The organism is Pseudomonas sp. PDM31 (genome assembly GCF_019218965.1).
GTDB lineage: Bacteria > Pseudomonadota > Gammaproteobacteria > Pseudomonadales > Pseudomonadaceae > Aquipseudomonas.
In genome coordinates this window covers 173,015-230,685 of record NZ_JAHUWS010000008.1, presented here as the reverse complement: position 1 = coordinate 230,685, position 57,671 = coordinate 173,015, and the positions used below count along the sequence as shown (strand labels likewise).

Annotated in this window: 46 protein-coding genes (2 of these 46 running past the window's edge); 26 read left to right on the top strand and 20 right to left on the bottom strand. The window is 60.6% G+C overall.

Translation table 11 applies throughout. The annotated features are described in order from the left end of the window. On the top strand, positions 1-705 hold the 3' portion of the coding sequence (locus KW839_RS17470) for an MFS transporter (protein WP_218425032.1). It extends 621 nt beyond the left edge of the window; the window shows 705 of its 1,326 coding nt (coding positions 622-1,326); its start codon lies off the left edge, out of view; its stop codon occupies positions 703-705. A 70-nt stretch (positions 706-775) separates the two neighbouring features. Further along, complete coding sequence (locus tag KW839_RS17465; protein ID WP_060543498.1) at positions 776-2,167, top strand: FAD-dependent oxidoreductase; 1,392 nt, start codon at positions 776-778, stop codon at positions 2,165-2,167. 3 nt (positions 2,168-2,170) lie between these two features. Here KW839_RS17465 and KW839_RS17460 read toward each other — a convergent pair whose 3' ends face one another. Then, complete coding sequence (locus KW839_RS17460) at positions 2,171-3,592, bottom strand: type VI secretion system Vgr family protein (protein ID WP_218425031.1); 1,422 nt, start codon at positions 3,590-3,592, stop codon at positions 2,171-2,173. Positions 3,593-3,807: 215 nt separating this feature from the next. Here KW839_RS17460 and KW839_RS17455 point away from each other — a divergent pair, with 215 nt between their 5' ends. Beyond that, a complete protein-coding gene (locus KW839_RS17455; protein WP_060543500.1) occupies positions 3,808-4,512 on the top strand; it encodes a YebC/PmpR family DNA-binding transcriptional regulator in 705 nt (234 codons plus the stop codon). A gap of 273 nt (positions 4,513-4,785) precedes the next feature. Here KW839_RS17455 and KW839_RS17450 read toward each other — a convergent pair whose 3' ends face one another. Further along, positions 4,786-6,120 carry a leucine-rich repeat-containing protein kinase family protein gene (locus KW839_RS17450; protein WP_218425030.1) on the bottom strand — a complete coding sequence of 445 codons (1,335 nt, stop codon included), beginning with the start codon at positions 6,118-6,120 and terminating at the stop codon, positions 4,786-4,788. A gap of 81 nt (positions 6,121-6,201) precedes the next feature. After that, positions 6,202-7,326, bottom strand: coding sequence for a cell division protein ZapE (gene zapE / locus KW839_RS17445; RefSeq protein WP_218425029.1), 1,125 nt, complete (start codon positions 7,324-7,326; stop codon positions 6,202-6,204). A 273-nt stretch (positions 7,327-7,599) separates the two neighbouring features. Between zapE and KW839_RS17440 the strand changes: the two genes are divergently transcribed. The 7 genes from KW839_RS17440 to KW839_RS17410 all read left to right on the top strand — a co-directional run bounded on the left by KW839_RS17440 (position 7,600) and on the right by KW839_RS17410 (position 14,057). Continuing rightward, on the top strand, positions 7,600-8,127 hold the full coding sequence (locus tag KW839_RS17440; RefSeq protein WP_218425028.1) for a spore coat U domain-containing protein: 528 nt from the start codon (positions 7,600-7,602) through the stop codon (positions 8,125-8,127). 103 nt (positions 8,128-8,230) lie between these two features. Next, complete coding sequence (locus KW839_RS17435) at positions 8,231-8,764, top strand: spore coat U domain-containing protein (protein ID WP_060543504.1); 534 nt, start codon at positions 8,231-8,233, stop codon at positions 8,762-8,764. Positions 8,765-8,784: 20 nt separating this feature from the next. After that, a complete protein-coding gene (locus tag KW839_RS17430; RefSeq protein WP_218425027.1) occupies positions 8,785-9,321 on the top strand; it encodes a spore coat U domain-containing protein in 537 nt (178 codons plus the stop codon). A gap of 4 nt (positions 9,322-9,325) precedes the next feature. Then, positions 9,326-9,826, top strand: coding sequence for a spore coat U domain-containing protein (locus KW839_RS17425; RefSeq protein WP_060543506.1), 501 nt, complete (start codon positions 9,326-9,328; stop codon positions 9,824-9,826). A gap of 30 nt (positions 9,827-9,856) precedes the next feature. After that, complete coding sequence (locus KW839_RS17420) at positions 9,857-10,645, top strand: molecular chaperone (protein WP_218425026.1); 789 nt, start codon at positions 9,857-9,859, stop codon at positions 10,643-10,645. A gap of 86 nt (positions 10,646-10,731) precedes the next feature. After that, entirely contained in the window at positions 10,732-13,089 is a 2,358-nt protein-coding gene (locus tag KW839_RS17415; RefSeq protein WP_218425025.1) for a fimbria/pilus outer membrane usher protein, read from the top strand. After that, positions 13,086-14,057, top strand: a complete 972-nt coding sequence (locus KW839_RS17410) for a spore coat U domain-containing protein (protein WP_060543509.1) — start codon at positions 13,086-13,088, stop codon at positions 14,055-14,057. Before KW839_RS17415 ends, KW839_RS17410 begins: the two co-directional genes overlap by 4 nt. 30 nt (positions 14,058-14,087) lie before the next feature. Here KW839_RS17410 and KW839_RS17405 read toward each other — a convergent pair whose 3' ends face one another. Together KW839_RS17405 and KW839_RS17400 are read right to left on the bottom strand one after the other, a co-directional pair. Continuing rightward, positions 14,088-14,840, bottom strand: coding sequence for an anti-sigma factor (locus tag KW839_RS17405; RefSeq protein WP_218425024.1), 753 nt, complete (start codon positions 14,838-14,840; stop codon positions 14,088-14,090). Further along, positions 14,837-15,343 carry a sigma-70 family RNA polymerase sigma factor gene (locus KW839_RS17400; protein ID WP_218425023.1) on the bottom strand — a complete coding sequence of 169 codons (507 nt, stop codon included), beginning with the start codon at positions 15,341-15,343 and terminating at the stop codon, positions 14,837-14,839. Before KW839_RS17400 ends, KW839_RS17405 begins: the two co-directional genes overlap by 4 nt. 164 nt (positions 15,344-15,507) lie before the next feature. On the opposite strand from KW839_RS17400, the gene KW839_RS17395 reads away from it, so the two are divergent. Both KW839_RS17395 and KW839_RS17390 read left to right on the top strand, forming a co-directional pair. Continuing rightward, positions 15,508-16,593 (top strand): catalase family peroxidase, encoded by a 1,086-nt coding sequence (locus tag KW839_RS17395; protein ID WP_218425022.1) that lies wholly within the window; start codon positions 15,508-15,510, stop codon positions 16,591-16,593. After that, positions 16,590-17,135, top strand: a complete 546-nt coding sequence (locus tag KW839_RS17390; RefSeq protein ID WP_218425021.1) for a cytochrome b — start codon at positions 16,590-16,592, stop codon at positions 17,133-17,135. Before KW839_RS17395 ends, KW839_RS17390 begins: the two co-directional genes overlap by 4 nt. A 172-nt stretch (positions 17,136-17,307) precedes the next feature. Here KW839_RS17390 and KW839_RS17385 read toward each other — a convergent pair whose 3' ends face one another. Further along, the gene (locus tag KW839_RS17385; protein WP_218425020.1) at positions 17,308-18,459 is read right to left on the bottom strand and encodes a M14-type cytosolic carboxypeptidase; all 1,152 of its coding nucleotides are present in this window, start codon (positions 18,457-18,459) and stop codon (positions 17,308-17,310) included. 482 nt (positions 18,460-18,941) lie between these two features. Then, on the bottom strand, positions 18,942-19,274 hold the full coding sequence (locus KW839_RS17380) for a DUF6124 family protein (protein WP_060543514.1): 333 nt from the start codon (positions 19,272-19,274) through the stop codon (positions 18,942-18,944). A 129-nt stretch (positions 19,275-19,403) separates the two neighbouring features. Here KW839_RS17380 and KW839_RS17375 point away from each other — a divergent pair, with 129 nt between their 5' ends. Then, positions 19,404-20,051 carry a LexA family transcriptional regulator gene (locus tag KW839_RS17375; protein WP_060543515.1) on the top strand — a complete coding sequence of 216 codons (648 nt, stop codon included), beginning with the start codon at positions 19,404-19,406 and terminating at the stop codon, positions 20,049-20,051. A gap of 39 nt (positions 20,052-20,090) precedes the next feature. Here the strand turns inward: KW839_RS17375 and KW839_RS17370 are convergent, their stop codons facing one another. The 4 genes from KW839_RS17370 to KW839_RS17355 form a co-directional block, all read right to left on the bottom strand. Further along, positions 20,091-22,046 (bottom strand): acetyl/propionyl/methylcrotonyl-CoA carboxylase subunit alpha, encoded by a 1,956-nt coding sequence (locus KW839_RS17370; RefSeq protein WP_218425019.1) that lies wholly within the window; start codon positions 22,044-22,046, stop codon positions 20,091-20,093. Further along, positions 22,046-22,861 (bottom strand): gamma-carboxygeranoyl-CoA hydratase, encoded by an 816-nt coding sequence (locus tag KW839_RS17365; protein WP_218425018.1) that lies wholly within the window; start codon positions 22,859-22,861, stop codon positions 22,046-22,048. Before KW839_RS17365 ends, KW839_RS17370 begins: the two co-directional genes overlap by 1 nt. Positions 22,862-22,972: 111 nt before the next feature. Then, positions 22,973-24,580 (bottom strand): carboxyl transferase domain-containing protein, encoded by a 1,608-nt coding sequence (locus KW839_RS17360; RefSeq protein ID WP_218425017.1) that lies wholly within the window; start codon positions 24,578-24,580, stop codon positions 22,973-22,975. A 12-nt stretch (positions 24,581-24,592) separates the two neighbouring features. Continuing rightward, entirely contained in the window at positions 24,593-25,756 is a 1,164-nt protein-coding gene (locus tag KW839_RS17355; protein WP_060543519.1) for an isovaleryl-CoA dehydrogenase, read from the bottom strand. Between the two features lie 294 nt (positions 25,757-26,050). Here KW839_RS17355 and KW839_RS17350 point away from each other — a divergent pair, with 294 nt between their 5' ends. Beyond that, positions 26,051-27,745, top strand: coding sequence for an AMP-binding protein (locus KW839_RS17350; RefSeq protein WP_218425016.1), 1,695 nt, complete (start codon positions 26,051-26,053; stop codon positions 27,743-27,745). 676 nt (positions 27,746-28,421) lie between these two features. Here KW839_RS17350 and KW839_RS17345 read toward each other — a convergent pair. From KW839_RS17345 to KW839_RS17335, 3 genes are all read right to left on the bottom strand, one after another. Further along, positions 28,422-29,321 (bottom strand): hydroxymethylglutaryl-CoA lyase, encoded by a 900-nt coding sequence (locus KW839_RS17345; RefSeq protein ID WP_218425015.1) that lies wholly within the window; start codon positions 29,319-29,321, stop codon positions 28,422-28,424. A gap of 181 nt (positions 29,322-29,502) precedes the next feature. Continuing rightward, the gene (locus tag KW839_RS17340) at positions 29,503-29,904 is read right to left on the bottom strand and encodes a MerR family DNA-binding transcriptional regulator (RefSeq protein ID WP_060543522.1); all 402 of its coding nucleotides are present in this window, start codon (positions 29,902-29,904) and stop codon (positions 29,503-29,505) included. Positions 29,905-30,109: 205 nt separating this feature from the next. After that, complete coding sequence (locus KW839_RS17335) at positions 30,110-31,039, bottom strand: LysR family transcriptional regulator (RefSeq protein ID WP_060543523.1); 930 nt, start codon at positions 31,037-31,039, stop codon at positions 30,110-30,112. A gap of 178 nt (positions 31,040-31,217) precedes the next feature. Here KW839_RS17335 and KW839_RS17330 point away from each other — a divergent pair, with 178 nt between their 5' ends. Next, positions 31,218-32,447: an acyl-CoA dehydrogenase gene (locus tag KW839_RS17330; RefSeq protein WP_060543524.1), complete on the top strand. Its 1,230-nt coding sequence runs from the start codon at positions 31,218-31,220 to the stop codon at positions 32,445-32,447. Positions 32,448-32,747: 300 nt separating this feature from the next. Here the strand turns inward: KW839_RS17330 and KW839_RS17325 are convergent, their stop codons facing one another. Continuing rightward, positions 32,748-34,088: a substrate-binding domain-containing protein gene (locus tag KW839_RS17325; RefSeq protein ID WP_060543525.1), complete on the bottom strand. Its 1,341-nt coding sequence runs from the start codon at positions 34,086-34,088 to the stop codon at positions 32,748-32,750. A 200-nt stretch (positions 34,089-34,288) separates the two neighbouring features. Next, positions 34,289-35,101: an exodeoxyribonuclease III gene (gene xthA / locus KW839_RS17320; RefSeq protein ID WP_060543526.1), complete on the bottom strand. Its 813-nt coding sequence runs from the start codon at positions 35,099-35,101 to the stop codon at positions 34,289-34,291. Between the two features lie 327 nt (positions 35,102-35,428). Here xthA and KW839_RS17315 point away from each other — a divergent pair, with 327 nt between their 5' ends. From KW839_RS17315 to KW839_RS17305, 3 genes are all read left to right on the top strand, one after another. Continuing rightward, positions 35,429-36,079 (top strand): N-acetyltransferase, encoded by a 651-nt coding sequence (locus KW839_RS17315; protein ID WP_060543527.1) that lies wholly within the window; start codon positions 35,429-35,431, stop codon positions 36,077-36,079. A gap of 65 nt (positions 36,080-36,144) precedes the next feature. Continuing rightward, positions 36,145-37,872, top strand: coding sequence for an autotransporter assembly complex family protein (locus KW839_RS17310; RefSeq protein WP_218425014.1), 1,728 nt, complete (start codon positions 36,145-36,147; stop codon positions 37,870-37,872). A gap of 11 nt (positions 37,873-37,883) precedes the next feature. Continuing rightward, positions 37,884-41,552 (top strand): translocation/assembly module TamB domain-containing protein, encoded by a 3,669-nt coding sequence (locus tag KW839_RS17305; RefSeq protein ID WP_218425013.1) that lies wholly within the window; start codon positions 37,884-37,886, stop codon positions 41,550-41,552. A 967-nt stretch (positions 41,553-42,519) separates the two neighbouring features. On the opposite strand, the gene lpxH is transcribed toward KW839_RS17305, so the two are convergent. After that, positions 42,520-43,266: a UDP-2,3-diacylglucosamine diphosphatase gene (lpxH, locus tag KW839_RS17300; RefSeq protein ID WP_060543530.1), complete on the bottom strand. Its 747-nt coding sequence runs from the start codon at positions 43,264-43,266 to the stop codon at positions 42,520-42,522. Next, positions 43,263-43,766 carry a peptidylprolyl isomerase gene (locus KW839_RS17295; RefSeq protein ID WP_034146890.1) on the bottom strand — a complete coding sequence of 168 codons (504 nt, stop codon included), beginning with the start codon at positions 43,764-43,766 and terminating at the stop codon, positions 43,263-43,265. The genes lpxH and KW839_RS17295 overlap by 4 nt, the downstream gene beginning before the upstream one ends. 266 nt (positions 43,767-44,032) lie before the next feature. Here KW839_RS17295 and KW839_RS17290 point away from each other — a divergent pair, with 266 nt between their 5' ends. Beyond that, positions 44,033-45,730: a glutamine--tRNA ligase/YqeY domain fusion protein gene (locus KW839_RS17290; protein ID WP_218425012.1), complete on the top strand. Its 1,698-nt coding sequence runs from the start codon at positions 44,033-44,035 to the stop codon at positions 45,728-45,730. 14 nt (positions 45,731-45,744) lie between these two features. Then, positions 45,745-47,127, top strand: a complete 1,383-nt coding sequence (gene cysS, locus KW839_RS17285) for a cysteine--tRNA ligase (protein WP_060543532.1) — start codon at positions 45,745-45,747, stop codon at positions 47,125-47,127. A gap of 1,120 nt (positions 47,128-48,247) precedes the next feature. Here cysS and KW839_RS17280 read toward each other — a convergent pair. Next, positions 48,248-50,083, bottom strand: a complete 1,836-nt coding sequence (locus KW839_RS17280; protein ID WP_060543533.1) for a sigma-54-dependent Fis family transcriptional regulator — start codon at positions 50,081-50,083, stop codon at positions 48,248-48,250. Positions 50,084-50,464: 381 nt separating this feature from the next. On the opposite strand from KW839_RS17280, the gene KW839_RS17275 reads away from it, so the two are divergent. Genes KW839_RS17275 through KW839_RS17250 form a run of 6 tightly spaced genes read left to right on the top strand, consistent with a single transcriptional unit; the run spans position 50,465 to position 56,437 of the window. Beyond that, positions 50,465-51,559 (top strand): ABC transporter ATP-binding protein, encoded by a 1,095-nt coding sequence (locus KW839_RS17275; protein WP_060543534.1) that lies wholly within the window; start codon positions 50,465-50,467, stop codon positions 51,557-51,559. Continuing rightward, positions 51,559-52,692: an ABC transporter ATP-binding protein gene (locus tag KW839_RS17270; protein WP_218425011.1), complete on the top strand. Its 1,134-nt coding sequence runs from the start codon at positions 51,559-51,561 to the stop codon at positions 52,690-52,692. The genes KW839_RS17275 and KW839_RS17270 overlap by 1 nt, the downstream gene beginning before the upstream one ends. Then, positions 52,689-53,555 (top strand): carbohydrate ABC transporter permease, encoded by an 867-nt coding sequence (locus tag KW839_RS17265; protein ID WP_218425010.1) that lies wholly within the window; start codon positions 52,689-52,691, stop codon positions 53,553-53,555. Before KW839_RS17270 ends, KW839_RS17265 begins: the two co-directional genes overlap by 4 nt. Positions 53,556-53,563: 8 nt before the next feature. Beyond that, positions 53,564-54,364, top strand: a complete 801-nt coding sequence (locus tag KW839_RS17260; protein WP_060543537.1) for a carbohydrate ABC transporter permease — start codon at positions 53,564-53,566, stop codon at positions 54,362-54,364. A 10-nt stretch (positions 54,365-54,374) separates the two neighbouring features. Continuing rightward, positions 54,375-54,647 (top strand): DUF2160 domain-containing protein, encoded by a 273-nt coding sequence (locus tag KW839_RS17255; protein ID WP_060543610.1) that lies wholly within the window; start codon positions 54,375-54,377, stop codon positions 54,645-54,647. 47 nt (positions 54,648-54,694) lie between these two features. After that, positions 54,695-56,437, top strand: coding sequence for an ABC transporter substrate-binding protein (locus KW839_RS17250; RefSeq protein ID WP_060543538.1), 1,743 nt, complete (start codon positions 54,695-54,697; stop codon positions 56,435-56,437). 199 nt (positions 56,438-56,636) lie between these two features. Here KW839_RS17250 and KW839_RS17245 read toward each other — a convergent pair whose 3' ends face one another. Further along, a protein-coding gene (locus KW839_RS17245; protein ID WP_060543539.1) for a heavy metal sensor histidine kinase crosses the window boundary here: on the bottom strand, positions 56,637-57,671 show its 3' portion. It continues 375 nt past the right edge of the window; the window shows 1,035 of its 1,410 coding nt (coding positions 376-1,410); its start codon lies beyond the right edge, outside the window; its stop codon occupies positions 56,637-56,639.

The window sequence follows — 57,671 nt, the reverse complement described above, 5'->3', positions numbered from 1 at the left end:
GAGTCTGAGCTGAGCGCCGAAGAGGCCTATGCCCAAAGCAGGATCAGCGTCCTGGAGCCCTTGAAGGAAATCCTGCGCAACCGCACAGTGCTGGTGCTGGGCCTGGCGTACTTCATGCTCAAGCCGGCGCGTTACGCGATTCTGCTGTGGGGCCCGGTGATCGTCTTCGAACAGATGCCCTCGGTCGGCAAGGTCGGTGCGGCGATCATTCCGACTTCGTTCGAACTGGCCGGACTGCTCGGGCCGATCCTGATCGGCCTGGCTTCGGACAAACTGTTCGGCGCCCGACGCATGCCGGCGTGCGTGATCAGCCTGTTGGCGCTGACCCTGACGCTGGCGCTGTTCATGGCCGCCCTGCATACCGGCAGCGTGCTGTTGGTGGTGGTGCTGCTGTTCGTCATGGGCCTGACTCTTTACGGCCCGGATTCGATGATCAGCGGCTCGGCCGCCATCGATTTCGGCAAGGCCAAGGCCGGTGCTACCGCAGCGGGATTCGTCAACGGCTGTGGCTCGGTCGGGGCGGTACTCGGTGGGTTGCTTCCGGGCTACTTCGACTCGGTCACGGTATTCATCGTCTTCGCCGGCTGCGCCATGTTCTCGGCGCTGGTGCTGATTCCGCACTGGAACAGCCGCCCGGGCGGCCTGCGGACCAACTATCCGTTCGTGCCCAACCGGGCAATGACGATCAAACCCCTGCGTACCTGAATCCTGCCTCCTCGCGGCCTGCTGCGCCTGCGGCGGGCTGGCGTGTGGGCCACTGACTGGAGATTGACCCATGAGACCCTTTTGGCTGGAGCAGGCCCTGAAGGCTGAATCAACCGAAACCTGCGCGCCACTGCAAGGCGACAGCCGCGCCGACGTGTGCATCGTCGGTGGCGGTTACACCGGGTTGTGGACCGCGATCATGCTCAAGCAACAGAACCCCGAACTGGACGTTTTGCTGATCGAAGCGGACATCTGCGGCTCCGGGGCCAGTGGCCGCAATGGCGGTTGTGCGCTGTCGTGGTCGGCCAAGTATTTCACCCTTGAGCGCTTGTTCGGCGTTGAGGAGGCAGTGCGCCTGGTCAAGGAGTCCGAACGCAGCATCCATGCCATCGGCGCCTTCTGCGAACAGTATCAAGTGGACGCCGACTACCGGCTCGACGGGACGCTCTACACCGCGACCAACCGCGCGCAATGCGGCTCGACCGATGCGGTGATCGCGGCCCTGGAACGCCATGGCATCAACTCGTTCACCCAGCGGCCGGTGGCCGATGTGCAGCGCATGGCCGGCTCCAGCAAACATCTTGAGGGCTGGTTTTCCCCGGCGGCCGCCAGTGTTCAGCCGGGCAAACTGGTGCGCGGGTTACGCCGGGTCGCCCTGCAACTGGGGGTGCGGATTCATGAAAATACAGCAATGACCGGGCTGGAAGAAGGCCGCCCGGCAGGGATACAAACTCCGCACGGCACTGTTCGCGCCGACCGGGTGGTGCTGGCGATGAACGCCTGGATGGCCCGGGCGTTCCCGCAGTTCGAGCGCAGCGTGGCGATCGTTTCCAGTGACATGCTGATCACCGAGCCACGGCCTGAGTTGCTCGACGAAATCGGCTTGACCAGCGGAGTCACGGTGCTCGATTCGCGAATTTTCGTGCACTACTACCACAACACTCCGGACGGCCGGATCATGCTCGGCAAGGGCGGCAATACCTTCGCCTACGGCGGGCGCATGCTGCCGGTGTTCGATCAGCCATCGCCCTACGCCGGCCTGTTGCAGCACAGCCTGGCGGATTTCTTCCCGGCCTTTGCCGAGGTCAAGGTCGAGTCGACCTGGAACGGCCCGTCGGATCGCTCGGTGACCGGGTTGCCGTTTTTCGGGCAGATGAGCGCCAGTGGCAACGTGTTCTATGGTTTCGGCTATTCCGGCAGCGGTGTCGGGCCGTGCCACATGGGCGGGCAGATTCTCGCGTCGATGGTCCAGGGGCTGGATAACCCCTGGACTCGCTCGCCATTGATCAACGGGCCGCTGGGCTTCTTTCCGCCGGAGCCGATTCGTTACCTCGGCTCGCTGATGGTGCGCAACGCCATCCGCCGCAAGGAGCGCGCCGAGGATCGCGGGCACCGGCCACGGCACCTTGATGTGCGTCTGGCGAAGTTCGCGGCGGCGGCGGGCAAGGCCGACAAAGGCTGAGGCTCAAGGCGTGAGATCCGAGCGATTGACCAGCCAGTCGAGCAGCAGGCCGGTATCGCCGGCTGGCTCCCGAGGGCGGGAGGGTCGAGGTTGCTCGGGGTGGCCCATGACTGCACAGAGCACCGGGCGATCCGGGTCGCAGTCGAGAAAACTGACCAGCACATCGCTGCCGGCCACAGGCAATCGGGCCGGATCGATCCGGGTGTCTGCGCAAGCCAGTGCGACCGGTAGCCACAGACCGCAAGGCTCGTCTGCCGCCGTTTGCGACGGCCATAGGTTCACCTCGATTCGGCCGCGATCATCCAGCACTGGGGGAAGCCCGGAAAGGCCGCATATCCGGGCGGGCTGAAAACCGGGAACGCTTGGGCGTCGCTGGTTGAGCGGTGGCCGGAAGGCGGTCGACCAGGGGATGGCGCTGAACTGGTTAAAGTATTGCGGGGTCATGCTCGCGCAGTCTTCGGCGAGTATCGATGGCTGCCTGCCCTCATGGCGGTTCTCGGTAATCAACCATTGGTCGTTGAAATGACCCAAGGGGTGTTCGCTGACCTGGATGATCCGGGCGCTGGTCAGGGCCGGGTGATTGCTGCGGCCGTTTAGCTGCTGCTGTCGGCAGCGCAGCCGCTCCAGTTTGCGCCGGCTGAGCTGCTCAGGATGCGGCTGTCGGGCAGGGCGATGCAGCGGCGCCGTCACGCCAATGGATTGATTGGCTGCGCCGTCACCGGGGATCGATGTACCACGGTTGCTGGCATCCGCACGAGCGGGGATCGGCGGTGAGTCATGGCGCTGGTACAACTCTGTGATGACCGGCCCGTCGACGTTATCCGCCAGTGCGTCGTGATAAGGCACTATCAAGGGTTCCTGGGGGAAGCTCAGGCTGTCATCGGCCAGGACCAGCACATGCCCATCACGCTGATGTTCGAAGTGATAGTGGATGCCTTCTTCTTCGCACAGCCGTTGCAGCAGAGCCAGATCGGTTTCGTCGTACTGGATGCAAAAAGGTCGGAAGGGGTAATGCCCGGTCGTCAATTCAAAGCGGTAACTGGTGACGGGCAAGCCGTTATCCTCCAATAGTTGACGCAGGATCATCGGCACATTCAGGTCGCGAAAGATGCGCCGGCGACACTGTTGTTCCAGTGCTTGCAGGCGCGGCACCAGAACCAGCTTGTAAGCCACCCGATGCGCGCCACGGTGCGCCTGACCAACACTGTGCAAAACGCCATGTATGCCCTGGCCCTGGCCAAAATCAAGATAGGCGGGTTGGTACAGCAATTGTTCGGGGGGGATTGCCGGTGTCAGGTCAATCGCGTCGATGTCGAATCGAAAAGGCTGGTTGAGGGCTTCGAGGCCACTGAACCGCACCACCTGCAAACTCAAGTCGACGTCGAGCAGCGTCAGGGTGAAAGGACTTTCCTTGTCATTTTGCATCGCGCAGGCCACTGCTATGGAATTGGACGCTGAGGGTACGAAACCACGGTTCGTCATAGTCACCGCAAAACGTCTTTTCAGAATCGTCCTACAACAGCTGGTGAAGATGTCGATGCAAGTCGGAATTTTTGGTCGATTGCCAACTTTAGGCCGTATAAACTTGCGCAAAGCGTCGGCCAATAGATGTTTCGGCGCCACAGATAAGAGAGTGAGTAATGGGCGCACAGTGGAAAGTTAAACACAAAGAAGCGGCAGCCAATGCCAAGGGCAAGATCTTCGGCAAACTGGTGAAGGAAATCACCATTGCTGCGCGCAACGGCGCTGATATCTCGACCAACGCGCATTTGCGCCTGGTGGTTGAACAGGCCAAGAAAGCTTCGATGCCCAAGGAAACACTGGACCGTGCCATCAAGAAGGGCGCGGGCCTGCTGGGCGAAACCGTGCAATACCATCGCGTGACCTATGAAGGGTTCGCCCCGCATCAGGTGCCATTGATCGTTGAGTGTGTAACCGACAACATCAACCGCACCGTTGCTGAAATCCGTGTCGCGTTCCGCAAGGGCCAGTTGGGGGCTTCCGGTTCGGTGGCCTGGGACTTCAACCATGTCGGCATGATCGAAGCCTCGCCTGACACGCCGGACGCCGATCCGGAAATGGCCGCCATCGAGGCCGGTGCCCAGGATTTCGAGCCGGGCGAAGACGGCGCCACCCTGTTCCTGACCGAGCCTACGGATCTGGACGCGGTACAGAAAGCCCTGCCGGAACAAGGCTTCACCGTGCTCTCGGCGAAACTGGGCTACCAGCCGAAAAACCCGGTCAGCGGCCTGAGCGATGAACAGATGGCTGAAGTCGAGGCGTTCCTTGAAGGTCTCGACAACCACGATGACGTGCAGGACATGTTTGTCGGGTTGGCGGGTTAAGCCCAAGTGCTTTTTTGATCTGGGCAGTGGTGAGGGGCTTCCTGTGGCATGGGGGCTTCTGTGGCATGAGGGCTTCTGTGGCATGGGGGCTTTTGTGGCGAGGGGGCTTGCCCCCGCTGGGTGGCGAAGCCACCCCCCATAACCACCACTGCGGTCGCTGCTTTGGGGGGCTGCTACGCAGCCCAACGGGGGCAAGCCCCCTCGCCACAGAAGCCCCCTCCCCAGAGCAAGCCCGTCTCAGTAGCGTGCCCCTCACTACAACAGGCCCCCTTGCTACAAGTTTGTGTTTAGCGTTTTGAACACAGCCAACGCCTGAACAACCTCGTCAAACCCCGGCCGCTCCAATACCAGCGGCTGACAGCAACGCCGTTGCAAGTCTTCTAAAACCGCGCGCTGCTCATCGTTCAACCCCGAATCAATCCGCTCCAGCAACTCCCCCAGCAATATCCCGAACGCCCGTACCTCGATGCGTTGCAGCGCGCGGCTTTCATGGCTGTCGTCGGTGGCATGAAACGACGCTGCGCCAAAATCTCCCAGCAAACATTCCCCTTGTTCATTCCACATGATGTTGTGGCCATAGAGATCGCCGTGGGTGATGCCGTGACGGTGCAAGTGTGCAGCCACCGAGGCGATGCCCGAGGCAATGCGCAGGGCCACGGTTGCGCTGAAACCCTGGTCGTCGGCATAGACATCGCGACTGCAGGACGCCAGGCTCGGCAGCCCGGCGAGGTTGCGATAAGTCGGGGCGATCAGGCGCATCACCAGCCCGGCCGTTTGCTGCGGGTGATCGACAATCCGCCCTTCGACGCGAATCAGATTCGGGTGCAAGCCTGCGCTAATGCAGGCGTTCATCTCGTGCAGCGGCGAGCCATCGCTGGTCATTTCACCTTTGTAGAGCTTCACCGCCACCGGCATGGCTGGCTGATCGGCCGATTGCCAGTTGGCCTGATGAATGACTCCGGACGCGCCTTCACCGAGTTTTTTCTCCAGATGCAGTGCCGACCAGTCAATGCGCGGCGTGGCGTCGAGGGCGGCGGCATCGGCTTCGGTTTCCAGCGGATTACCGGCATAGGCCAGCCAGCTCAGGCTCGGCAGGGCCAGCAGCCACTGCGGCAACCCGGTCAACTGGTTGGCGGCGATGCGGATCAGTTCCAGCCGATGGCAGTTGCCCAGGGACTCGGGCAATGCCTGCAAGCGATTACCGGCGAGCATGAGTTTTTGCAGCTGCGGGCGCTCTCCCAGTTCGCTGGGTAGCGACTCGATGCAATTGTCGGTGAGGATCAGCCAGCGCAGCAGCGGCGGCAACGCTGCGCCTGGCACGTGGGCGATGCGGTTGGCCTTGAAACCGACCATCGTCAGCGCGGCACATTGACCCAGGCACGCCGGCAACTCGGTGAAGCGGTTATCGGAACAGAACAGCACTCGCAAACGGGTCAGGCGGTGCAGATCCTCGGGCAGTGCGCTCAAGGCATTGCCGCTGAGGTTGAGTACTTCCAGGGAATCTGCCAGATCGAAAATTTCCCGCGGGAACTCGGTCAGGCCTTCGGCCAGATCCAGCCGTGTGACGCCCGATAACTCGCCGGCGCGCAATTGAGCAAGGGTGTGCATGAACAGATTCGCTGTTAACCAAGAGGAGGGCGCGGGGCCCCGGAAATGGGCGACATGATAGCGGCAAAGGTGTGGCGACTGTCAGGCCGGTTCGCTGACTTCGACCAGTTGCCCCAATCGGCTGCGGGTGCGCGCAAGATCGATGGCATCGCCACCCAGGCTTTCACGCAATGAGTGCTGGCCGAGCAATGTCAGGTGCTTGTCCTGGTCGTACAGCACATCGATGAGGTTGATAAAGCGCTGCTGGGCGGCAATCGTGCAATCGCCCAGCAGTGGCAGTTCATCGATGATCCAGCGGTCGAACTGGCGGCACAGCTCCAGATAATCCATGACCGCCGTGGGCTGATCGCACAAGTCGGTAAAGGTAAAACCGATGCTGCGACCTTCGCGTAAACGCGCTCGAAAATGCCGGCTGCCCACCGCCAGCGATACAGGCGGGGCATTGTGCCCGGGCAGGTTCAACGCCTGTCGTTGCGCCACGCTTGCCGGCCAGACGTAGTGACCCTGAGTGAACAATTGATGCGCATGGGTCCGGGCCTGGCTGCGGTAGTCGTGGGGCCCGCCGACCTCCATCACCTGCATGCGCGTATTGATCAGGTCAATCACCGGTTTGAAACGTGCGTGGTACAGCGGATTGGGCAGCAGGCCTTCGGGCGGATAATTGGAGGTGACCAGCAACAGGATGCCGCGCTTGAACAATGCCTTGAACAACCGGGTGATGAGCATCGCATCGCCGATGTCGTGCACGTGGAACTCATCGAAACACAGCACCCGGCAATCGCTGAGCAGTTCATCGAGGGTGACCGCCAGGGCGTCGGCCTGATCGCGGTGCTCGAACATGCCCTGGTGCAGTTGGGCGAAAAACTGATGAAAGTGCAGGCGTTGCTTTTGCGCCAGGGGAATCGCCCGAAAAAACCCGTCGAGCAGCCAGCTTTTGCCGCGCCCCACGGCACCATGCAGGTACAGGCCGGGAAGGGGCTTTGCCGCGGCACCCATCAGCGTGCAGGCATGGAGGGCCATGTAGTCGATGACACGCTGTTGGCTGTGACTGAGTGTGTAACCCTGGGCATGGGCCTGTTGGCGAAAGTGGTCGTGGATCATTTGGCCGGCCACGGCGTTGCCGGCAGCCGGTACTTTGCCGAGCAGGCGACGCAACGTTTGCCAGCGCGATTTGATGGGCGAACGGTTGGGCGGTCGAACGGCCACTGGGGTATCACCTCTGGAGTGCGGACAGGCGCTTTGTGTTGCGGCGCCATAGTGTAACCAGAGCCGGGAATTTTTGCTTCCAGCGGTGTCGGCAGGCCATTGGCCAGAAAGTTTCTGGTGGTACGATTTATCGCGGCGCCGGAATGCTGGCTCGTTGCTTTCATGGCATATAGCCATGCCCGATTGTGGGGCAAGTCTGGTCCGTTGACTGGCGGATTTCCCGTGCATTGCTAACCTCAACCACACAAAGCTCCTCTCAAGAGGAATGGGGCCGTGAAAGGACGTGTGGTATTGGCAGTCATGGGCGTAGCGCTCGGTGCACCGGTGTTGGCCGCAGAGTTTCAGGTGCAGGTTCGGGTCGACGTGCAGTGGGGCTGTCAATTGGTCGGGGCACAACACAGTGCCGGCATTGAACAACTGGGCGTGCTGGATTTCGGCCGTACCGCACGGCTGGACGACCAGGCGGGACCGCTGGGGGCCGCTCTGACGAATGCACGCCTGCCGCGACTCGAGTGCAACCCGGATACCCCTTATCAATTACGCGTTGACGGTGGCCTGCACGGCGGGGTCGGCGACGTGCGTTACATGGCGGCCAATGCTGGTTCCGCTCAACCCATCCCCTATCGGCTTTATCAAGACCCGGCGCGGCGCATCCCCCTGAGGGTGGATCAGCCGATGAACGGTCGTGTGCCTGATAGCGGTTCCGTGGATTTGCCGCTGTATGCGCGAATCGAGCCGCTGGCGCAGATACCGCATGCGGGGAGCTATTCAGACCTGGTGAAGGTGACCGTCACCTGGTAGCTACGATGATCAAACAGCCCGGTGCAGCGGGTCTGTGCAAGGAAGGGGCGTTCGCTGGCGAACGCGCGTGTACGTGCATTCTGAGGGCCTCGGGTATTACCTCATGAAAAGCAGATTGTGGATGGTTGTCATAGCGGCAGCACTGGTGCTGCTGACCGAGGACGCGCAAGCGGCGATCAGCGGGCAGTTTCACGCGCGACTGACCATCATCGCCGGTTGCCAGGTGTCCAATGGGGCCAGTCCCGACAGCCCGGTCAACGACTTTGGCACCCTGGATTTCGGCGAGCAAGGCCCGACCTGGAGTGCCCCGCTCAAAGCCAGCCTCAGCTCAGACAGCAGCGGCAAACTGAACGTCGCCTGCAATCCCACGGTTACCGGGTTCACCGTCACCATCGATGGTGGCACCCACGGCGACGGCACCACTCGACGCCTGAGCAACGGTCGCCAGACCATCCCCTATAAATTGTTCCTCGATGCCTCTGGCAGCCAAAGCTACAGCATCGGCCAACAGCAAAATTTCGCTGTCACCAGCGCAGCCCAGGTACCGATTCCGGTATTTGGCTCGGTGGTGGCGAATACCCGCGCACTACCGGCCGGTGTTTATACCGACACGCTGACGGTGACGCTCGACTGGTAAAACTGTAGAGGACGTACTCCATGCACATGTTTGCATCCAGAATTGGTTTGTCATTGCTTGGCCTGACGCTGGCGTCAGGCGCCCAGGCCGCCACCACGGTCACCGGCCAGATCTCCGCCAGCCTGATTCTGGTCAGCAGTTGCCAGGTGAACGGTGCCGGCGGCTCCTCCAACCTCAATTTCGGTGCGTTGAACTTCGGCACCACCGACAGTCTGTTCACCACCGCTACGGGTCAGGTGCTGGGTGGCGGTGGCGGGGCGCTGTCGATTCTCTGCTCCAGCGGCACCACCCCGACGATCAAGGTGCGTGCCGGCACCAATGACGGAATGTCGCCTGGCGGCAGCCGCGCGCTGTTCGACGGTGTCGCCAACTACGTGCCCTATGACCTGTACACCGATGCCGGGCATTCGCAGTTACTGGCTATCGATGGCGTGATCAACCTCGCCGCCAGCACCGGTACGGCGCAGACCGTGAACATCTACGGTCAGGCCCTGGGCAAGGCCGGTTTGCCGGCAGGGACCTACACCGACACCGTCGCCGTCGAACTGACGTTCTAGCGTCATGGCCCGCCACGGGTGTGCGGCGTTGCTCCTGTTGTGCGCGGGTAGCGTGCCGTTGCCGCTGTCCGCCGTGACCAGCCAGAGTTTCCAGGTCAGCGCCACGGTCACCCCGGGGTGTCTGGTCGTGGGTGGTGTTTCCAGTTACGGCAGCCTGAACTACGGCAGCCGCTCGGCGCTGGACACCGGCACGGTGCAGGTGGCGCTGACCGGTGGCGTGCAGTTGCAATGCACGCCGGGCGTGACCTTGAACATGACGGTCGATGGCGGCCAGTACAACAGCGGCGGGCGACACCTGCAGCTCAGCACCGGCAGCAATCGGGTGGCGTACCAGTTGTTCCGCGATGCGGCGTACAGCCAGGTATTGGGGATAGGCCAGAGCGTGGCCGTGGCCTACGCCGATGCAAACAACATCAACCTGCCGATCTACGGCCAGGTGCAATTGCCGGGCAATCAGCCGGGGGGTACGTATAGCGATGTGCTGCAGGTGCAGCTGTCGTGGTAGCGGAGCGGTTAGATCATCAGGAGTGGACAGATGTATTCATCTTCGCAGCGGCATTGTGTCGTTGGTTTTACTTCGCTGGTGTTGACGCTGTTAACAGCGTTCAACGTGCAGGCGGCCAGTTCGGTATTGATCTGGCCCATCGATCCGGTGCTGGAGGCGGATCAACAGGCCAGTGCGTTATGGCTGGAAAACCGCGGTAATGAAACCGCCAATCTGCAAATCCGCGTCTTTGCCTGGAGCCAGAGTGGTTTCAGTGATCAATACCAGAACCAGCGCGACGTGATCGGCAGCCCGCCAGTGGCGAAGATCGAGCCCGGGCAAAAGCAACTGGTGCGCCTGACCCGAACCCGGGAAATTCCACCGGGGCAGGAACTGGCGTATCGCATCATCATCGATGAAATCCCTTCCGCGAAACCACCCTCCACCGATGACGGCAAGACGGGCGCAGCGATTCGCTTCCAGATGCGTTATTCGGTCCCTCTGTTTGCCTACGGCGCGGGCCTGTGGAGCAAGGAAGACAGCACTCGCCCGCGAGACCCCAAGGGCGCGGGCAAGGCGGACTTGAGTTGGCGTACGGTGGCGGTAGACGGGCGCCCCTATGTGGAAGTGCGCAACCAGGGCGCGGTGCATGCGCGGTTGACCGATGTGGCACTCAAGCAGGGCAGCCAGACGCGGCCGCTGGTAGACGGTTTGCTCGGGTATGTATTGCCCGGCGCGATCATGCGCTGGCCGGCCCCCGGGCCGCTGGCAGGCGACCCGGCCTTGCAGGTGCGGGTCAATGGCGCACCGCAGGTGCAGAGTGTTGCGCCGGCACGTTAGGGAGGGTTGAGCGTTTTGTGGTGAGGGGCTTGCCTGTGTAGGTCGGGCGTTGAAGGGGTAAACAGTCCAATGGGCGAGAAGCGCTAATGAGCCAGGGGTGGGCTCACAAGATTCAGTGTCCGTTGTGGGCCATGGGCTGTGTGTGCTGCCTGGTGGTCGTTCATCACGCAGAGGCCGGCGACCTGCCGCCTCCGCCCAGCGGCATGGAGGCGGTGGCCGATGCGCAGTTGTTTCTGGAAATGGTGGTCAACCAGATGAATACCGGCCGGGTCGTGGCGGTGGAGCAGCGCAACGGGCAGCTTTTTGTTCCGACGTCTGCGTTGCGCGAAACCGGCATGAAGCTGCCGGAAAACCTCGCCGCCGAGGTCAGCCTCGACAGCCTGCCGGGCCTGCACAGCGAGTACGACAGCACCGCCCAGCGCCTGTTTCTGGACGTACCGCCAGACTGGCTGCCGGAGCAGTTCGTCGGACGCAGCGAAGTCTATCCGCGCACCCCGGCAATGAGCAGTTTCGGTGCCTTGTTCAACTATGACCTGTACTTCAATGACACCGATGATGCCGGTACGTACCTCGCCGCCTGGAACGAGGTGCGGCTGTTTGATAGTTGGGGCACGTTGTCCAACACCGGGCAGTATCGACGCACCCTGTCCGGCGACTCGATCAACACCCTGGACAACGGCTACCTGCGCTATGACACCACCTGGCGCTACTCAGATGACGAGCGCCTGCTGACCTACGAGGCGGGCGACGTGATCAGCGGTGCCTTGCCCTGGACCAGCTCAGTGCGCCTGGGAGGGGTGCAGCTGTCGAGGGATTTTGCGGTGCGTCCGGATCTGGTGACCTATCCCTTGCCGCAGTTTGCTGGCGAAGCCGCCGTGCCATCCTCGGTGGACCTGTTCATCAACGGCTACAAATCCAGCAGCGCCGAGTTGCAACCCGGTCCGTACACCCTGACCAACGTTCCGTTCATCAACGGTGCCGGTGAAGCCGTGGTCGTCACCACCGATGCGTTGGGGCGTCAGGTCTCGACGACGGTGCCGTTCTACGTCACCAGCAGCCTTTTGCAAAAAGGCTTGAGTGATTATTCCGTGGCGGCCGGCACCTTGCGCCGTGACTATGGCCTGCGCGATTTCGGCTACGGCCCGGGCGTGAGTTCCGGCAGTCTGCGTTATGGCTTGAGTGATTACCTGACCCTGGAAAGCCACGCCGAAGCTTCGGATGCCCTGACCCTCGCAGGTGTCGGCGGCAACATGCGCCTGGGCAATTTCGGCGTGCTTAACACGGCCATCAGCCAAAGCCGTTTCGACGGCGACAGCGGGCAGCAACTGAGCATCGGTTATCAGTACAGCAACCAGCGCTACAGCTTTAGCTGGCAGCGCCTGCAACGTCGCGATCAATACGCCGACCTGAGTGTGATCGACACACCTTTTGCGAGCCTGAGCAAGCGCAGCGAACAGGCGACCCTGAGCCTGAACCTCGATGCCTGGGGTAGCCTCGGTGTCGGTTATTTCGACGTGCGCGCGGTGGATGATTCGCGCACCCGCTTACTCAACCTGACATGGAGCAAGCCGCTGTGGCACAACAGCAGTTTCTACCTGTCGGCCAACCGCGAGATCAGCGACAGCAATTGGGCGGTGCAGGCGCAACTGGTGGTTCCGTTCGACCTGCACGGCAGCCTGGCGGTCAGCAGCGAACGCAGCAACAGCGGGCAAACCCAGCAACGGGTCAACTACAGCCGCGCTGTTCCGACCCAGGGTGGGGTGGGTTTCAACCTGGGCTACGCCCAAGGTGACGGGCCGGAGTACCGGCAGGCCGACCTGACCTGGCGCCTGCAGTCGGTGCAGTTGCAGGCCGGCGTCTATGGTACCGACGAAGCCGAAACCCGTTGGGCCGATGCCAGTGGATCGCTGGTGTGGATGGACCGGCAAGTGTTCGCCGCCAATCGCATCGACGATGCCTTTGTGGTGGTCAGCACCGATGGTTTCGCCGATATTCCGGTGCGTTACGAAAACCAGGTGGTAGGCCAGACTGACCGCAGTGGTCACTTGCTGGTGCCCTGGAGCAGCGCCTATTACCGTGGCAAATATGAAATCGATCCACTGAATCTGCCGGCCAACGTGCGCAGCCCTGATGTCGAGCAACGCATCGCGGTGCGCCGTGGCAGTGGTTATCTGCTGGAGTTTGCGCTGAGCCGGATGGTCGCCGCGAGCATCGTACTGGTGGATGCGCAGCAGCAGGATTTGCCCTTGGGCAGTAGCGTCGTGCACGAGCAGAGTGGTACGCAAACCGTGGTGGGTTGGGACGGCCTGGTGTACCTGGAAAACCTCCAGCCGCAGAACAATTTGCGGGTGACCCTGGCCGGCGGCAAAACCTGCGCGGTGCAGTTCGCCGTGGATATGAATCAGGACCAGATCCCGTTGATCGGGCCGTTGGTGTGCCAATGAGGCTGGTGAAATGGCTCCTGTTGTCAGCGCTGCTTATTCCGGGGACGACATGGGCGCTGTGCTCGGTGGTGGGCACCACGCCGGTGGCGTTCGGCACCCTCAGTTCGATTGCTGTGCGCACCACCGCGCAATCGAGTTCCACGCTCAATGCCGGGTTGAGTTGCACCGGTTCACTGCTGTCATTGCTGACCAGCAATGACCATTTCTGGGCGACCGTCACATCCCTGCAGAGCGGGTTGGTCGGCCCCACCGGTGATGTCATCGCCTACACCCTCTACGCCAACAACAGCACCAGTTATCCCATTACTCGCGGCACACCGTATGACTTCGCCCGAAACGGCATCATCGACGCCCTCGGCCTGCTTAACGGCACAACACCGAAAACCGTGCCGCTTTACCTGCGTACCACTATCGGCAGCAATGTCGCGGCCGGGGTGTACACCGAAACCCTGAGTATTTTATGGAGCTGGAACTACTGCTCCGGTATCGGTCTTGGCGACCTGTGCCTGGGGCGTGACATCAGCAATGGGACGGCCACCCTGACCGTCAACTTGACGGTCGCCAATGACTGCACCATTACCGCGCCGAACATTGCATTCGGCAGCGCCCCGGTGGTCAGCGCTTTTACCCCGGTCACCGGCCAGACCATCAACCTGATGTGCACCAAGGGCAGCGCTTACACCGTGGGCTTGAGTGACGGACAAAATGCAATCAGTGTCAACGGTCGGCGGCGGATGATTTCAGGCAGCAACTATCTGGCCTACGACATTTTCAAAAGCGCCGGCACTACCCGCTGGGGCAGCGTCGGCAGCGCGCGCCGGGCCAGCAGCGACGCCGAGGTCAATCCCGGCAACGGGCTTGGCACCGGCAGCCAGATCTTCAACTACAACGCGAAGATCTATACCGACCAGCCCACCCCGCCGGCGGGGACCTATCTGGACAACGTGGTGCTGGATGTCGGGTTCTAAGGTCATGCCGCAGAACCAGTGGGGGTGTGATCAGAACTGCGTGGTTTGCTTGAGCATCTGCGCCGCCGCCGTATCCGCCGGGCTGACCATCGCATAGTTGTAGCCACTGCCCGACCAGTACTCGGCCTGTAACCCGCCATCGATACGACTGCCCCTGGGCAGCAGGAAGTTTTTCGGCCCTGGCGGGCGCACGTAGAAACTGATTTTCTGCCCGCCCTGATCCTCGTAGACCACCATGGCCGCAGGGCCTTGTTCAGTACTCAGCAAACGCCCGCTGGCCGGTTTGAATCCTGCACCCGAGAGGTCGGGCAGGCGATTGGCCCGGGTGAAGTAACGGTCGAGCCAATCCTGCATATCACCGTCGGCGCCGACTTTGTAGTCCGCTGGCAGGAGGCCTTGCTGGGCAATCAGCCGATACGCCTGCAGGGCATCGGTCATCGGAAGCTGGGGGCTCGCCAGTGTCATTTGTCGCGCTTGCCAACCGCTGACACCGCCGATGCTGACGGCGATGAGCAACACAGCGGCACTGGCCAGGTGTCGACGGGACTGGCGTTTGAGGCGCTGGCGTATCACCGCCGGATCAAGCGTGGGGTTCGGCGGCTGTTGCAAGGCGCCACCGAGGGCCGCGCGCAGGTGCTGGGCATCCTGCTGCCAGGCGCGTACTTGTGCGGCCACTTCGGGGTTATTGCCGAGAAAAGTCTCCACCAGGCGGCGGTCGGCGTCGCTCAGTTGATGGTCGACGTAGGCGTGCAGGTCGCGCTCGCCGGGGGGCATGCTGATCATTTGAGTCTCCGCAGGGAAGGGCGGTTGATTTCGCCATCACTGAGTTGGCGCAGGGCCTGGCGCGCCCGGGACAGGCGGGACATCACGGTACCGGTGGGGACGTCGAGAATCTCGGCGACCTCTTTATAGCTCAAGCCTTCCACGGACACCCAGAGCAGCAGCGCACGTTGCTCGGTGGGCAGTTGGTCAAAGGCATTGAGGGTGGATTGAGCCATCACCGTGCGCTCTACCGAAGGCTGCGCATCGTCGCGCCCGGTGAAAAATTCGAGCATTCGCGCATAACGTCGCGAGCGTCTGTGCGCATCGAGAAACTGTCGATACAGGATCGAAAACAACCAGGCGCGCAGGTCGCCGCCCGCGCGTTTACCGCCCCAACTGGACAGCGCACGCTCCAGGCTGGCTTGCACCAGGTCATCGGCGCTGCTGGTGTTACGCGTCAACGACACGGCAAAACGGCGCAGTCGCGGAATGATTTCTCTGAGTTGTTCGTCAATATCGTTCATGAAGTTCTGACTGGTCACTACGCTGTGGTGAGTGTCCAGCAAGACGCTTGGTATCGGAAGTTATTCCATGCCTGAAAAAATAAACACCGCACCAAGGAATAAACCCGGGTGCGGTTCGTCTGCTTGATTCTTCTCACTTGTGGCCGATGGCCCTGGAGTCTTTCATGGTAGATCGATCATCACCGCCGGGCAGGCCACCGTTGAGTGCCGCGAGCCTGACGTTACGACTGGCGGGCATTGCCGTGGTTGTCGCCGCAGTCGCCGGGGCTTTTGCCTATGTCAACGGTACGCTCGACCCCCAGCGCCTGACCCCGAAAAAACTGATCAATGTGCTCGAAACCAACAACGGCGTGCATCCCGGGTTCCGTCGCAACCACTCCAAAGGCGTTTGCGTGATCGGCCATTTCGAGAGCACTGACGAGGCGCGCAGCTTTTCCACCGCCCAAGTGTTCAATCAGGCACAAACCCCGGTGGTCGGGCGATTCGCTTTGCCAGCCGGCAATCCATACGCGCCGGACAACGCCGTGCCGATCCGCAGCATGGCGCTGCGCTTCACCCAGGCCAACGGTCAGCAATGGCGCACCGGGATGAACAGCATGCCGGTGTTCCCGGTAGGTACGCCGCAAGCATTCTATGAGCTGCAAAAAGCCCAGTCACCGGACCCGGCCACCGGCAAGCCGAACCCCGCTGCGCCGCCGGCGTTCTTCGCTTCTCATCCGGAAACCGCACCGTTTCTGGCCTGGATCAAAACCGCCAAACCGTCTGCCAGTTACGTGACCGAGACCTACAACAGCGTCAATGCTTTTTACCTGGTCAACGCGGCCGGGCAAAAGCAGGCCGTGCGCTGGAGCATGGTGCCGGTGGCGCAGGATGCGGCGGGGGCGACGGCACCGCAAGGGGGCGATTTTCTCGAGAAAGATCTGGTTCAGCGAATCGCCGCGGGGCCGTTGCGCTGGCAGTTGAACATTACCCTGGCCAACCCCGGCGACCCGGTCAATGACGCCAGCAAGGCCTGGCCTGAGGGGCGCAAGGTATTGAACGCCGGCACCCTGGTGCTTGAGAAAGCCCAGGCACAACTCAACGGCGAATGCCGTGACATCAACTACGACCCCTTGGTACTGCCCGCCGGTATCGAAGGGTCCGACGACCCGTTGCTCGCGGCTCGTTCAGCCGGCTACTCCAATTCCTACCTGCGTCGCACCAGCGAAGTCAGCCAATTGCCCGCCGCCAAACAGGAGACCCGGCAATGAGCACTCAACCTAACCACTTCGCACCGCTGGCGCGCCTGCTGCACTGGCTGATGGCGCTGATGATCATCGCCATGCTATTTATCGGCGCGGGCATGGTTGCCTCGGTTTCCGAACGTCATGAATGGCTGATCCACCTGCACAAACCCCTGGGCGTGGCCATTTTGCTGTTGGTGATCGTGCGCCTGGTGGTGCGCTTCTCCACCACGCAGCCACCGCTGCCGGCAGATTTGCCGGGGTGGCAAGTATTGGCGGCCAAGGCGTCGCATGTGTTGCTGTACGCCTTGATGCTGGTCATACCCCTGTTGGGCTGGACGATGATTTCCGCGTCTGGCGAGCCGGTGATGCTCAGCAACTCGCTGCAGTTGCCGTCGATTGTGCCGGCCAATGCCCAGGTATTTGCCTTCCTGCGCAAGTCCCATGGGTATCTGGCGTATCTGTTGTTCCTGACCGTGCTGCTGCACCTGGCGGCGGCGTTGTTTCATGGTTGGGTAAGGCGGGATGAGGTGTTGGACAGTATGCTGCGGGGCAGGGATCGCACCTGACCCCTACGCGATCCTGTGGGAGCTGCGGTGCGGCGATCCGACTTGCCGGCGATGGGCCTGAGACGTACGAAACGCTCATGCCTCTATCGCCAGCAAGCCGGCTCCTACGGTGATCCTCAGGACGCATCCAGTTTGATCAGACCGCAGTGGCCGGTGCGACCATCGAGGTGAATCAGCGCAGGGTATCGACCATGTCAGCCACGGTGGTCAACACGTCCTTGCCCAACTGTTTGGAGCGCTTGCCCGACCATCCCGTCAAGGTATTGGGCGAATCATTGTTGTCCTTGAAGGGCATTTCCAGGGTCAACGACAGGCAGTCGAACTTCTCGCCGACGCTGTTGCAGGCCAGGGTCATGTTGGCTTTACCCGGTTCGTCCCGGGTGTAACCGTATTTGCTCTGGAAGTCCTTGGTCAGGTGCTTCAGGTGGCTGCGGAAGTGCTCCTCCAGCTTTTCAATCCGTGGCGTGTAGCCCGGGTTGCCTTCGCAACCGGCGGTGAACACGTAAGGGATTTCCTCATCGCCATGGATGTCGAGGAACAGGTCGACTCCGTACTTTTCCATTTGCTGCTGTACGAACAGGACTTCCGGGCTGATCTCCTGGCTGGCGCTCTGCCAGGCCCGGTTCAGGTCCTGGCCCATGGCGTTGGTGCGCAGATGACCGTGGAACGCACCGTCCGGGTTCATGTTCGGCACCAGGTACAGGTCGGCGCTGGCCAGCAGCTTGTTCAGTACCGGGTCGTCGTCCTGCTCCAGGCGTTCGATCACCCCCTCCATGAACCATTCGGCCATGTGTTCGCCCGGATGCTGTTGGGCAATCATCCACACCTTGCGTCGGCCTTCGGCCCCGGTGCCTTTGCGCAGCAACTGGATATCCCGCCCCTCGACGCTCTTGCCGGTCGCCAGCAGTTCGGTGCCGGCCTTGGTCTGGGCCTGCTCGATCAGCCAGTCGTGGCGACCACGGCTATAGGGTTCGAAATAGGCGAACCAGGCATGAGTGGCAGTGGTTTCAAGGCTGAAACGCAGGCAGTCGCCCTCGAAGATGGTCGGTACGCGGAACCAGTTGACGTGGTCGTAGGACGCGACTGCCTGATAACCATCCCAGGCTTTGTTATACGAGGATCGACTGGCGTTGTTCAGGCGAAACCAGTGTTCCTGGCCGACATGGAGGCCGCTGGCCTTGAAGTGGAACCACTGGAAATGCTGACTGCGGGTATCGGGTTTGATGGCCAGCAATGCCTGCAGCGGATTGCTGATATCCAGCACTTCAATGTTGCCGCTGTCGAAGTTGGCACTGATGTCGAAGGAGGATTTCGCCACGGTCATAATCGGTTCCTGAATATGATTTTATGGTGGCTACTTTACACGCAAGGCTTGGGTGAAACCGAGGGAATTTATGGGGTGGAGCAGTGGGGGCGTCCTCCATGACGCCGGCGCAGCTTAGAGACTATGCAATTGATTCTCAAGTGCTATTCGTCGTTGGTTTGATCCAGTGGTGCCGGGCTTCTATTGCCGTCGGCCATTCTTTTGCCATCATCGGCGCCATTCAATTAGCGGCACCCCAAAGACTTCATTAGCCTGAAGCCAAAGCCAGATTAACTGGCAAAAAAAGACCCGGCAAAAAGCCGGGTCAAAAACCGTGATTAGCCTGATGAGGAGATAGTCCAGGAGACCGACCTAAGGTCACCTGGTCCATCGACTGATCTCGCGATCAGTCGATGTAATAATAATCATTATCGTTTGCGGGTCAAGCATTTTTATCCGTGCGGGAAAATTCTCTTCCGTCCTCCCGTATTTTCGTCCGCGCTTCAGCGTCCTTCCAGAGAACGATCCACCAGGGCCTTGGCCATGTCGATCATGTGCACGGTCGAAAACGCCAGGTCGCGGATGGCGCCTTGCAGATGGCTGGCCGATTCGAACGCGGTGGCCGCGGCACAGCGCAACAGGTCTGAAGCATGGACCAATGCCTCTTCACTGCTGACGTTGCGGCTCACATCGAAGAAGCGCGTCTCGACCACCGCCTCGGAAACTGTTGGTTTCAAGTAATAGTCCAGCGCTCGTTGTGCTGCGGCAGAGCCTTGCGGCGAGGTCAGGGTGGTGTCGATTTGCATGTCTGGCAGGTCGTTGGCAGGGTGTTCCATGATGATGGCAAACTCCGTGATGAATTCAGATCCGTGAATTCATGGTAGTACGATCTGTATTTGTGACGATAATTTAAATACTACAATTTGTGTTTTGATGGCCGGAGACGCCCACGTATCGTGCCGCACATGGATAAATGGATTGAATTGGTCAAGGCCAAGATGGGTGAACTCAAAATCACCCAGGAAATACTCGCCGAACGCCTCGGGATGTCCCAGGGCGGCATTGGTCATTGGCTGAACAAACGTCGTGAGCCGGGCATCGATGACATGAATCGTGTCCTGCAGGCGCTGGGCCTGGGGTTTCTCGAGGTCGCCCTGGTGATCAAGGAACCGCAGGCATCCAAGGACGACGAAATCCCTCTGACACAAAAGTACAACCCGTATTTCCGTTACCCGGTCAGTGACTGGCGCGAACCTGTCGAAGTGCGCGACGGCGACACCGCGGTCTATGACACGGGGCGTTTCGAGTTGTCCGATTACCACGCCCGGGGCGCAGCATTCTGGCTGACAGTGACAGGGGATGCGATGACCGCACCCTGTGGCATCAGCATTGCCGAAGGCATGATGATTCTGGTGGATCCGGCAGTGGCGGCGGTGCCGGGAAAACTGGTCATTGCGCAGTGGCCCGACTGCCCCGAGGCGACCTTTCGCAAGCTGATCGAAGAGGGCGGGCAGCGTTACCTGGTCCCGCTCAATCCGACGTATCCGAAAGCCTTGTACCACGACGAGTGCCGAATCATCGGCGTAGTGGTTCAGGCAACCGCCAAATTCTGATCAGATCGGTCCTCGCAAGGCGTAGGACCGATCTTCACTTCAGGCTTCCTCCAGTTCGACCAGTGCGCTGCCTTCGCTGACCATCTCGCCTTCCCGGCAATACAGCGCCTTGATCACCCCGGCATGGGGCGCGCGGATGCTGTGCTCCATCTTCATCGCTTCCAGCACCACCAACTGCGCCCCGGCTTCCACGGTTTGCCCGGCCTCCACCAGCACCCGCACGATGCTGCCGTTCATCGGCGCGGTCAGGCCGCCCTGATGGCTGTGGCTGGCTTCGACGGCGCTGATCGGGTCGTAGGACTCGATGCGGCGCAGTTCGCCCTGCCATTGCAGATACACGGCGTCGCCGCTGCGAATGGCGCGATGCTGGCGACGTACGCCATTGTGCTCAGTCGTCAGGTAGTCGCCTGAGAGCCTGGCACGGTGAGCATCCGTGGCACCCAGGGTCAGCGCCCGGTCCTGGCCTTCACAGCTCAGGTGCAGGGTGACTTCCCGCGGCAGTCCGACACGCAGGCCGCTGCGAGCGGCCCACGGAGAACTCGGGTCATCGGTTCGGGTTGCGTGCGGCTGGCTCTGGGCAAACGCCTGGGCGGCCGCCTGCCAGAAGTCTTCGCCGAGCTCGGACGGGGCCGGCAACAGCTGTTCGTGGTAGCGCGGGATGAACCCGGTATCGAGTTCGGCAGCGGCAAACGCCGGGTGAGCGATGATGCGGCGCAGGAAGTTGATGTTGGTCTTCAGACCGCCAATGGCGAATTCGTCGAGCATGCTCAACAGGCGCAGACGCGCCTGTTCACGGTCCTCGCCCCAGGCAATCAACTTGCCGAGCATCGGGTCGTAGAACGGCGAGATTTCGTCGCCTTCTTCTACACCGCTGTCGACCCGGCGTCCTGGCCCTTCGGCAGATTCACGATACAAATCCAGGCGTCCGGTTGCGGGCAAGAAATCGTTGCCCGGGTCTTCGGCATACAACCGTACTTCGATCGCGTGGCCAATCAGCGGCACCTGGTCCTGGGTCATCGGCAATGCCTCGCCGCGAGCCACACGAATCTGCCAGGCCACCAGGTCGAGGCCGGTGATGGCTTCGGTGACCGGGTGCTCGACCTGCAGGCGGGTGTTCATCTCCATGAAGAAGAATTCACCGCGGGCGTCCAACAGAAACTCGACGGTGCCTGCACCGACGTAGCCGATGGCCTGGGCCGAGCGCACGGCGGCTTCGCCCATGGCGCGGCGCAGTTCCTGGCTCAGGCCTGGCGCCGGTGCTTCTTCGACGACTTTCTGGTGGCGACGCTGGATCGAGCAGTCCCGTTCGTTGAGGTACAGGCAGTTGCCGTGCTGATCGGCGAAGACCTGGATCTCCACGTGGCGCGGTTTGAGCAGGTACTTCTCCACCAGCATCCGCGAGTCACCGAACGACGACTGCGCTTCACGCTGGGCCGAGGCCAGGGCGTCAGCCAGCTGGCTGACGCCCTCGACCACTTTCATGCCCTTGCCACCGCCCCCGGCCGTGGCCTTGAGCAGCACTGGATAGCCGATGCGTTCGCAGGCCGCACGGAACGTTTCCAGGTCCTGGGCTTCGCCGTGGTAGCCGGGCACCAGCGGTACGCCGGCGGTTTCCATCAAGGCCTTGGCCGCGGACTTGCTGCCCATGGCGTCGATGGCCGAGGCGGGCGGGCCGAGGAAGATCAGGCCGGCGTTTTCGATGGCGCGGGCAAAGCCTGCGTTCTCCGACAGAAAGCCGTAGCCGGGGTGAATGGCCTGGGCGCCACTGGCCTTGGCCGCAGCGATCAGTTTGTCAATTTGCAGGTAGCTGTCGGCGGCCTTGCTGCCGCCCAGGTCGACGCGAATATCGGCTTCACGGCTGTGGCGGGCGTCACGGTCAGTGGCGCTGTGCACGGCCACGGTGGTCAGCCCCAGGGCCTTGGCGGTACGCATCACCCGACAAGCGATTTCGCCGCGGTTGGCCACCAGCAGAGTGGTGAGGACAGGTGCGCTCATCAACGCGGCTCCTTGGTGGTGGTGGGTGCCTGCCAGCTCGGCGGCCGTTTTTGCAGAAAGGCGCGCAGGCCTTCCTGGCCTTCGGGACTGACGCGGATGCGGGCGATGGCGTTTTCGGTGTAGCGGCGCAATGCGGGGGTCAGTGAGCCGTCGCCGACTTCGCGTAACAGGTCCTTGCTGGCGCGCATCGCGGCCGGACTGTTGAGTAGCAGATTGTCGATCCACTGCTCGACGTTCTGTTCCAGCTCGGCACCGGCGTAGCTCTGCGACAACAAACCGATTTCCCGTGCCCGCTGCCCGCCGAAGCGTTCGGCGGTCAATGCATAACGACGGGTCGCGCGCTCGCCGATGGCTTGCACCACGAACGGGCTGATCACCGCTGGCGCCAGGCCGATGCGCACTTCCGACAGGCAGAACTGTGCGTCATCGCTACCAATGGCCATGTCGCAGCAACTGATCAGGCCCAGCGCGCCGCCAAAGGCTGCGCCTTGCACGACGGCCATGGTCGGGATCTTCAGTTTGGCCAGGTTATACATCAACTCCGCCAGTTCCCGGGCGTCATCGAGGTTGGTGGCGTAATCGAGTTCAGCCGATTGCTGCATCCAGGCCAGGTCGGCGCCGGCACTGAAATGCTTGCCGCGACCGCGCAGCAACAGGAAACGTAAACTGGAATCGCTCGCTACCTGGTCGAGGGCGAGGATCAGCTCGCGGATCATTTCGGCGTTGAAGGCGTTGTTCTTATCTTCACGGCTGAGCCACAAGGTGGCGAAACCCCGAGGGTCGGTCAGCAGTTCCAGCGTATTGAAGTCGCTCATGTTCTTCCGTCTCCACGGTCCTTGTGGGAGCGGGTTTGTGCAGTTTTACGATTGCTGCGCAATCGAACGGGGGCAAGCCCCCTCGCCACACAAGCGCGCTCCCACAGAAAATCACATCCGGAACACGCCGAAGCGGCTCGGTTCGACAGGCGCGTTCAACGACGCCGACAAGGCCAGGGCCAGCACGTCGCGGGTCTGTGCCGGGTCGATGACGCCGTCGTCCCACAAACGCGCGCTTGAGTAGTAGGGGTGGCCCTGTTCTTCGTACTGGTCGAGGATCGGTTGCTTGATCTCGTTTTCCTGCTCTGCGCTGAAACCCTGGCCACTGCGTTCGGCCTGCTCGCGCTTGACCTGCACCAGGACGCCGGCGGCCTGTTCGGCGCCCATTACACCGATGCGAGCATTGGGCCACATCCACAGGAAGCGCGGATCGTAAGCCCGGCCACACATACCGTAGTTGCCGGCGCCGAAGCTGCCGCCGATGATCACGGTGAATTTCGGTACCTTGGCACAGGCCACGGCGGTCACCAGCTTGGCGCCATGCTTGGCGATGCCACCGGCTTCGTACTTCTGGCCGACCATGAACCCGGTGATGTTTTGCAGGAACAGCAAGGGGATGCCGCGCTGGCAGGCCAGTTCGATAAAATGCGCGCCTTTCTGCGCAGCTTCAGCGAAGAGAATGCCGTTGTTGGCGAGGATGGCGATCGGGTAGCCGTGCAGCCAGGCGAACCCGCACACCAGGGTGCTGCCAAACAGTGCTTTGAATTCATCGAACACCGAACCGTCCACCAGTCGCGCGATGACTTCGCGTACGTCGAACGGTTGCTTGGCGTCGGCCGACACCACGCCATACAACTCGTCGCTGCTGTACAGCGGTGCAATGGGCGCGCGCTGCTGCACTTCACCGAGCTTGCGCCAGTTGAGGTTGGCGACGCTGCGCCGAGCGATAGCGAGGGCGTGTTCGTCGCTCTCTGCATAATGGTCGGCCACCCCGGAAACCTTGCAGTGCACGTCGGCCCCGCCAAGGTCTTCGGCGCTGACCACTTCACCGGTCGCCGCTTTCACCAGCGGCGGGCCGGCCAGGAAAATCGTCGCCTGGTTACGCACCATGATCGCTTCGTCGGCCATGGCCGGTACGTAAGCGCCACCGGCGGTGCAGGAGCCCATGACCACGGCGATCTGCGGGATACCCATGGCGCTCATGTTGGCCTGGTTGAAGAAGATCCGGCCAAAGTGCTCGCGGTCCGGGAATACTTCGTCCTGGCGCGGCAAGTTGGCGCCGCCGGAGTCCACCAGGTAGATGCACGGCAAGCGATTCTGCTGGGCGATGGTCTGGGCGCGCAGGTGCTTTTTCACGGTCAGCGGGTAATACGAGCCGCCTTTTACCGTGGCGTCGTTGGCGACGATCATGCACTCAACGCCTTCCACGCGGCCGATCCCGGCAATCACGCCAGCGGCGGGAACGTCTTCGCCGTAAACCTCATACGCTGCCAATTGGCTGATCTCGAGAAAGGGCGAACCCGGATCCAGCAGACGATTGATGCGTTCACGGGGTAGCAGTTTGCCTCGCGAAGTGTGGCGTTCTTGCGCTTTCGGGCCGCCACCTTGCGCCACTTGGGCGAGCAGGGTGTGCAAGGCCTCGACCTGTTTGAGCATCGCCGCGCTGTTGGCCGCGAACTCCGCTGACCGGGGATTGAGCTGGGTATGCAGGGTAGCCATGAGCAGCTCCGATTAGCGGGTTTCGTTGAACAGTTCGCGTCCGATCAACATACGGCGGATCTCACTGGTTCCCGCGCCGATTTCGTACAGCTTGGCGTCGCGCAACAGGCGGCCGGCCGGGAATTCGTTGATGTAGCCGTTGCCACCGAGAATCTGGATGGCGTCGAGGGCCATCTGCGTGGCACGTTCAGCGCTGTAGAGGATTACGCCGGCGGCGTCCTTGCGCGTGGTTTCGCCGCGCTCGCAAGCCTGGGCCACTGCGTACAGGTAGGCGCGGCTGGCGTTGAGCTGGGTGTACATGTCGGCGACTTTGCCCTGGATCAGCTGGAATTCGCCGATGCTCTGGCCGAACTGCTTGCGATCGTGGATGTACGGCACGATCAGGTCCATACAGGCCTGCATGATCCCGGTCGGGCCGCCCGAGAGCACCACGCGCTCGTAATCGAGACCGCTCATCAGTACTTTGACGCCGCCGTTGAGCACGCCGAGGATGTTTTCCTGCGGCACTTCGACGTCATCGAAAAACAGTTCGCAGGTGTTCGAGCCGCGCATGCCGAGCTTGTCGAATTTGTTGCTGCGGCTGAAGCCTTTCCAGTCGCGCTCGACGATGAAGGCGGTGATGCCATGAGGACCCTTTTCCAGGTCGGTCTTGGCGTAGATCACGTAGGTGTTGGCGTCCGGACCGTTGGTGATCCAGGTCTTGCTGCCGTTGAGTACATAGTGGTCGCCGCGTTTGTCGGCGCGCAGCTTCATCGATACCACGTCGGAACCGGCGTTGGGTTCGCTCATGGCCAGGGCGCCGATGTGCTCGCCGCTGATCAGCTTCGGCAGGTATTTGCTTTTCTGCTCGTGATTGCCGTTACGGTTGATCTGGTTGACGCACAGGTTCGAGTGGGCGCCATAGGACAACGCCACCGAGGCCGAGCCACGGCTGATTTCTTCCATCGCGACCACGTGCGCCAGGTAACCCAGGCCGGCACCGCCGTACTCTTCCGGCACGGTGATACCCAACAGGCCCATGTCGCCGAATTTACGCCACAGGTCGGCGGGGAACAGGTTGTCGATGTCGATCTGAGCGGCGCGCGGAGCGATCTCTTTGGCGACGAAGGACTGAACCTGATCGCGCAGCATGTCGATGGTTTCACCGAGGGCAAAGTTCAGGGATGGGTAGCTCATGGGGCACCTTTTTGGCTTTTTTGTAGGGCGGGGAGGGCAGTGATCTACCTCTCACCTTTACGTTAACGTAAACCTGTGTCGAATGGCTGTCAATCGCCCTTTACGTTAACGTCAACTTGAGCGAGAGTAGAGCCAGTTCAAGATAGAACGCGGTCCTGCACTGTGGGAGCGGGCTTGCTCGCGAAGGCGTCCTGTCAGTCGACATTTATGTTGTCTGATACACCGTTTTCGCGAGCAAGCCCGCTCCCACAAGAGACCGCCGGTAGCCCATTAATAAAGACAATAGGGGTCGTCATGGATCAACCCAGTGCAAGCCCGCAACGCAGCTATACCCGCGGTTCCCAAGACAAAGCCTTGCTGGCGATGACCATAGGCCGGGCGTTCGACAATACGGTCGCGCAGTACCCGGACGGCGAAGCGCTGGTAGTGCGCCATCAACAGCTGCGCTACACTTGGCGGCAACTGGCGGAAGCGGCAGATTTGCATGCCAGGGCGTTGCTGGCCCTGGGGTTGCAGGCCGGTGACCGTCTCGGCATCTGGGCTCCGAACTGTGCCCAGTGGTGCATTACGCAGATCGCCACGGCGAAAATCGGCGTGATCCTGGTCAACATCAATCCCGCCTACCGCAGCTGCGAACTCGAGTACGTCCTCAAGCAATCCGGTTGTCAGTGGCTGGTCTGCGCCGGTGCGTTCAAAACCTCGGACTATCATGCGATGCTGCAAGGCCTGGTACCGGAACTGGCCGGGCAATCCATCGGCAAACTGCACAGCGAGCGTCTGCCGGACCTGCGCGGGGTCATCAGCCTGGATGCGCAACCACCGTCGGGCTTCCTGCCTTGGTCGCAGCTTGCCGATCTGGCCGGCAGCGTATCCCTGGAGCAATTGCACGAACGCCAGGCCAGCCTGCACTTCGATCAGCCCGTGAACATCCAGTACACCTCCGGTACCACCGGGTTCCCCAAGGGCGCGACCCTGAGTCACTACAACATTCTCAACAACGGTTACATGGTCGGCGAAAGCCTTGGCCTGACCGCCGCTGATCGCCTGGTGATCCCGGTGCCGCTGTATCACTGCTTCGGCATGGTCATGGGCAACCTCGGTTGCATCACCCATGGCAGCACCATGATTTATCCCAATGACGCCTTCGATCCGCTGCTGACCCTGAGCACCGTCGCCGAAGAAAAGGCCACTGCGTTATATGGCGTTCCGACCATGTTCATCGCCATGCTCGACCAGCCACAGCGCGCCGGGATTGATCTGTCGACCCTGCGGACCGGGATCATGGCGGGCGCGACGTGCCCCATCGAAGTGATGCGCCGGGTCATCAGCGAAATGCACATGAACGAAGTGCAGATCGCCTACGGCATGACGGAAACCAGTCCGGTGTCGTTGCAGACCGGTCCTGCGGACGAACTGGAACTGCGCGTGACCACGGTCGGCCGGACCCAGCCGCAACTGGAAAGCAAGATCATCGACGAGGCGGGCAACCTGGTCCCCCGTGGCACCATCGGTGAGCTGTGCACCCGCGGTTACAGCGTGATGCTCGGCTACTGGAACAACCCCGAAGGTACCGCGCTAGCGATCGATCAGGCCGGCTGGATGCACACCGGCGACCTGGCGAGCATGAACGACGAGGGTTACGTGTGCATTGCCGGGCGGAACAAGGACATGATCATCCGTGGCGGTGAAAACGTCTATCCGCGCGAGCTCGAAGAGTTCTTTTTTACCCACCCGGCCGTGGCCGACGTGCAGGTGATTGGTATTCCATGTTCGCGTTACGGTGAGGAGATCGTCGCCTGGATCAAGTTCCACCCCGGCCACAGCGCTACCGAGCAGGAGCTGCAGGCCTGGTGCAAGGAGCGCATCGCGCACTTCAAGACGCCGCGTTACTTCAAGTTCGTCGATGAGTTTCCGATGACCGTGACCGGCAAGATCCAGAAGTTCCGCATGCGCGAGATCAGCATCGCGCAGCTCAACGCGAAGCTGTAGGAGCCGGCTTGCTGGCGATGCAGGCGCAGCAGTCCATCAGTCAGATCGCGTCATCGTTCATCGTTCATCGTTCATCGCCAGCAAGTCAGCTCCTACGGATCAAGAATTTCAAATCGCAGACAGCACAAAGGGGAGCCGAAGCTCCCCTTTAATTTGTCGTTGCGCGTGCTCTTTTTTTATTATTGAGGGTTGGTCTGTTGTTGTTTTTGGTGACCGTGACCCTTTACCGCTGTTTTTTGGCGATCCCCATTCAGGATCAAGAGCAAACGTATTTTTTTGAGCGCTGATCTGCTTTTTCGCTTAGCGATCCAACCGATTCGGGAGCTACCTGAAGGTAGTTTTATTGTTCTCTGCCCGGTTGCGGGTTGCTCCGAAAAGCACCCTGAAAAGCACACCTTCTCCAAAAAAATCTGTTAGCTGCGTCTCTGTCGTGTTGTTCTTGTTATGTCAGAGTCGTTACGTCTTATTTTTATTGGGTTTGCCGCAATTTTTTTGTTCTTGTTATGCCATAGAGATAGCAGGACCCGTGCCAACTTTTTAAAACCCTTTAAAATCAATGCTTTAGCATTTTGTGAGGGTTTTTGTTGCGGGCAAAACCTGAGAATTTGTTTCCGTGTTACTCGATTGCGCCCCACATTTATGTCCGTGCGGTAACACCCGGACACACTACCCACACTTATTGCGCGCTACGGGCCCGGGCCACACGGGAACCTGTAGGTCGGCCCAATACAGTGCAGATTTGCTGACCGGCGAGCACCAGGGCGTCCAGGTCAATGCCGGTTTCGATACCCAGGCCATTGAGCAGATACACCACGTCTTCGGTGGCGACGTTACCGCTGGCGCCCTTGGCGTATGGGCAACCACCGAGGCCGGCGATGGAACTGTCGAACACCGCGATACCTTCCAGCAGGCTGGCGTAGATGTTGGCTACCGCCTGGCCATAGGTGTCGTGGAAATGTCCGGCCAGTTTGTCCCGGGGTACCTCGGCGGTGACCGCGTCAAACATCTTGCGGGTGGCACCTGCGGTGCCGGTGCCGATGGTGTCACCCAGAGAGACTTCATAGCAGCCCATGGCATAGAGCTCGCGGGCCACCAGTGCTACCTGTTGCGGTGAAACATCGCCTTCATAGGGGCAGCCCAGCACGCAGGACACATAACCGCGCACACTCACCCCGTGTTGTCTGGCGGAGTCCATGATTGGCACGAAGCGCGCCAGGCTTTCGCTGATCGAGCAATTGATGTTGCGCTGGGAAAACGCTTCGGATGCTGCCGCAAACACCGCTACCTCCTTGATCCCGGCGGCGAGAGCGTCTTCAAAACCACGCAGGTTGGGCGCGAGCGCGCCGTACACCACTCCGGGTTTGCGCTGGATCTGCGCGAAGACTTCAGCGGAACCGGCCATCTGCGGCACCCACTTTGGGGACACGAAGCTGCCGACTTCTATATAGCCAAGCCCGGCGGCGGTCAGTGCGTCCACCAGTTGCACCTTATCGGTAACACTGATGGGTTGGGCTTCGTTTTGCAGGCCGTCGCGGGGACCGACTTCGACAATGCGTACGTGGGTGGGGAGGGACATGGGATTGGACCTGTGTGATTGTCTGAATACAGAGAGAACCTTGTAGGACCAAGCTTTTGTGGCGAGGGGGCTTGCCCCCGTTGGACTGCGCAGCAGTCCCATTTTCTGGGGCCGCTCCGCGACCCAACGGGGGCAAGCCCCCTCGCCACAAAGGCTCGCTCTCGCAGTGGGTCGTGCTGGCTTACTGGACCGCTTGCTGGTTTTCGATGGTTTGCTCCAGCGCCTGCACGCAGCGCTCTTGCGCAGTATCGAGTTCCAGTTTCATCTGTTCGATGTCCAGCAACTGCTGCTCAAGCTGCTCGCGGCGCTCGCTGATTTTCGCCAGCATGCTGTGCAGTTGCTTGGTGTTGCCGCTGGACGGGTCATAGAGCTCGATCAGCTCACGGCATTCGGCCAGCGAGAAGCCAATGCGCTTGCCCCGCAGGATCAGCTTCAGGCTGACCTTGTCGCGGGGCGAATAAATACGTTCCTGACCACGGCGTTCGGGGCTGAGCAAACCTTGCTCTTCATAAAAGCGAATGGCCCGGGTGGTGATGTCGAGCTCGCGGGCGAGGTCGGAAATACTGTAGGTCTGGCTGCTCATGGACGCGCTCGCAAAAGGTCATGGCGCTAAGCTAATGGCAGGTTGACGTTTACGTCAAGCGGCAGGTTTTTTTGCTGCTCTTGCTGGCCCCATCGCGAGCAGGCTCGCTCACACAATGGACATTCATTGAGCACACAATCTGTGTATTACAAGTATCCCTCTGGGAGCGAGTCTGCTCGCGATAGGAGCAACCCGGTATTTAGCCCTACACTTTCTCGAGCTTTTTCTCCTGCGCCGTCACCTGCTGGCACAACTCGATCATCTGCTCACGCATCCAGCGGTTGGCCGGGTCCTGATCGGTGCTTTCATGCCAGTAGAGGTGGGTTTCCACGGGCGGTACATCGTTGACCGGTAGATAAAAGGCATGCAGATCATTGCGGCGGGCAAACCGCTCCGGCACGGTCATGACCATGTCCGTCTGCTGCAACACCTGGGACGCCATCAGATAGTGTTGGGAACGCAGGGCGATCTTGCGCTGGATGCCCATCTTGCCCAGCGCCAGGTCGACATAGCCCAGGCCGCTGCGGCGACTGGAAATATGAACATGGGTCAGCCCCAGATAATCATCGAGGGTGAATTTCTCTTTGCCCGCCAGCGGGTGCCCCTTGCGCATGGCGCACACATAGCGGTCTTCCATCAACTTGACATGGCGCACCTGCGGATCGGTGTTGAGCGGTGCATCCACGGCGAAGTCGAGTCGACCAGCGGCCAGCTCCTTGGTGGTTTCCCGGCGCTTGGACAGGAAACTCTCGATGATCACCGTCGGCGCCAGGCGGCGCAGGCGCTGGAACAGCGGTGGCAGGATCACCGCTTCAGTGAGGTCGGTCATGCTGATGCGGTAGGTCTTGGCCGCCTGCAGCGGGTTGAAAATGCGGCTTTCCTGCACTGATACGCGCAGCAGCGAGAGCGCGTTGCGCACCGGGCCTATGATGTTCTGGGCCATGGGCGTGGGCACCATGCCTTGGGCGGTGCGCACGAACAACGGGTCGTTGAAGGTCTCGCGCAGGCGGGCCAGGGCGTTCGACACGGCCGGTTGGGTAATGCCGACAATCTGTCCGGCGCGAGTCAGGTTGGCTTCGGTGTAGATCGCGTCGAAGACGATGAAAAGGTTGAGGTCGACCTTGCTCAGATTCATTGCGCTGCGCTCTTGTTATCAAGGTTTCTTTACGTGACCCGAGGGCCTTGGCGATAAGCCGATCATATATCGGTGATGAATGTTTATACACGCTGAGAATAGGCTAGGTAAATTTTCATGGCTGTTCTAGCATCGATTGCATGATCTAAACAACCTCCCCCAAGAAGGTATCTTGCTCATGGATTTCGCTTATTCGCCCAAGGTTCAGGAACTGCGTGAGCGCGTGACTGCGTTCATGGACACCTACGTTTATCCGGCTGAAGCCGTGTTCGAGCGCCAGGTCGCAGAGGGTGATCGCTGGCAGCCGACTGCGATCATGGAAGAACTCAAACTCAAGGCCAAGGCAGAAGGCCTGTGGAATTTGTTTCTGCCTGAGTCCGAACTCGGCGCCGGCCTGAGCAACCTCGAATACGCGCCGTTGGCGGAAATCATGGGGCGCTCGCTGCTGGGACCTGAGCCGTTCAACTGCTCGGCTCCAGACACCGGCAACATGGAAGTGCTGGTGCGTTACGCCAACGAAGAACAGAAGCAACGCTGGCTCGAGCCACTGCTGCGTGGCGAGATCCGTTCGGCATTCGCCATGACCGAGCCAGACGTTGCGTCCTCTGACGCCACCAACATGGCCGCCCGCGCCGTGCGCGATGGCGACGAGTGGGTGATCAACGGCAAGAAATGGTGGACTTCCGGCGCCTGCGACCCGCGCTGCAAGATCATGATATTCATGGGCCTGAGCAATCCTGACGCGCCGCGCCATGCGCAGCACTCGATGATCCTCGTGCCGGTGGACACTCCCGGCGTGAAGATCGTGCGACCGCTGCCGGTGTTCGGCTACGACGATGCGCCGCATGGCCACGCCGAGGTGCTGTTCGAAAACGTCCGGGTGCCGTACGAAAACGTCCTGCTGGGCGAAGGACGCGGCTTCGAAATCGCCCAGGGCCGCCTTGGCCCGGGCCGGATTCACCACTGCATGCGCTCGGTCGGCATGGCCGAGCGTGCGCTGGAACTGATGTGCAAACGCTCGGTCAGCCGTACCGCATTCGGCAAGCCGCTGGCACGCCTGGGCGGTAACATCGACAAGATTGCCGACTCGCGCATGGAAATCGACATGGCTCGCCTGTTGACCTTGAAAGCGGCCTACATGATGGACACTGTCGGCAACAAAGTGGCCAAGAGCGAAATTGCGCAGATCAAGGTCGTAGCGCCAAACGTGGCACTGCGAGTGATCGACCGGGCGATCCAGATTCATGGCGGGGCAGGGGTTTCCAACGATTTCCCGCTGGCCTACATGTACGCCATGCAGCGCACCCTGCGTCTGGCCGACGGTCCGGACGAAGTGCATCGCGCAGCGATCGGCAAATTCGAGATCGGCAAATATGTGCCCAAAGAGATGATGCGTAGCGAGCATTGATCAACACAAGTTCTGTGCTGATCACCGGCTCTGGCGAGCGGGCTACCTTGTGGCGAGGGGGGTTGCCTGTGGCGAGGGGGCTTGCCCCCGATGGGTGGCGAAGCCACCCCCCCCATAACCACCAACGCGGTTTTACAAATAAACCGCGTGCTATGTTTTAAGGGCTGCTGCGCAACCCAGCGGGGGCAAGCCCCCTCGCCACAGAAAACCCTTTGCACAGGTAGTTTCTTGAGACAGCAAGCCCCCTTGCACAGAAAGCTCCTCGCCACAGCAGGTCCCTCGAGCCACATTTGGCAGTGTTCAGTACACCCAAACCTCAACCCGCCGATTCTTGATCCGCCCCTCATCCGCGCTGTTGGCCGCCACCGGCATCTCGGCGCCAAAGCCGCGAATCTCGCGCAATACCACACCGCTTTTCACCAGTTCCCGTCGCACCGCCATGGCCCGCAGTTTCGACAACAGATCAGCGCGCCCCGGATCGCTCTTGGCGTCTCCAAAGCCGACCAGTGTCACCTTTCGATCGGTTTTTTCGTGCTGCTTTATATAGTCGAGCACCCGTGACAGATCCTGTCGGGCCTTGTTGTCCAGGCTGGCGCTGCCTTCCTCGAAACGGAAATTCACCGACAGGCGCTGGGCGTGACGGCTCAGGGCCTGGTACCCCTCCGGCATCAACGCATTAGGGCTGACGGCCATGGCCTGGACCGTCTGCGCGATAAAACCGTTGGCGGCGACGATCGCCTGGCCTTTACCACTTTGGGCGAAGGCCGTCAGTGCCTGTGCCCAAGGATTTTTCCCTCTCGGCGGCAAGTAGAAAAACAGCCGGCGCGATAATGGGTAGTCTTCCGTGGCGATCAGATTGTTGAGCGCCAGCATGGCTTGCGATTGGCCGTCGGCAATTGCCACAGCCTTGGCCTGACGCACATAGGGCAGGCCAATAAAACCGATGCCTTGCGGATCGCTGCTGACCGCATCGGACAACTGTTCGCTGGACTCGAAGCGTGTTGCTGAGCTACTCAGGTTTTTTCCACGGCCACTGAGCACCAGTTCCTTGAAGGTGTCGTAGGTACCGGATTGATCATCGCGCGCATACAGATGAATGGTCCCGCCGCTGCCGCCGACTTCTTCCCAGGTTTTCGCTTCGCCATTGAAAATCCGCGCCAGTTGCACGATGTCCAGTTGCTGCAGCGGATTTTTCGGGTGGAGGATGATCGCCAGGCCGTCGATGGCGATGACCTGTTCGGCGCCAGGGCTTTTCAGATCACCAAGGGATTCCAGGTCGACCAGTTCGCTGTCCTTGATCGGGCGTGACGAGGCGGCGAGGTCGGCGTTGGCGGTTTTCAGGGCGATGAAGCCGGTGCTGGAACCGTGGGCGGCGACTTCCACCACTACTCGGCGACCCTGTGCGGTTTCGCCGACAATGCGCAGTTCGTTGTCGTTGTCTGCGGTTTCGCGGTGGATGTTGCGCAGGCCTTGTTCGTGCAGCAGTCCTTCGACCAGTGCCGGGCCCAGTGCGGCACCGATGGTGTTGGAACCCTGGATGCGCAGCACCGGCCCTTGATCGGGCACCGGCAAGTCACTGGCCGAGGCGTTTTGTGCCAAGCCAGCGCATAACGTCAACAGGAGCAACACGCGCAGCATCATGCCGGCACCTTTCAAAGTGGAAGGAAGTGCCGGGAGATTAAGTCAGTAAGGTTTCCGAAAAATGACACTTTTCGGTGATTGTCTTTTGTGGGAACGGGCTTGCTCGCGAAAGCGGTGTTTCAGTCGACTTTAATGCTGATTGACACACCGCATTCGCGAGCAAGCCCGCTCCCACAAGAGATTAATGCAGGCTTTAGGGATCAGCTCAACTCAAGCCAGATCGGCGCATGATCCGAAGGCTTTTCCATGCCGCGCAGTTCGTAGTCCACCCCTGCAGCCTTGACCCGTGGCAGCAAGCCGTGGGAGGCGAGGATCACGTCGATGCGCAGGCCACGCTTGGGCTGGTCTTCGAAGCCGCGACTGCGATAGTCGAACCAGCTGAACATGTCGGTCACATCCGGGTTCAGGTGGCGGAAGCTGTCGGTCAGGCCCCAGTTCTTCAGACGTGCCATCCACTCGCGCTCTTCCGGCAGGAAGCTGCATTTGCCGGTTTTCAACCAGCGCTTCATGTTGTCCGGACCGATGCCGATGTCGCAGTCTTCCGGAGATATATTCACATCCCCCATCACCACCAGCGGCTGGTCGTTCTTGAACTGGCTTTCCAGCAACTGCTGCAAGTCATTGTAGAAACGTTGCTTGGCCGGGAATTTGGTCGGATGGTCACGGCTTTCGCCCTGTGGGAAATAGCCGTTCATGATGGTGATCGGCACACCGTTGGCGTCGGCAAAGGTGCCCCAGATAAAACGCCGCTGGGCGTCTTCTTCGTCGGTGGCAAAACCTTTGTGCAGCGCCAGCGGTTCCTGGCGCGAGAGCAGGGCGACTCCGTAGTGACCTTTCTGGCCATGGAAGTACACGTGATAACCCAGCGCCTGAACCTCGGCCAGCGGGAACTGTTCGTCGTGGACCTTGGTTTCCTGCAACCCGATCACATCGGGTTGATGCTTGTCGATCAGCGCCGCCAGCTGATGGGGACGGGCGCGCAGCCCGTTGATGTTGAAGGAGACGATCTTCATGGTCGGCAGTCCTGGCAAAAGGGCGATGCTAGCTGACATGGGAGAATGGGGCCAGTGTTGGGGGAGGGATTGCTGTTTATCCAGCAATACGTGTAGCGGCTGCACTGGCCTCTTCGCGAGCAAGCCCGCTCCCACATTTGATCTTCAGCGTTCACGCGATCAATGTGGGAGCGGGCTTGCTCGCGAAGAGGCCAGTGCAGCCAACCTATAGATTGACTGACTGATCTCTGAGTCTGGTCTATACCTTTGGGGGAACTGTGTTGCCACCCAAAGGCTCGTACCAATAAGAGTGCAGCCATTCGAGCTGCACCGGGGAGAACGACCGTCATGCCCGAAACCTCCACCGCCATCGCCGATATTCACATGCTCGACAGCGGCTATTCCCGCGAAGCCCGCTCGCTGCTGTACCAGGCCTATCGACACGAACCAACCTTCAACTACCTGTTCGAAGCCGAGCGCCCGGGTTATGAGCAGCGGGTCCGCGCGACCATACGCGAACTGGTGACACAACACTTTCTCCAGGACCTGCCGGCCATCGGCTTGCTGGTTAACGACCGCCTGATTGGCATCGCGCTGATTGCGCCGCCGCAACGTCGCCTGGGTATCACTGAAAGCTGGGCCTGGCGCCTGCGCATGGTCTTGAGTACCGGTTTTCGTTGCACGCGTCGCTACCTGCAATATCACTCTGATGTTGCCGCCTGCTTGCCGAACGATTCGGTGCATGTCCTGCCGTTGCTGGGGGTTCATCCGCAATTTCAGGGCAAGCATTTTGGCGAACAGCTGCTGCAAGCCGTGCACAACTGGTGCGCGGTGGATGAAAACTCTCAGGGCGTGATTCTCGACACGGGTAATCCACGTTACCTGGAGTTCTATAAGCGTCAGGGTTACGAGGAAATCGGCGAGGTCGCAATAGGACCGATTCGCGAACACGTTTTTTTTCACCCTAATCCGCAGGTTTTACATTCGGCAACGGCATAAGCCGCGAACTTTTTTGGCGAGTCACGCTCTATCGCGCTCCCAAGCTCGTGATAGCATCCGCGCCTATGAAGTTTCCAGGAAGATTTTCCAGCAGCGTACTGATGTTGGTGACCAGTTGCGCGGCGCTGGCCCAAAGTGAACTGGACGTGCGTATCAATCCGTCCAATGACGAACTGAAGGCCAATATAGAAGGCTATATCGGCAACGTTGGCGATCGTGACGAAGAAGCCTTGCAGCGCTTCAGTCGTGGCGCCGAGGAGCAGGCGCGCAAGGCCGCACAGGCGCTGGGTTATTATCAGCCGCAAATCGACAGCGAAGTGAAGGGCGGCAAGACGCCACGCCTGGTGTTGAACATCGACCCCGGCGAGCCGGTGCATTTACGCAACGTCACCATACGCATTGACGGCCCCGCAGCCTCCCTCAAATCCTTTCGTGTACCCAGGAGCGATGCGCTCAAATCCGGTGCGGTGCTCAATCACGGCCACTACGAAGACGCCAAGCGGCTGATCCAGAACCAGGCTTCGCGCTATGGTTTTTTCAGTGGCTATTTCACCCGTTCAAAATTGTCGGTCGACCCCCGGGCCGGCGTCGCCGACATCGAACTGATCTACGACAGCGGCCCGCGTTACACCTTCGGCAAGGTCAGTTTTGCCGGCGATACTCCGTTCGACGAAGAACTGCTGCAACGCATGGTGCCGTTCAAGGCCGGCACGCCGTATGACTCGGAGCTGATCGCCGAACTCAACCAGAACCTGCAATCGAGCGGTTATTTCGAAAGCGTACGGGTCGACGCCGCACCGACTGCCTCGAAGAACGATGTGATTCCGGTGGAGGTCAACCTCGATACCCGCAAGCCCCGGACGATGGGCCTCGGCCTGGGTTTTTCCACTGACGTCGGTCCCAGGGTCAAGGCCAACTGGACCCGGCACTGGGTCAACCCGCAGGGGCACAGCTATGGCTGGGAAACCGAAGTCTCGGCACCCCGGCAGAACGTCGGGCTGTTCTACGACATTCCGCTCGATCCGCCGCTGACCGACAAACTGCGTTTTGCCGGTGGCTATCAGAATGCAGAAATCGCTGATACCGACACCCGCAGCAAACTGCTGACCATCGGTCCGGAGTGGCACAGCAAGTTACCCAGCGGCTGGCAGCGAGTGGTGTCGCTCAAGTGGCAGAACGAGGAGTACAAGCTAGGCGATGACGAGGGCGTCAGTACCCTGCTGATGCCCGGTGTCAGTTATTCGTACCTCAAAAGTGACAACCGCATCGACCCGCACAACGGCTATCGCCTGCAGTTCGAAAGCAAAATGGCCAAGGAAGGGCTGGGTTCCGATAACAACCTGCTGTACGGCACGGCACTGGTCAAAGGCCTGACGACTGTCTTCGACAAGCATCGTTTCCTCGGCCGGGCCCAGATCGGCGGCAGTGCCACCAACGGCTACAAATCGATACCGCCGTCGCTGCGCTTCTTCGCCGGTGGCGATCAGAGCGTGCGCGGTTACGACTATCAGAGCCTGTCCCCGGAAAACTCCGACGGCGACCGCATCGGTGGCCGTTACATGGTCGCGGCCAGCGCCGAGTATCAATATTCCGTCGCCGAAAAATGGCGGGTCGCGACCTTTGTCGACCAGGGTAACTCCTTCAATACACTTGAACTGCCAAGCCTGAAGACCGGCGTCGGTATCGGCGTGCGCTGGGTATCGCCGGTGGGGCCGATCCGCCTCGACCTGGCCCATGCGCTGGACGACGACGGCGGCATTCGACTGCACTTTTCCATGGGGCCTGAGCTGTGACGCGCGCTTTTATGAAACGTGGCTTGCAAGTAACGCTGCTGGCGATCCTGGCGCTGTTGATGCTGATCGTCTTGACGCTGGCCACGGTAGTGGGCACGGCAACGGGCAGCCGCTGGGCACTGGGATTCGTGCCGGGATTGAGCCTCGAGAACTTTCAGGGTCGACTGGGCGGGCAGTGGAGCGCCGACCGGGTGTTGTGGCAGCAGGACAGCAGTCGGGTGGAACTGACCCGGGTGATCTTTGCCTGGTCGCCGTTGTGCCTGACGCGCATGACCCTGTGCCTGGAGCAATTGCAGGCCGATCAGGTCAACTTGCAGTTTCCGCCGGGTGAGCAAGAGCCGGATACCGGCCCGATGACCCTCCCGGAGCTGAAGCTACCCTTGGCCATTGAACTGGGCGACGTCAAGGTCGGCAGCCTGGTGTTCAACGGCAGTGAACAGCTCAAGGGCCTGCAGTTGACGGCGCACTGGACCGACAAAGGCATGCAGATCGATTCCGTGCATTTACAACGCGATGACCTGAGCCTGAACCTGTCCGGCTCGCTGCAGCCCACCGGCAACTGGCCGCTGAATGCCGAAGGCAAACTGACCCTGTCGACTCCTGCACCCTGGGACCTGGCGCTCAAGCTTGACGGCGACCTGCTGAAAACCCTGAATCTCAAGGCTGACAGCACTGGTTACCTCAACGGCCAGCTGACCGGCGAGCTGCAACCGCTGGTAGAGAATCTGCCGGCCAAGGTGCGGATCACCGCCGATGGCTTCAAGCCCGATGCCGGGCTGCCGGACACCCTGCAACTCAATCAGCTGGAACTCAGCGGCGCCGGTGACCTGAAAAACGGCTACGCGCTGCTTGGCAAAGCTACGCTGCCCGCCGAAGAAGGGCCAGTCGCGCTGGCGCTGCAAGGCAAGGTCGACGCCAATGGCGCACAGATCGCCGCTCTGGACTTGACCGCCAACGACAAGCAAAGCGTCAAGCTCACAGGGGCGCTGGACTGGAGCAAGGGCCTGAATGCCGAAGCGAAAATCGACTGGCTGGATTTCCCTTGGCACCGCCTCTATCCGTTGATCGACGAGCCGCAAGTGGCACTGCGCAAATTCAACGGCGAAGTGTCCTACACCGACGGCAAATACCTGGGGCACTTCGATGCTGCGCTGGATGGCCCGGCCGGGGCGTTCAGCCTGGCCAGCCCGTTTGCAGGCGACCTGACCAAAATCTATCTGCAGCAGATTCAGCTGCAGGCCGGGCAGGGCAAGGCTGATGGCCATTTGAATCTGCAATTCGCCGATGGTATCGCCTGGGATACCGCCCTGGACCTGTCAGCGATCAACCCGGCTTACTGGGTCGCGGAGTTGCCCGGTACGCTGGCCGGACCGTTGCGCAGTAAAGGCGAGATGAAAAACGACAAGTTGAGCCTGAGCGCCGACCTCGATCTCAAGGGCAAATTGCGTGGCCAGCCGGCTGTCCTGCAAGCCAAGGCTGATGGTGGCGGTGAGCAATGGAACCTCAACGCGCTGCAAATTCGCCTGGGTGACAACAGCATCAATGGCAAGGGCAGCCTGCAACAGAAACTCGTCGGCCAGATCGACATCAAGCTGTCGCGGCTCGCCCAGCTCTGGCCGCAATTGCGCGGGCAGATCAATGGCCGGGTGGACGTCGCCGGCACGCTCAAGGCTCCCCAGGGCAAGCTCGGGTTGCAAGGCACACAATTGGCCTTTCAGGATAATCGCCTGCAAAGCCTGAACCTGGACGCCACGCTCGACAGTGCGCAACGGGCGAAAATCGACCTCAAGGGCAGCGCTATCCAGCTCGGTGACACCTCCCTTGGCACGCTGACCGCCAGTGGCCAGGGCGACATCAAGAACCAGAAGCTGAGCCTCGATCTGCAAGGCCCGAAATTGAAGCTGGCCCTGGGCCTGGACGGTGCTCTGGACAAAGGCAACTGGCGCGGGCGGCTGGCCAGCGGCGATATCCAGGCTGGCGGCCAGGACTGGAGGCTGCAAGGGCCGGCGAAGCTCGAACGGCTGGCCGATGGCAAAATCAACTTCGGTGCCCATTGCTGGGCCTCCGGCCAGGCCAGCCTGTGCGGTGAAGACCAACGACTGATGCCTGAGCCGAAGCTGCGCTATCACCTCAAGCAATTCCCGATCGACAGCCTTGCCCAGTGGCTGCCCAAGGATTTCGCCTGGCAGGGCCGGCTCAATGCCGATCTGCAACTGGACCTGCCAGCCAGCGGCCCGAACGGCCAGGTCAGCGTCGATGCCAGCGGCGGCACCTTGCGCCTGAAGGAAAAGGACCAGTGGCTGGACTTCCCTTACCAGACCCTGAAACTCACCAGCAAGCTCACGCCCAAGCGCATCGACACTGAGCTCAACTTCGCCGGGGCCAAACTTGGCGAGTTGCAGGTGCTGGCCCAGATCAATCCATTGCCGAAGAACAAGCCGTTGAGCGGATCGTTCCGCTTGAGCGGGCTGGATCTGTCGGTAGCGCGGCCGTTCGTGCCGATGGTCGAGAAACTGACCGGCCGCTTGAACGGCAGCGGCACGATCTCCGGCGGATTGCTGGCGCCGCAGGTCAATGGCAGCCTGCAGCTCAGCGACGGCGAGGTGTCCGGCGCCGAGTTGCCGATGGAGCTCAAAGCCTTGCAGTTGCAGGCGGTCATCGCCGGGGAAACCGTGCAGTTGAACGGCGGCTGGAAAAGCGGCAAGAGTGGCCAGGGCAGCCTGAACGGCAACATTGCCTGGGGTCAGGCACTGGTGGTGGATCTGGCGCTCAAGGGCTCGCAACTGCCGGTCAGTGTCGAACCCTACGCCAAGCTCGAAGTCGCGCCGGACCTGAAAATCTCGATGAAAGGTGATGAGTTGGCCATCGCCGGCAAAGTGCTGGTGCCCAAAGGAGACATCATTATTCGCGAATTGCCGCCGTCGACGGTCAAGGTTTCCGATGACACGGTTATCGTCGGCCAGCAGACCGAAGAGGGCAAAACGCCACTGGCGATGAAGATGGACATCGAAGTGTTGGTCGGTGAGGACAAACTGAGCTTTGCCGGGTTCGGCCTGACCGCGAATGTGCAGGGTCATGTGCACATCGGCGACAACATGGACACCCGCGGCGAGTTGTGGCTCAACGACGGGCGCTATCGTGCCTACGGCCAGCGCCTGTCCGTACGCCGTGCGCGTTTGCTGTTCGCCGGTCCCATCGACCAGCCGTACCTGGACGTTGAAGCGATTCGCCAGACCGACGATATCATTGCCGGTATCCGCCTGAGCGGCAGCGCGGAGCAGCCGACCACGCAGATCTTCTCGGAACCGGCGATGAGCCAGGAGCAGGCCTTGTCCTACCTGGTGCTGGGGCGTCCGCTAAGCAGCAACGGCGAAGACAACAACATGCTCGCCCAGGCAGCCCTGGGGTTAGGGCTGATGGGCAGTTCCGGAGTGACGGGTGACCTGGCGAAGAATCTGGGCATCCAGGATTTTGAGCTCGACACCGAGGGCAGTGGTAACGCAACCAGCGTAGTAGCCAGCGGCAATATTTCCGAGAAGCTCAGCCTGCGCTATGGCGTCGGCGTGTTCGAACCGGCGAGCACCATTGCCTTGCGCTACAAGCTGAGCAAAAAGGTCTACGTTGAAGCGGCCAGTGGTGTGGCGAGTTCGCTCGACATCTTCTACAAGCGGGATTTCTAGAGTCCCGTTTCTTTCCAGGCCGAGTCGCTGGCATCACGGACGGCCCTCACCCCAACCCTCTCCCGGAGGGAGAGGGGGCCGACCGTGTTGATAGTTCAAGGTACATCGACCTGAGAAACCGAGTCGAACTCAGGCCTGGAAAACCACGAAGATCGGGTCCCTTTCCCCTCGCCCCCTTGGGGGGAGAGGGCTGGGGTGAGGGGGGTAGAGCTTCAGCCATGCGCGAAAGCCGGCAGCGGCCCCAAATCAAACGGCTCCAACACAACCCGAGTCGACCTCAGGCCCGGAAAACACTGGAGATCGGCTCCCTTTCCCCCTCGCCCCTAGGGGGGAGAGGGCTGGGGTGAGGGGGGTAGATCTTCAGCCATGCGCGAAAGCCGGCAGCGGCCCCAAATCAAACGGCTCCAACACAACCCGAGTCGACCTCAGGCCCGGAAAACCCTGGAGATCAGCTCCCTTTCCCCTCGCCCCCCAGGGGGAGAGGGCTGGGGTGAGGGGGGCAGATCTTCAGCCATGCGCGAAAGCCGGCAGCGGCCCCAAATCAAACGGCTCCAACACAACCCGAATCGACCTCAGGCCCGGAAAACCACGAAGATCGGCTCCCTTTCCCCCTTTCCCCCTTGCCCCCTTGCCCCCTAGGGGGGAGAGGGCTGGGGTGAGGGGGGTAGAACTTCAGCCATGCGCCAAAGCCGGCAGCGGCCCCAAATCAAACGGCTCCAACACAACCCGAATCGACCTCAGGCCCGGAAAACCACGAAGATCGGCTCCCTTTCCCCTCGCCCCCCAGGGGGAGAGGGCTGGGGTGAGGGGGGTAGAACTTCAGCCATGCGCGAAAGCCGGCGGCGGCCCCAAATCAAACGGCTCCAACTCAACCCGAGTCGAACTGAGGCCCGGAAAACCATGAAGATCGGCTCCCTTTCCCCTCGCCCCCTAGGGGGGAGAGGGCTGGGGTGAGGGGGGTAGAACTTCAGCCATGCGCCAAAGCCGGTGGCGGTACAAAATCAAACGGTGCCAAGGCAAACCCGTTCTCATCGACCTGCAACGCCCAACCCTGTTTATCCCAATCCCCCAGCACAATGCGCCGGGCCGCCTGCTCACCGAGCTGCAGCTTGTGGATGGCCGGGCGATGGGTATGCCCATGGATCAACGTCTTCACGCCATATTGCTGCATGATCCGCGGAATCTCCTCGGGCGTGACATCCACAATGTCATTGGCCTTCATCCGCGTCTGCGCCCGACTCTCACTGCGCAATTTGCGCCCCAGCTTATGGCGGGTGCCCAAGGGCAAGTGGCGCAGGATGAACAGGGTGATCGGGTTGCGCAGGTAGCGCCGCAGCTTCATATAGGCTTCGTCGCGGGTGCAGAGGCTGTCGCCATGCATCAGCAGTACAGGCTCGCCGTAAAACTGCACGACACTCGGGTCTTTCAGCAGGGTGCAACCGGCCTGTTTGCAGAAGGCCTTGCCCAGCATGAAATCACGATTGCCGTGCATCAGGAAAATGGCCGTGCCGCTGTCGCTGAGATCGCGCAGGGCCTGGCAGATGGAACGCTGAAACGGTGTCATGGCATCGTCGCCAAGCCACGCCTCGAAAAAGTCGCCCAGAATGTACAACGCACTCGCCGAACGGGCGCGTCCGGCGAGCAAATCCAGAAACGCCCGGGTGATGTCCGGGCGCTCCTCTTCCAGATGTAAATCTGAAATCAGCAGTATCACTCAATGATCTCGGCTTTCTCGATGATCACGTCGTCTGCTGGTACGTCCTGGTGGCCGGACTTGGAAGTGGTGGCCACGCCTTTGATCTTGTCGACAACGTCGGTGCCAGCGGTCACTTTACCGAATACCGCGTAGCCCCAGCCTTGAACGTTCTTGCCGCTGTGGTTGAGGAAGCTGTTGTCCGCGACGTTGATGAAGAACTGCGCGGAAGCCGAATGCGGCTCCATGGTGCGGGCCATGGCGACGGTGTACTTGTCGTTGGAAAGACCGTTGTCAGCTTCGTTCTGAATGCTTGGGCGCTTGTCTTTCTTTTCTTTCATGCCAGGCTCGAAACCACCGCCCTGGATCATGAAGTTACCGATGACACGGTGGAAAACGGTGTTTTCGTAGTGACCGGCTTTAACGTACTCGACGAAGTTGGCCACGGTGATCGGGGCTTTCTCGGCGTTCAGTTCCAGGACGATGTCGCCATGGTTGGTGGTCAGTTTGACTTGGGTCATGATCGTTACTCTTTATAGGAGAGGCGTTTCAAAGAATTCGTGGTTTTGGAACACTCAGTCCCGCAACCGGTTCAGCCATTTTTGGCCAAGGTGCGCAGTTTAGCGTGACAGGCGCGAATTTCGAGGCTGTTTTTCATTTACGGCCGATTAAATGCGACCGTTTGCAGGCGCGCTCTGTCAGGCGCTTGACAGCATCGGCTATGATAGCGGCTTTGTTTTGTCAGGCCCCTTTCTTGCGGCCGCGCACTTGTACGTCCAAGGATCCTATGAGCAAGCCCACTGTCGACCCTACCTCGAATGCCAAGACCGGCCCTGCCGTGCCGGTCAACTTCCTGCGCCCGATCATCCAGGCGGACCTGGACTCGGGTAAGCACACGCAGATCGTCACCCGTTTCCCGCCTGAGCCCAACGGCTATCTGCACATCGGCCACGCCAAGTCGATCTGTGTGAACTTCGGCCTGGCCCAGGAGTTCGGCGGCGTTACCCACCTGCGTTTCGACGACACCAACCCGGCCAAGGAAGACCAGGAATACATCGACGCGATCGAAAGCGACGTCAAATGGCTGGGCTTTGAATGGTCCGGTGAAGTGCGCTACGCCTCGCAGTATTTCGACCAGTTGCACGACTGGGCGGTCGAGTTGATCAAGTCCGGCAAGGCCTACGTCGACGACCTGAGCCCGGAACAGGCCAAGGAATACCGTGGCACCCTGACCGAGCCGGGCAAGAACAGCCCGTTCCGTGATCGCAGCGTCGAAGAGAACCTGGACTGGTTCGCCCGCATGCGCGCCGGCGAATTCCCGGATGGCGCTCGCGTGCTGCGCGCTAAAATCGACATGGCCTCGCCGAACATGAACCTGCGCGACCCGATCATGTATCGCATCCGTCACGCTCACCACCACCAGACCGGTGACAAGTGGTGCATCTACCCGAACTATGACTTCACCCACGGTCAGTCGGACGCCATCGAAGGCATTACCCACTCGATCTGCACCCTGGAGTTCGAAAGCCACCGTCCGCTGTACGAGTGGTTCCTCGAGCACTTGCCGGTCCCTGCCAACCCGCGCCAGTACGAGTTCAGCCGCCTGAACCTGAACTACACCATCACCAGCAAGCGCAAGCTCAAGCAGCTGGTCGATGAGAAGCACGTCAATGGCTGGGACGATCCGCGCATGTCCACGCTGTCGGGCTTCCGCCGCCGTGGCTACACGCCAAAATCGATCCGCAACTTCTGCGAAATGATCGGCACCAACCGTTCCGACGGCGTGGTCGACTTCGGCATGCTCGAATTCAGCATTCGTGACGACCTCGACCACAGCGCCCCACGTGCCATGTGCGTGCTGCGTCCGCTGAAAGTCGTGATCACCAATTACCCGGAAGGTCAGGTCGAGAACCTCGAACTGCCGCGCCACCCGAAAGAAGACATGGGCGTACGCGCTCTGCCGTTCGCCCGGGAAATCTACATCGACCGTGAAGACTTCATGGAAGAGCCACCGAAGGGCTACAAGCGCCTGGAATCGGGCGGCGAAGTGCGTCTGCGCGGCAGCTACGTGATCCGCGCCGACGAAGCGATCAAGGACGCCGACGGCAACATCGTCGAACTGCGTTGCTCCTACGATCCGGACACCCTGGGCAAAAACCCTGAAGGCCGTAAGGTCAAGGGCGTTATCCACTGGGTGCCGGCCGCTGCGAGCGTCGAGTGCGAAGTACGTCTGTACGATCGTCTGTTCCGTTCGGCCAACCCTGAGAAGGCCGAAGACAGCGCCAGTTTCCTGGACAACATCAACCCTGACTCGCTGCAGGTACTCACCGGTTGTCGTGCCGAGCCTTCGCTTGGCAATGCACAGCCGGAAGACCGTTTCCAGTTCGAGCGCGAAGGTTACTTCGTCGCGGATATCAAGGACTCGAAACCAGGTCAGCCGGTATTCAACCGTACCGTGACCCTGCGTGACTCCTGGGGCCAGTGATTCAAGGAACTAACGTGCTTACGATCTACAACACGCTCACCAAGAGCAAAGAAGTCTTCAAGCCGCTCGATGGCAACAATGTGCGCATGTACGTGTGCGGGATGACCGTGTACGACTACTGCCACATTGGCCACGGCCGCAGCATGGTCGCGTTCGACCTGGTGACCCGCTGGCTGCGCTTCAGCGGTTACAACCTGACGTATGTGCGCAATATCACCGACATCGAAGACAAGATCATCAATCGGGCCAAGGAGAACGGCGAGCCGTTCGATGTGCTGACCGAGCGCATGATCACGGCGATGCACGAGGACGAGGCTCGCCTCAACATCCTCAAGCCGGACATGGAACCACGGGCCACCGATCACATCGCTGGCATGCAGTCCATGATCCAGACCCTGATCGACAAGGGTTACGCTTATGCCCCGGGCAATGGCGACGTGTATTACCGCGTCGCCAAGTTCATGGGTTACGGCAAGCTGTCGCGCAAGAAAATCGAAGACCTGCGCATCGGCGCGCGGATCGAAGTCGACGAGTCGAAACAGGACCCGCTGGACTTCGTGCTGTGGAAGGGCGCCAAACCGGGCGAGCCGAGCTGGCCTTCGCCATGGGGCGACGGTCGTCCGGGCTGGCACATCGAATGCTCGGTGATGTCCACCTGCTGCCTGGGTGAGACCTTCGACATTCATGGCGGCGGCAGCGACCTGGAGTTCCCGCACCACGAAAACGAAATCGCCCAGAGCGAAGCGGCCACCGGCAAGACCTACGCCAATGCCTGGATGCATTGCGGCATGATCCGTATCAATGGCGAGAAGATGTCCAAGTCCTTGAACAACTTCTTCACCATCCGCGACGTGCTCGACAAGTACCACCCGGAAGTCGTGCGTTACCTGCTGGTGTCGAGCCATTACCGCAGCGCCATCAACTACTCGGAAGACAACCTCAAGGATGCCAAGGGCGCCCTCGAGCGTTTCTACCATGCGTTGAAAGGCCTGCCGAGCGTGGCGCCGGCTGGTGGTGAAGCCTTTGTCGAGCGTTTCACCCAAGTGATGAACGACGACTTCGGTACGCCGGAAGCCTGTGCGGTGCTGTTCGAGATGGTGCGTGAGATCAATCGCCTGCGTGAGAGCGATTTGAACGCGGCGGCCGGTCTGGCGGCGCGCCTGAAGGAACTGGCCAGCGTGCTGGGTGTGTTGCAGCTTGAGGCGGATGAGTTCCTGCAGGCCGGCGCTGAAGGGCGCGTGGATGCGGCTGAAGTTGAGGCGCTGATTGCAGCGCGCCTGGCGGCGCGTGCCGGCAAGGATTGGGCAGAATCGGACCGTATCCGCGACCGGCTCACCGCCATGGGCGTTGTGCTGGAAGACGGCAAGGGTGGCACGACCTGGCGTCTGGCTGACTGATTGCCTGGTGTGTGACAGACAAAACCCGCCTTGTGCGGGTTTTTGTTTTTGTGGTGGCTGCAAGTTTTGCGGCGGTCTGTGGGTTTCCCCTCACCCTAACCCTCTCCCAGTGGGAGAGGGGACTGATCGGGGGATGTTCAGTTTATCCGTCGACCTGAAAATCCTGCGCCGAATCCATAATCGACTCGGTTCTTCAGGTCGATGTAAGACGCCAGACACCTCGGTCGGCTCCTTCTCCCTGGGGGCGGTCCGACGTTTCGGGAGGGCTGGAGTGAAGGCAAGGATGGTTCAGAAGACTAAAATCCTGCGCCGAATCCATAATCGACTCGGTTCTTCAGGTCGATGTAAGACGCCAGACACCTCGGTCGGCTCCTTCTCCCTGGGGGCGGTCCGACGTTTCGGGAGGGCTGGAGTGAAGGCAAGGATGGTTCAGAAGACTAAAATCCTGCGCCGAATCCATAATCGACTCGGTTCTTCAGGTCGATGTAAGACGCCAGACACCTCGGTCGGCTCCTTCTCCCTCGGGACGGTCCGACGTTTCGGGAGGACTGGGGTGAGGGCAAAGGCGGTGCGGAAGACTCGAATCCTGCGTCGAATCCATAATCGACTCGATCTCTCAGGTCGATGTACAGCGACAGACACCTCGGTCGGCTCCCTCTCCCTGGGGGCGGTCCGACGTTTCGGGAGAGATGGGGTGAGGGCAAAGGCGGTGCAGAAGACTCGAATCCTGCGCCGAATCCATAATCGACTCGATCCCTCAGGTCGATGTACAGCGACAGACTCCTCGGTCGGCTCCCTCTCCCTGGGGGCGGTCCGACGTTTCGGGAGAGATGGGGTGAGGGCAAAGGCGGTTCAGAAGACTCGAATCCTGCGCCGACTCCACAATCGACTCGATCTCTCAGGTCGATGTACAGCGACAGACACCTCGGTCGGCTCCCTCTCCCTGGGGCGGTCCGACGTTTCGGGAGGACTGGGGTGAGGGCAAAGACGGTTCAGAAGACGCGAATCCTGCGCCGACTCCACAATCGACTCGATCTCTCAGGTCGATGTACAGCGACAGACACCTCGGTCGGCTCCCTCTCCCTCGGGAGAGGGCTGGGGTGAGGGGAGAGCGGCCGATTCAATCGCCAACCTGGCGCAATCGCTTGTAAAGGGTATTGCGGCTGACCCCAAGCCTGCGCGCCAAATAGGAAATATTCCCGCCCACTGCCTGCAACTGCCGATTCAGCTCTTCGGCATCATTCAGATCAACCAGCAACGGTTCCGGCGTCTCCACCGCCTCCATCTCCAGATCCACAAAAAAATCATCCGGCAAATGCTCCGCCCGCACCGGCTGGTCCTCAGCCATGGCCAGCGCCACCTGCATCACACTGCTCACCTGACGCAAATTCCCCGGCCACGGGTGACGATTGAACAACTCCATGACTTCACGGCTCAACCCGGCCCACTGGCTCGGCTCGCGATGCTGTTCCCACAGGCGCTTGAACAGCGCCTCCTTGTCGCTGCGTTCGCGCAACGGCGGCAGCTCCAGGGTCAGGCCGCCGATGCGGTAGTACAAGTCTTCACGAAAGCGCCCCAGTTGCACCTGCTCGCGCAACGAGCGGTTAGTCGCGGAAATGATGCGGATGTCCACCGCAAACAACTCGCTGCTACCCACCGGTTGCACGCAACGTTCCTGCAAAACCCTCAACAGCCGGGCTTGGGTCGGCAGCGGCATGTCACCGATTTCATCGAGGAACAGGGTGCCTTTGTCCGCCTTGCGGATCAGGCCGATACTGCCTTTCTGGTTGGCCCCGGTGAACGCGCCTTTTTCATAGCCAAACAGCTCGGACTCCACCAGTTCGGCGGGAATTGCCGCGCAATTGACGGCGATGAAAGCCTGTTTACTGCGTGAGCTGGCCTGGTGCAGGGCTTTGACGAACACTTCCTTGCCGACCCCGGTTTCGCCATGAATCAGCAGCGGGATGTCTTTTTCCAGCAGACGCTCGGCCTGGCGCACGGCTTTTTCCACGCGACTGTCGCCCAAATGCAGGGTGTTCAGGCTGATCGCCGCTGGAGCGGCCACGGCCGGTTCGGTGAATACACGGGGCTTTATCGGAACCTGCTTTGGCCGCTTCAACAAACACTGGAAGCGGTTGCGACCGGTGGTTTGCAGAGCGAAGGGCAGGTCGTCGGGCTGATTCAGCAACTCCAGCAACGACACCTTGAACAGGCTTTCGATACTGACCCGCGACAGGCTGATACCGAGCAGATTGTCAGCCCGGCGATTGGCCGACAGCACCTGGCCGGTCTCGTCGAAAATCAGCAGGCCGGCCCATTGGCTGTCGAGGTTGTTCAGCCCGGTGTTGAACGTCAGCTGGAAATGCTGGCCGTGGAACAGGTTGAGGATCAGCCGGTTCTCCACGGTCTGGCTCATCATCTTGACCATGCCCAGGGTGTGGGACGGCGGCAGGTAGCTGTCACTGGACACGTCGAGCACGGCGATGATCTTGCGCTCGGCATCGAAAATCGGCGCGGCAGAACCGGTCATGAAGCGGTTGGCCTTGAGGAAGTGTTCGTCGTGCTCGATGTGCACCGCCTGTTCACAAGCCAGGGCAGTGCCGATGGCGTTGGTGCCGCTGCAATGCTCCAGCCAACTGGCGCCGGCACTGAAGCCACGGGCCAGTTTCGGTTCGATGAAGCGCTGGGTGCCCCAGGAGGTCAGGACCTGTCCCCGATTGTCGGCGAGCATGATCAGACAATTGGAATTGCTCAGAATGTTCTCGTAATAGGGCAGCACCTCCTGATGGGTGGTCTGCACCAGTGAATGCTGGCTTTCCAGCAGATGTGCAATGCCGTCGGCGGGCATTTGGTCGAACGCCGGCGTGCTCTGATGATTGAGGCCGAACGCGCGGCAACGGGACCATGAGTCCTGGATGATGGCGTCGTGGGACAGCGGCTGGGCAGGTGCGGCCATGGCAGTGAGTCTCTGAACAGGCTTTTTTGTTTTTATTGTTTTTGCACATCACGTTGAATATCACACGTGACGGTTCTGGCACGCCACGCCTTTGTAGGAGCCGGCTTGCTGGCGATGGCAATTTCGATGACGCCATCTCCAGCAAGCCGGCTCATGAAAGGGGGCCGTGAACAGTCTGTAGAGTGTTGTTCACTAATGTTCACTGTCAATCGGTGAACTGTTCAATTGTTCATTTCGGATTGTTCATTTTTGTTCAGCAACGAACGCAGACCTATCTCCATTTCAGTGATTCCCCAACTGAATCAATGGCTTGTAATTTCTGGCACAGATGTCGCTATGTAGCTCCGGTCGCTTGACTCCAAAAATAAAAAAGGCCGAGCCATGTCACTCACCCTGGAGCACGTCAGCCGCACCGTCGAGGGCCAGACCTGGATCGACGATGCCAACCTGAGTTTCGAACCCGGTTCCTTCAACGTCTTACTGGGGCGCACGCTGTCCGGCAAAACCAGCCTGATGCGCCTGATGGCGGGTCTGGACAAGCCCGACAGTGGCCGCGTGCTGATGAATGGCGTCGATGTTACCCAGCGCCCGGTGCGTTTGCGCAACGTGTCGATGGTCTACCAGCAGTTCATCAACTACCCGACCATGACGGTGTTCGAGAACATTGCCTCGCCACTGCGTCAGGCCAAGGTTTCCAACGAGCAGATCCATAGCAAGGTGCTGGAAACCGCGAAGATGCTGCGCATCGAGAAGTTTCTGCAGCGCTATCCGCTGGAACTCTCTGGCGGCCAGCAGCAGCGCACGGCCATGGCCCGGGCGCTGGTCAAGGATGCCGAACTGATTCTGTTCGACGAACCGCTGGTCAACCTCGACTACAAATTGCGCGAGGAGCTGCGCCAGGAAATGCGCGAGCTGTTCAAGGCGCGCCACACCATCGCGATCTACGCCACCACCGAGCCCAACGAAGCCCTGGCCCTGGGTGGCACCACGACCATTCTGCATGAGGGGCGGGTGATCCAGAGCGGGCAGTCTTCGGCTGTCTATCACCAGCCGCAAACCGTGCTGGCCGCCGAGCTGTTCTCCGAGCCACCGATCAACCTGATGCCCGGGCGCATTGCCGGTAACGAAGTGAGTTTCGCCAATTTCGTGCACTTCCCGTTGAACGTTGATCTGCGTCCGGTGGGCGAGGGCGAGTTTCGCTTCGGCGTACGGCCCAGCCATATCTCGCTGGTGCCGAGCAACGACGATGACCTGGAGTTGGCGGTGACCGTCGAGGTCGCGGAAATCAGCGGCTCGGAAACCTTCCTTCATGTGCGCAACGAACACTTCTTACTGGTGCTGCACTTGCCCGGTGTTCACGAATACGACGTCGATGCGCCGATCCGCATCTACATCCCGACCCATAAACTGTTTGTGTTCGATACGCAGGGGCGGCTGGTCCAGGCGCCGGGCCGGCGTGTCGCGAGGGTTGCCTGATGGCCGAAATCCGTTTGCAGAACCTGGCCCACAGCTACACCAAAACCCCGGCATCACCTGAGGATTACGCGATCCGCGAGATGGACCACGTCTGGGAACAAGGCGGCGCCTATGCTTTGCTCGGGCCGTCGGGTTGCGGCAAGTCGACCTTGCTCAACATCATTTCCGGGCTGCTCAGTCCGTCCCAAGGCCATGTGCTGTTCGACGGTAAGGCGGTCAACGACCTGACTCCCGAGAAGCGCAACATCGCCCAGGTTTTCCAGTTCCCGGTGGTCTACGACACCATGACGGTGTTTGACAACCTGGCGTTCCCATTGCGCAACCAAGGCATGGCCGAGGCGAAAATTCTCAGCAAGGTGCAGGAAATCGCCGAAGTGCTCGACCTGCAGAACCTGCTGAGTAAAAAAGCCCGCAACCTCACCGCCGACGAAAAACAGAAAGTCTCCATGGGCCGCGGGCTGGTGCGCGACGACGTGTCGGCGATCCTGTTCGACGAGCCGCTGACGGTGATCGACCCGCACCTGAAATGGAAGTTGCGCAGAAAGCTCAAGCAGATTCACGAGCAGTTCAACATCACCATGGTCTACGTCACCCACGATCAACTGGAGGCCTCGACCTTCGCCGACAAGATTGCGGTGATGTACGGCGGGCAGATCGTGCAGTTCGGCACGCCAAGGGAATTGTTCGAACGACCGAGCCACACCTTTGTCGGCTACTTCATCGGCAGTCCGGGGATGAACCTGATCGAGGTGCAGCCGCAACCAGGTGGCGTCGGTTTTGCCTCGACCCATCTGCCGTTGTCCGAAGCCATGCAGCAACGCATTGCCGAATCCGAATGGAAAACCCTGAAGGTGGGCATCCGCCCCGAGTTCGTCCATGTGTGGGACGAAGCTTTTGATGACGCGCTACGGGCACAGGTCGTACACGTCGAAGACCTCGGCACGTACAAGATCATGACCCTGAACCTCGATGGCGCAACCCTGAAAGTGCGCATGGCCGAAGACAAGCCGGTGCCCCAGGGCACGGCTTACATCAGCTTTCCGGTGCAGTGGCTGATGGTCTATGCCGACGATTTTCTCCTCGAAGCGCAAGCCATTGACGAAGCAATTGCCAACCAGGGGGCGCAACCATGAACAAGGTGCAGAACAACAAGGCCTGGTGGCTGGTGTTGCCGGTGTTCCTGCTGGTGGCATTCAGTGCGGTGATCCCGATGATGACCGTGGTCAACTACTCGGTGCAGGACATTTTCGACCAATCCAGCCGCTACTTCGTTGGCGCCGACTGGTACAGGCAAGTGTTGCTCGACCCGCGCCTGCACGATTCGCTGCTGCGCCAGTTCATCTACTCGGCTTGCGTGCTGTTGATCGAAATTCCGCTGGGCATCGCCATTGCCCTGACCATGCCGACCAAGGGGCGCTGGTCGTCGGTGGTGCTGATCATCCTGGCGATCCCATTGCTGATCCCGTGGAATGTGGTGGGCACCATCTGGCAGATCTTCGGTCGGGCCGACATCGGTCTGCTGGGGGCGAGCCTCAAGGCCATGGGCATCAACTACAACTATGCCGCGAACACCATGGACGCCTGGGTCACCGTGCTGGTGATGGACGTCTGGCACTGGACTTCACTGGTAGCGCTACTGTGCTTCTCCGGGCTGCGGGCGATTCCGGACGTGTACTACCAGGCGGCGCGCATTGACCGGGCCTCGGCCTGGGCGGTGTTCCGCCATATCCAGTTGCCCAAGCTCAAGAGCGTGCTGTTGATTGCGGTGATGCTGCGCTTCATGGACAGCTTCATGATCTACACCGAGCCATTCGTGCTCACCGGCGGCGGCCCGGGCAATGCCACGACTTTCCTCAGTCAGACGCTGACGCAGATGGCCGTAGGACAATTCGACCTGGGGCCGGCAGCGGCGTTTTCGCTGGTGTACTTCCTGATCATCCTGTTGGTGTCCTGGCTGTTCTACACCGCCATGACTCACTCCGACGCCAACCGCTGAGGCCCGCCATGAGCAAGAGAAAGCTTATTCCGCTGCTGGTCTACATCCTGTTCCTGCTGGTGCCGATCTACTGGCTGCTGAACATGTCCTTCAAGAGCAACGGTGAAATTCTCGGTGGCCTGACGCTGTTCCCACAGGACTTCACCTTCGCCAACTACAAGGTGATCTTCACCGATCCGAGCTGGTACACCGGTTACATCAACTCGGCGTATTACGTGAGCCTCAACACCATCATTTCCCTGACAGTGGCGTTGCCGGCGGCCTACGCGTTTTCGCGCTATCGTTTTCTCGGTGACAAGCATCTGTTCTTCTGGTTGCTGACCAACCGCATGGCACCGCCAGCGGTGTTCCTGCTGCCGTTTTTCCAGCTGTATTCGTCGATCGGCCTGTTCGACACCCACATCGCCGTGGCCCTGGCCCACTGCCTGTTCAACGTGCCGCTGGCAGTGTGGATTCTCGAAGGCTTCATGTCCGGGGTTCCCAAGGAAATCGACGAAACCGCCTACATTGACGGCTACAGTTTCCCCAAGTTCTTCGTGAAGATTTTCATCCCGCTGATCGGTTCCGGCATCGGTGTGACGGCGTTCTTCTGCTTCATGTTTTCCTGGGTCGAACTGCTGTTGGCGCGCACGCTGACTTCGGTGAACGCCAAACCCATTGCGGCGGTGATGACCCGCACGGTCTCGGCATCCGGTATCGATTGGGGCGTGCTGGCGGCGGCGGGGGTGTTGACCATCCTGCCGGGCATGCTGGTGATCTGGTTCGTTCGCAACCACGTGGCCAAGGGCTTTGCCCTGGGCCGGGTATGAGGAACTGATGATGGAATGGATGAGCTGGACCGCCCCGACGGCGGTATTTTTCAGCGTGATTGCCTTGATCCTGGTGTGCATGACCACCTGGGAGCTGCGTTCGCCGAGCATACTTCGGCGAGGTTTTCTGCCCATTGCCACCACCCGTGGCGATCGGCTGTTCATCGGTCTTCTCGGCAGCGCCTACCTGCATCTGCTGGTAATCGGCGTCACCGACTGGAGCATCTGGGTAGCGTTCGCGTTGTCCCTGGTGTGGCTGTTGGCTGTGATGCGTTGGGGCTAGTCGAATCGCTCGGCAATGTTGCTCCGCAATCTAAACAGGAGGTCTCTATGTTCGACAAAAACAACAAGCTGCGACATAGCATTTCATTGGCAGCCATGCTGGCACTCAGCGGTTTGAGCGCGTCGGCCTGGGCGGATGCTTATGAAGACGCCGCGAAGAAATGGATCGGCAGTGAATTCAAGCCGTCCACCCTGACGGCGGATCAGCAGCTCGAAGAACTGAAGTGGTTCATCAAGGCGGCGGAGCCGTTTCGCGGGATGAACATCAAAGTGGTTTCGGAAACCATCGCCACCCACGAATACGAGTCCAAGGTACTGGCCAAGGCCTTCACCGAGATCACCGGGATCAAGCTGACCCACGACCTGCTGCAGGAAGGCGATGTGGTGGAAAAACTGCAGACGGTGATGCAGTCGGACAAGAGCATCTATGACGGCTGGGTCAACGACTCGGACTTGATCGGTACGCACTTTCGCTACGGCAAGACCGAATCGATCACTGACCTGATGGCCAACGAAGGCAAGAACTTCACCTCGCCGACCCTGGACCTCAAGGACTTCATCGGCATTTCCTTCACCACCGCGCCAGACGGCAAGATCTATCAGTTGCCCGACCAGCAATTCGCCAACCTTTACTGGTTCCGCGCCGACTGGTTCGAACGTGCGGACCTGAAAGCCAAGTTCAAGGAAAAGTACGGCTACGAATTGGGCGTACCGGTGAACTGGTCGGCCTATGAAGACATCGCCAAATTCTTCAGCGAAGACGTCAAGGAAATCGACGGCAAGCGGGTCTATGGGCACATGGACTATGGCAAGAAAGACCCTTCCCTGGGCTGGCGCTTCACCGATGCCTGGTTCTCCATGGCCGGCGGCGGCGACAAGGGCATCCCCAACGGTTTGCCGGTGGACGAGTGGGGCATTCGGGTCGAGGACTGCCATCCGGTGGGCTCCAGCGTGACCCGCGGTGGCGACACCAACGGCCCGGCGGCGGTCTTCGCGACCACCAAGTACGTCGACTGGCTCAAGGCCTATGCACCACCGGAAGCGGCGGGCATGACCTTCTCCGAATCCGGCCCGGTGCCGTCCCAGGGCAACATTGCCCAACAAATCTTCTGGTACACCGCATTCACTGCCGACATGACCAAGCCGGGCCTGCCCGTGGTCAACGCCGATGGCACGCCGAAATGGCGCATGGCACCTTCGCCACGCGGGCCGTACTGGGAGGAGGGCATGAAGCTGGGGTATCAGGACGTGGGTTCCTGGACGTTCATGAAGTCCACGCCTGAGAAACAGAAACTCGCCGCCTGGCTCTACGCGCAGTTCGTGACCTCGAAAACCGTGTCGCTGAAGAAAACCATCGTCGGCCTGACGCCGATCCGCGAGTCGGACATCAACTCGCAGGCCATGACCGACCTGGCGCCGAAACTCGGTGGCCTGGTGGAGTTCTACCGCAGCCCGGCCCGCGTGCAATGGACCCCGACCGGGACCAACGTGCCTGACTATCCGCGTCTGGCGCAGTTGTGGTGGAGCCACATCGCCGAAGCGGCCAGCGGCGAGAAAACCCCACAAGAAGCTCTGGATGGCCTGGCCAAGGACCAGGATGCAATCATGACCCGTCTGGAGCGCTCGAAGGCCCAGGCCACCTGCGCACCGAAAATGAACCCCGAGCGCGACGCGCAATACTGGTTCGACCAGCCGGGTGCACCGAAACCGAAACTGGCCAACGAGAAGCCTAAAGGCGAGACCGTGAGTTACAGCGAACTGCTGAAGTCGTGGGAGGCGGCGCGTAAGTAAATTGCTTGTAGGGTGAAACGCGAACGGCACCGGAAGGTGCCGTTTTTGTTTGTGCCCGTTATGGCCTCTTCGCGAGCAAGCCCGCTCCCACAGTTGTTGGTGCAAGACTACAAATGTTGTGTCCACCCTCATCCCCTGTGGGAGCGGGCTTGCTCGCGCAGAGGCCATAACGGGCAACCAAGATATACAGCCGGATACTTCAGTGTGCCACCCCCTCAACCGCAGGAAACCCCAACCGAAACACCGTCATCGTCCCAGGCACACTTTCAACCTCTGCCACCCCCTGATGCAGGCTCATGATCGACCGTACGATGGCCAGGCCCAGTCCGGTGCTGCCTTGTGCGCGGGAGCGGCTGCTGTCGACCCGGTAAAAGCGATCGAACAGTTGTTCAAGGTGTTTTGCTTCGATGCCGGCGCCCGGGTTGCTGACCCATAGCGAAACCTGTTTCGCACCCTGTTCGATCAGCACCGCCACCGTCTGCCCGGACGGGCAGTGACGCAGGGCGTTAGACAGCAGGTTCGAGATCGCCCGTTGAATCATCAATCGGTCGCCCATCACCCGAGCGTTGCCCGTCACACTCAAGTGAATCTGCTTGTCCTGGGCCGAAAGGGAAAACAGATCGGCGACTTTCAGTGCCTCATCTTCCAGGGCAATCAGCTCAAAGGGCGCGAGCGCCGCCGGATGGCTGACCTGTGCCAGAAACAGCATGTCCGAGACAATGCGCGCGACGCGTTCGAGTTCCTCGGTACACGACACCAGAATGTCTTTGTACTCCTCGGTCGTGCGTTCCCGGGACAGCGTCACCTGCGCCTTGCCCATCAGGTTGTTGATCGGCGTGCGTAATTCATGGGCCAGGTCATCGGAGAACTGCGATAGCTGCTGCACGCCGTTGTCGAGGCGGTGCAGCATGAAATTGATGCCCTGGGCCAGTTCGCTGAGTTCCTGGGGCATGTTCACCACCGACAGCCGATGTTCTAGGTCCTGGGCCGAAACCATCGCCGCCACTTTGCGAAACTCACGCATCGGTGCCAGGCCTCGCTGCACTGCCACCCAGGCACTCAGACCGATGAAGATCAGCAGTAACGGCAAGGCCATCAGCGTCGAACGCAAATAAGCACTGAGCAATGCCTGATCGTTAGCGTTATCCATCGACAACAGCACCGGGACGCTGGTGCCGTCCTTGATGCGTATCAGTCTGGAGGCGGTGAGGAATTTTCCGCCCTGGTCGTCAGT

Excerpts from the sequence above, each read along its gene's own strand:
- KW839_RS17335 (WP_060543523.1), bottom strand. The coding sequence starts at position 31,039 with ATGAATCTGAGCAAGGTCGACCTCAACCTTTTCATCGTCTTCGACGCG.
- KW839_RS17385 (WP_218425020.1), bottom strand. The coding sequence starts at position 18,459 with ATGACCGTGGCGAAATCCTCCTTCGACATCAGTGCCAACTTCGACAGC.
- KW839_RS17375 (WP_060543515.1), top strand. The coding sequence starts at position 19,404 with ATGGATAAATGGATTGAATTGGTCAAGGCCAAGATGGGTGAACTCAAA.
- KW839_RS17415 (WP_218425025.1), top strand. The coding sequence starts at position 10,732 with ATGAGCCAGGGGTGGGCTCACAAGATTCAGTGTCCGTTGTGGGCCATG.
- KW839_RS17370 (WP_218425019.1), bottom strand. The coding sequence starts at position 22,046 with ATGAGCGCACCTGTCCTCACCACTCTGCTGGTGGCCAACCGCGGCGAA.
- KW839_RS17345 (WP_218425015.1), bottom strand. The coding sequence starts at position 29,321 with ATGTCCCTCCCCACCCACGTACGCATTGTCGAAGTCGGTCCCCGCGAC.
- KW839_RS17330 (WP_060543524.1), top strand. The coding sequence starts at position 31,218 with ATGGATTTCGCTTATTCGCCCAAGGTTCAGGAACTGCGTGAGCGCGTG.
- KW839_RS17365 (WP_218425018.1), bottom strand. The coding sequence starts at position 22,861 with ATGAGCGACTTCAATACGCTGGAACTGCTGACCGACCCTCGGGGTTTC.
- KW839_RS17255 (WP_060543610.1), top strand. The coding sequence starts at position 54,375 with ATGGAATGGATGAGCTGGACCGCCCCGACGGCGGTATTTTTCAGCGTG.
- KW839_RS17260 (WP_060543537.1), top strand. The coding sequence starts at position 53,564 with ATGAGCAAGAGAAAGCTTATTCCGCTGCTGGTCTACATCCTGTTCCTG.
- KW839_RS17275 (WP_060543534.1), top strand. The coding sequence starts at position 50,465 with ATGTCACTCACCCTGGAGCACGTCAGCCGCACCGTCGAGGGCCAGACC.
- KW839_RS17455 (WP_060543500.1), top strand. The coding sequence starts at position 3,808 with ATGGGCGCACAGTGGAAAGTTAAACACAAAGAAGCGGCAGCCAATGCC.
- KW839_RS17315 (WP_060543527.1), top strand. The coding sequence starts at position 35,429 with ATGCCCGAAACCTCCACCGCCATCGCCGATATTCACATGCTCGACAGC.
- KW839_RS17355 (WP_060543519.1), bottom strand. The coding sequence starts at position 25,756 with ATGAGCTACCCATCCCTGAACTTTGCCCTCGGTGAAACCATCGACATG.
- KW839_RS17325 (WP_060543525.1), bottom strand. The coding sequence starts at position 34,088 with ATGATGCTGCGCGTGTTGCTCCTGTTGACGTTATGCGCTGGCTTGGCA.
- KW839_RS17350 (WP_218425016.1), top strand. The coding sequence starts at position 26,051 with ATGGATCAACCCAGTGCAAGCCCGCAACGCAGCTATACCCGCGGTTCC.
- KW839_RS17465 (WP_060543498.1), top strand. The coding sequence starts at position 776 with ATGAGACCCTTTTGGCTGGAGCAGGCCCTGAAGGCTGAATCAACCGAA.
- KW839_RS17265 (WP_218425010.1), top strand. The coding sequence starts at position 52,689 with ATGAACAAGGTGCAGAACAACAAGGCCTGGTGGCTGGTGTTGCCGGTG.
- KW839_RS17250 (WP_060543538.1), top strand. The coding sequence starts at position 54,695 with ATGTTCGACAAAAACAACAAGCTGCGACATAGCATTTCATTGGCAGCC.
- KW839_RS17420 (WP_218425026.1), top strand. The coding sequence starts at position 9,857 with ATGTATTCATCTTCGCAGCGGCATTGTGTCGTTGGTTTTACTTCGCTG.
- KW839_RS17405 (WP_218425024.1), bottom strand. The coding sequence starts at position 14,840 with ATGATCAGCATGCCCCCCGGCGAGCGCGACCTGCACGCCTACGTCGAC.
- KW839_RS17295 (WP_034146890.1), bottom strand. The coding sequence starts at position 43,766 with ATGACCCAAGTCAAACTGACCACCAACCATGGCGACATCGTCCTGGAA.
- KW839_RS17340 (WP_060543522.1), bottom strand. The coding sequence starts at position 29,904 with ATGAGCAGCCAGACCTACAGTATTTCCGACCTCGCCCGCGAGCTCGAC.
- KW839_RS17430 (WP_218425027.1), top strand. The coding sequence starts at position 8,785 with ATGCACATGTTTGCATCCAGAATTGGTTTGTCATTGCTTGGCCTGACG.
- KW839_RS17305 (WP_218425013.1), top strand. The coding sequence starts at position 37,884 with ATGAAACGTGGCTTGCAAGTAACGCTGCTGGCGATCCTGGCGCTGTTG.
- KW839_RS17270 (WP_218425011.1), top strand. The coding sequence starts at position 51,559 with ATGGCCGAAATCCGTTTGCAGAACCTGGCCCACAGCTACACCAAAACC.
- KW839_RS17435 (WP_060543504.1), top strand. The coding sequence starts at position 8,231 with ATGAAAAGCAGATTGTGGATGGTTGTCATAGCGGCAGCACTGGTGCTG.
- KW839_RS17280 (WP_060543533.1), bottom strand. The coding sequence starts at position 50,083 with ATGGCCGCACCTGCCCAGCCGCTGTCCCACGACGCCATCATCCAGGAC.
- KW839_RS17410 (WP_060543509.1), top strand. The coding sequence starts at position 13,086 with ATGAGGCTGGTGAAATGGCTCCTGTTGTCAGCGCTGCTTATTCCGGGG.
- KW839_RS17425 (WP_060543506.1), top strand. The coding sequence starts at position 9,326 with ATGGCCCGCCACGGGTGTGCGGCGTTGCTCCTGTTGTGCGCGGGTAGC.
- KW839_RS17380 (WP_060543514.1), bottom strand. The coding sequence starts at position 19,274 with ATGGAACACCCTGCCAACGACCTGCCAGACATGCAAATCGACACCACC.
- xthA (WP_060543526.1), bottom strand. The coding sequence starts at position 35,101 with ATGAAGATCGTCTCCTTCAACATCAACGGGCTGCGCGCCCGTCCCCAT.
- KW839_RS17450 (WP_218425030.1), bottom strand. The coding sequence starts at position 6,120 with ATGCACACCCTTGCTCAATTGCGCGCCGGCGAGTTATCGGGCGTCACA.
- KW839_RS17360 (WP_218425017.1), bottom strand. The coding sequence starts at position 24,580 with ATGGCTACCCTGCATACCCAGCTCAATCCCCGGTCAGCGGAGTTCGCG.
- KW839_RS17395 (WP_218425022.1), top strand. The coding sequence starts at position 15,508 with ATGGTAGATCGATCATCACCGCCGGGCAGGCCACCGTTGAGTGCCGCG.
- KW839_RS17310 (WP_218425014.1), top strand. The coding sequence starts at position 36,145 with ATGAAGTTTCCAGGAAGATTTTCCAGCAGCGTACTGATGTTGGTGACC.
- KW839_RS17390 (WP_218425021.1), top strand. The coding sequence starts at position 16,590 with ATGAGCACTCAACCTAACCACTTCGCACCGCTGGCGCGCCTGCTGCAC.
- KW839_RS17460 (WP_218425031.1), bottom strand. The coding sequence starts at position 3,592 with ATGCAAAATGACAAGGAAAGTCCTTTCACCCTGACGCTGCTCGACGTC.
- KW839_RS17400 (WP_218425023.1), bottom strand. The coding sequence starts at position 15,343 with ATGAACGATATTGACGAACAACTCAGAGAAATCATTCCGCGACTGCGC.
- KW839_RS17290 (WP_218425012.1), top strand. The coding sequence starts at position 44,033 with ATGAGCAAGCCCACTGTCGACCCTACCTCGAATGCCAAGACCGGCCCT.